At 46.4% G+C, this 57671-nt stretch carries 52 protein-coding genes and 1 tRNA gene (1 of these 53 running past the window's edge); 27 read left to right on the top strand and 26 right to left on the bottom strand.

Going from position 1 to position 57671, the window contains the following annotated elements:
- Positions 1-444, top strand: partial view of a HisA/HisF-related TIM barrel protein gene (locus B2337_RS06010; RefSeq protein WP_292361231.1) — the 3' portion only. It extends 252 nt beyond the left edge of the window; the window shows 444 of its 696 coding nt (coding positions 253-696); its start codon lies off the left edge, out of view; its stop codon occupies positions 442-444.
- Between the two features lie 41 nt (positions 445-485).
- On the opposite strand, the gene fae is transcribed toward B2337_RS06010, so the two are convergent.
- The 12 genes from fae to pilG form a co-directional block, all read right to left on the bottom strand.
- On the bottom strand, positions 486-1004 hold the full coding sequence (gene fae, locus B2337_RS06005) for a formaldehyde-activating enzyme (protein ID WP_226072570.1): 519 nt from the start codon (positions 1002-1004) through the stop codon (positions 486-488).
- A gap of 117 nt (positions 1005-1121) precedes the next feature.
- The gene (locus tag B2337_RS06000) at positions 1122-2000 is read right to left on the bottom strand and encodes a triphosphoribosyl-dephospho-CoA synthase (protein WP_292414708.1); all 879 of its coding nucleotides are present in this window, start codon (positions 1998-2000) and stop codon (positions 1122-1124) included.
- Entirely contained in the window at positions 1990-2916 is a 927-nt protein-coding gene (locus B2337_RS05995) for an ATP-grasp domain-containing protein (RefSeq protein WP_292414709.1), read from the bottom strand. Before B2337_RS05995 ends, B2337_RS06000 begins: the two co-directional genes overlap by 11 nt.
- Positions 2917-2925: 9 nt before the next feature.
- On the bottom strand, positions 2926-3909 hold the full coding sequence (mch, locus tag B2337_RS05990; RefSeq protein WP_292361228.1) for a methenyltetrahydromethanopterin cyclohydrolase: 984 nt from the start codon (positions 3907-3909) through the stop codon (positions 2926-2928).
- An 80-nt stretch (positions 3910-3989) separates the two neighbouring features.
- Entirely contained in the window at positions 3990-5216 is a 1227-nt protein-coding gene (locus tag B2337_RS05985; RefSeq protein ID WP_292414710.1) for a multifunctional CCA addition/repair protein, read from the bottom strand.
- Positions 5217-5225: 9 nt separating this feature from the next.
- A complete protein-coding gene (locus tag B2337_RS05980) occupies positions 5226-7166 on the bottom strand; it encodes a transglycosylase SLT domain-containing protein (RefSeq protein ID WP_292414711.1) in 1941 nt (646 codons plus the stop codon).
- Between the two features lie 9 nt (positions 7167-7175).
- A complete protein-coding gene (locus B2337_RS05975; protein ID WP_292414712.1) occupies positions 7176-7661 on the bottom strand; it encodes a chemotaxis protein CheW in 486 nt (161 codons plus the stop codon).
- Positions 7662-7683: 22 nt separating this feature from the next.
- Positions 7684-13395 (bottom strand): Hpt domain-containing protein, encoded by a 5712-nt coding sequence (locus tag B2337_RS05970; RefSeq protein ID WP_292414713.1) that lies wholly within the window; start codon positions 13393-13395, stop codon positions 7684-7686.
- 28 nt (positions 13396-13423) lie between these two features.
- Positions 13424-14686 (bottom strand): methyl-accepting chemotaxis protein, encoded by a 1263-nt coding sequence (locus tag B2337_RS05965; RefSeq protein WP_292361223.1) that lies wholly within the window; start codon positions 14684-14686, stop codon positions 13424-13426.
- A 24-nt stretch (positions 14687-14710) separates the two neighbouring features.
- The gene (locus B2337_RS05960) at positions 14711-15259 is read right to left on the bottom strand and encodes a chemotaxis protein CheW (protein ID WP_292361222.1); all 549 of its coding nucleotides are present in this window, start codon (positions 15257-15259) and stop codon (positions 14711-14713) included.
- Positions 15256-15627, bottom strand: a complete 372-nt coding sequence (pilH, locus tag B2337_RS05955; protein ID WP_292361221.1) for a twitching motility response regulator PilH — start codon at positions 15625-15627, stop codon at positions 15256-15258. The genes B2337_RS05960 and pilH overlap by 4 nt, the downstream gene beginning before the upstream one ends.
- Positions 15628-15634: 7 nt before the next feature.
- A complete protein-coding gene (gene pilG, locus B2337_RS05950) occupies positions 15635-16042 on the bottom strand; it encodes a twitching motility response regulator PilG (protein ID WP_292361220.1) in 408 nt (135 codons plus the stop codon).
- A 303-nt stretch (positions 16043-16345) separates the two neighbouring features.
- Between pilG and gshA the strand changes: the two genes are divergently transcribed.
- Positions 16346-17620, top strand: a complete 1275-nt coding sequence (gene gshA / locus B2337_RS05945) for a glutamate--cysteine ligase (RefSeq protein ID WP_292361219.1) — start codon at positions 16346-16348, stop codon at positions 17618-17620.
- 1 nt (position 17621) lies between these two features.
- Here gshA and B2337_RS05940 read toward each other — a convergent pair whose 3' ends face one another.
- The 3 genes from B2337_RS05940 to B2337_RS05930 form a co-directional block, all read right to left on the bottom strand.
- Positions 17622-18764 (bottom strand): FIST signal transduction protein, encoded by a 1143-nt coding sequence (locus B2337_RS05940; protein ID WP_292361218.1) that lies wholly within the window; start codon positions 18762-18764, stop codon positions 17622-17624.
- 205 nt (positions 18765-18969) lie between these two features.
- Entirely contained in the window at positions 18970-20412 is a 1443-nt protein-coding gene (gene gatB / locus B2337_RS05935) for an Asp-tRNA(Asn)/Glu-tRNA(Gln) amidotransferase subunit GatB (protein ID WP_292414714.1), read from the bottom strand.
- 46 nt (positions 20413-20458) lie between these two features.
- Positions 20459-21115, bottom strand: a complete 657-nt coding sequence (locus B2337_RS05930) for an HAD family hydrolase (protein WP_292361216.1) — start codon at positions 21113-21115, stop codon at positions 20459-20461.
- 147 nt (positions 21116-21262) lie between these two features.
- Between B2337_RS05930 and B2337_RS05925 the strand changes: the two genes are divergently transcribed.
- A complete protein-coding gene (locus B2337_RS05925) occupies positions 21263-21778 on the top strand; it encodes an RNA pyrophosphohydrolase (RefSeq protein WP_292361215.1) in 516 nt (171 codons plus the stop codon).
- Here the strand turns inward: B2337_RS05925 and argA are convergent.
- A complete protein-coding gene (gene argA / locus B2337_RS05920) occupies positions 21775-23070 on the bottom strand; it encodes an amino-acid N-acetyltransferase (protein WP_292414715.1) in 1296 nt (431 codons plus the stop codon). The two genes, B2337_RS05925 and argA, sit on opposite strands and share 4 nt — an antisense overlap.
- Before the next feature lie 122 nt (positions 23071-23192).
- On the opposite strand from argA, the gene ilvD reads away from it, so the two are divergent.
- Positions 23193-25046 carry a dihydroxy-acid dehydratase gene (gene ilvD / locus B2337_RS05915; protein WP_292414716.1) on the top strand — a complete coding sequence of 618 codons (1854 nt, stop codon included), beginning with the start codon at positions 23193-23195 and terminating at the stop codon, positions 25044-25046.
- Positions 25047-25377: 331 nt separating this feature from the next.
- Here ilvD and B2337_RS05910 read toward each other — a convergent pair whose 3' ends face one another.
- The 4 genes from B2337_RS05910 to B2337_RS05895 form a co-directional block, all read right to left on the bottom strand.
- Positions 25378-27162: an ABC transporter ATP-binding protein gene (locus tag B2337_RS05910; RefSeq protein ID WP_292414717.1), complete on the bottom strand. Its 1785-nt coding sequence runs from the start codon at positions 27160-27162 to the stop codon at positions 25378-25380.
- 61 nt (positions 27163-27223) lie between these two features.
- Positions 27224-27985: a heme ABC transporter ATP-binding protein gene (locus tag B2337_RS05905; protein ID WP_292414718.1), complete on the bottom strand. Its 762-nt coding sequence runs from the start codon at positions 27983-27985 to the stop codon at positions 27224-27226.
- 8 nt (positions 27986-27993) lie between these two features.
- Complete coding sequence (locus B2337_RS05900; protein WP_292414719.1) at positions 27994-29055, bottom strand: FecCD family ABC transporter permease; 1062 nt, start codon at positions 29053-29055, stop codon at positions 27994-27996.
- The gene (locus B2337_RS05895; protein WP_292414720.1) at positions 29052-29927 is read right to left on the bottom strand and encodes a heme/hemin ABC transporter substrate-binding protein; all 876 of its coding nucleotides are present in this window, start codon (positions 29925-29927) and stop codon (positions 29052-29054) included. Before B2337_RS05895 ends, B2337_RS05900 begins: the two co-directional genes overlap by 4 nt.
- Before the next feature lie 226 nt (positions 29928-30153).
- On the opposite strand from B2337_RS05895, the gene B2337_RS05890 reads away from it, so the two are divergent.
- From B2337_RS05890 to B2337_RS05880, 3 genes are read left to right on the top strand one after another with little or no spacing between them, the layout of a single operon-like run.
- Positions 30154-32184 (top strand): TonB-dependent hemoglobin/transferrin/lactoferrin family receptor, encoded by a 2031-nt coding sequence (locus B2337_RS05890; protein ID WP_292414721.1) that lies wholly within the window; start codon positions 30154-30156, stop codon positions 32182-32184.
- 14 nt (positions 32185-32198) lie between these two features.
- A complete protein-coding gene (hutX, locus tag B2337_RS05885) occupies positions 32199-32624 on the top strand; it encodes a heme utilization cystosolic carrier protein HutX (protein ID WP_292361207.1) in 426 nt (141 codons plus the stop codon).
- Positions 32614-33159: a HugZ family protein gene (locus B2337_RS05880; protein WP_292361206.1), complete on the top strand. Its 546-nt coding sequence runs from the start codon at positions 32614-32616 to the stop codon at positions 33157-33159. The genes hutX and B2337_RS05880 overlap by 11 nt, the downstream gene beginning before the upstream one ends.
- 41 nt (positions 33160-33200) lie before the next feature.
- Here the strand turns inward: B2337_RS05880 and B2337_RS05875 are convergent, their stop codons facing one another.
- Positions 33201-33878, bottom strand: coding sequence for a TIGR04211 family SH3 domain-containing protein (locus tag B2337_RS05875; protein WP_292361205.1), 678 nt, complete (start codon positions 33876-33878; stop codon positions 33201-33203).
- A 173-nt stretch (positions 33879-34051) separates the two neighbouring features.
- Between B2337_RS05875 and B2337_RS05870 the strand changes: the two genes are divergently transcribed.
- Positions 34052-34474 carry an arsenate reductase ArsC gene (locus B2337_RS05870; protein ID WP_292361383.1) on the top strand — a complete coding sequence of 141 codons (423 nt, stop codon included), beginning with the start codon at positions 34052-34054 and terminating at the stop codon, positions 34472-34474.
- 31 nt (positions 34475-34505) lie between these two features.
- Here B2337_RS05870 and B2337_RS05865 read toward each other — a convergent pair whose 3' ends face one another.
- From B2337_RS05865 to B2337_RS05855, 3 genes are all read right to left on the bottom strand, one after another.
- The gene (locus tag B2337_RS05865; RefSeq protein ID WP_292361204.1) at positions 34506-36296 is read right to left on the bottom strand and encodes a GGDEF domain-containing protein; all 1791 of its coding nucleotides are present in this window, start codon (positions 36294-36296) and stop codon (positions 34506-34508) included.
- A 136-nt stretch (positions 36297-36432) separates the two neighbouring features.
- Positions 36433-38001 (bottom strand): ParB-like protein, encoded by a 1569-nt coding sequence (locus tag B2337_RS05860; RefSeq protein ID WP_292414722.1) that lies wholly within the window; start codon positions 37999-38001, stop codon positions 36433-36435.
- 107 nt (positions 38002-38108) lie between these two features.
- Positions 38109-39524, bottom strand: coding sequence for an OprO/OprP family phosphate-selective porin (locus B2337_RS05855; RefSeq protein ID WP_292361202.1), 1416 nt, complete (start codon positions 39522-39524; stop codon positions 38109-38111).
- Between the two features lie 228 nt (positions 39525-39752).
- Here B2337_RS05855 and B2337_RS05850 point away from each other — a divergent pair, with 228 nt between their 5' ends.
- The 3 genes from B2337_RS05850 (at position 39753) to groL (ending at position 42334) form a co-directional block, all read left to right on the top strand.
- Positions 39753-40208: an FxsA family protein gene (locus B2337_RS05850; protein WP_292361201.1), complete on the top strand. Its 456-nt coding sequence runs from the start codon at positions 39753-39755 to the stop codon at positions 40206-40208.
- Between the two features lie 147 nt (positions 40209-40355).
- Positions 40356-40646, top strand: a complete 291-nt coding sequence (gene groES, locus B2337_RS05845; RefSeq protein WP_292361200.1) for a co-chaperone GroES — start codon at positions 40356-40358, stop codon at positions 40644-40646.
- 59 nt (positions 40647-40705) lie between these two features.
- A complete protein-coding gene (groL, locus tag B2337_RS05840) occupies positions 40706-42334 on the top strand; it encodes a chaperonin GroEL (protein ID WP_292361199.1) in 1629 nt (542 codons plus the stop codon).
- A 93-nt stretch (positions 42335-42427) separates the two neighbouring features.
- Here the strand turns inward: groL and B2337_RS05835 are convergent, their stop codons facing one another.
- Both B2337_RS05835 and B2337_RS05830 read right to left on the bottom strand, forming a co-directional pair.
- Positions 42428-42796: a DUF6164 family protein gene (locus tag B2337_RS05835; protein WP_292361198.1), complete on the bottom strand. Its 369-nt coding sequence runs from the start codon at positions 42794-42796 to the stop codon at positions 42428-42430.
- Positions 42797-42865: 69 nt separating this feature from the next.
- Positions 42866-43489 carry an alternative oxidase gene (locus tag B2337_RS05830; protein WP_292414723.1) on the bottom strand — a complete coding sequence of 208 codons (624 nt, stop codon included), beginning with the start codon at positions 43487-43489 and terminating at the stop codon, positions 42866-42868.
- A 158-nt stretch (positions 43490-43647) separates the two neighbouring features.
- On the opposite strand from B2337_RS05830, the gene glnE reads away from it, so the two are divergent.
- From glnE to B2337_RS05750, 16 genes are all read left to right on the top strand, one after another.
- Positions 43648-46446, top strand: a complete 2799-nt coding sequence (glnE, locus tag B2337_RS05825) for a bifunctional [glutamate--ammonia ligase]-adenylyl-L-tyrosine phosphorylase/[glutamate--ammonia-ligase] adenylyltransferase (RefSeq protein WP_292414724.1) — start codon at positions 43648-43650, stop codon at positions 46444-46446.
- Positions 46447-46490: 44 nt separating this feature from the next.
- Positions 46491-47420 (top strand): branched-chain amino acid transaminase, encoded by a 930-nt coding sequence (locus B2337_RS05820; RefSeq protein WP_292361195.1) that lies wholly within the window; start codon positions 46491-46493, stop codon positions 47418-47420.
- 45 nt (positions 47421-47465) lie between these two features.
- Complete coding sequence (locus B2337_RS05815) at positions 47466-48215, top strand: YebC/PmpR family DNA-binding transcriptional regulator (RefSeq protein WP_292361194.1); 750 nt, start codon at positions 47466-47468, stop codon at positions 48213-48215.
- A gap of 259 nt (positions 48216-48474) precedes the next feature.
- On the top strand, positions 48475-49014 hold the full coding sequence (gene ruvC, locus B2337_RS05810) for a crossover junction endodeoxyribonuclease RuvC (protein ID WP_292361193.1): 540 nt from the start codon (positions 48475-48477) through the stop codon (positions 49012-49014).
- Positions 49011-49607, top strand: coding sequence for a Holliday junction branch migration protein RuvA (gene ruvA / locus B2337_RS05805; RefSeq protein WP_292361192.1), 597 nt, complete (start codon positions 49011-49013; stop codon positions 49605-49607). The genes ruvC and ruvA overlap by 4 nt, the downstream gene beginning before the upstream one ends.
- A 2-nt stretch (positions 49608-49609) precedes the next feature.
- Positions 49610-50623, top strand: a complete 1014-nt coding sequence (gene ruvB, locus B2337_RS05800) for a Holliday junction branch migration DNA helicase RuvB (protein ID WP_292361191.1) — start codon at positions 49610-49612, stop codon at positions 50621-50623.
- The gene (ybgC, locus tag B2337_RS05795; protein WP_292361190.1) at positions 50623-51027 is read left to right on the top strand and encodes a tol-pal system-associated acyl-CoA thioesterase; all 405 of its coding nucleotides are present in this window, start codon (positions 50623-50625) and stop codon (positions 51025-51027) included. The genes ruvB and ybgC overlap by 1 nt, the downstream gene beginning before the upstream one ends.
- 10 nt (positions 51028-51037) lie before the next feature.
- Positions 51038-51685 (top strand): protein TolQ, encoded by a 648-nt coding sequence (gene tolQ / locus B2337_RS05790; RefSeq protein WP_300497907.1) that lies wholly within the window; start codon positions 51038-51040, stop codon positions 51683-51685.
- Positions 51686-51699: 14 nt separating this feature from the next.
- The gene (gene tolR / locus B2337_RS05785) at positions 51700-52146 is read left to right on the top strand and encodes a protein TolR (protein WP_292361188.1); all 447 of its coding nucleotides are present in this window, start codon (positions 51700-51702) and stop codon (positions 52144-52146) included.
- Positions 52147-52151: 5 nt separating this feature from the next.
- On the top strand, positions 52152-53288 hold the full coding sequence (tolA, locus tag B2337_RS05780) for a cell envelope integrity protein TolA (RefSeq protein WP_292414725.1): 1137 nt from the start codon (positions 52152-52154) through the stop codon (positions 53286-53288).
- 12 nt (positions 53289-53300) lie between these two features.
- Positions 53301-54599 (top strand): Tol-Pal system beta propeller repeat protein TolB, encoded by a 1299-nt coding sequence (gene tolB / locus B2337_RS05775; protein WP_292414726.1) that lies wholly within the window; start codon positions 53301-53303, stop codon positions 54597-54599.
- 21 nt (positions 54600-54620) lie between these two features.
- A complete protein-coding gene (pal, locus tag B2337_RS05770; RefSeq protein WP_292361185.1) occupies positions 54621-55190 on the top strand; it encodes a peptidoglycan-associated lipoprotein Pal in 570 nt (189 codons plus the stop codon).
- A gap of 1 nt (position 55191) precedes the next feature.
- Positions 55192-56028, top strand: a complete 837-nt coding sequence (gene ybgF, locus B2337_RS05765) for a tol-pal system protein YbgF (RefSeq protein WP_292414727.1) — start codon at positions 55192-55194, stop codon at positions 56026-56028.
- Positions 56029-56048: 20 nt separating this feature from the next.
- Positions 56049-56693 carry a 7-carboxy-7-deazaguanine synthase QueE gene (queE, locus tag B2337_RS05760; RefSeq protein ID WP_414673271.1) on the top strand — a complete coding sequence of 215 codons (645 nt, stop codon included), beginning with the start codon at positions 56049-56051 and terminating at the stop codon, positions 56691-56693.
- A complete protein-coding gene (gene queC / locus B2337_RS05755) occupies positions 56690-57358 on the top strand; it encodes a 7-cyano-7-deazaguanine synthase QueC (protein ID WP_292361182.1) in 669 nt (222 codons plus the stop codon). The genes queE and queC overlap by 4 nt, the downstream gene beginning before the upstream one ends.
- A 140-nt stretch (positions 57359-57498) precedes the next feature.
- Positions 57499-57574, top strand: a tRNA-Lys gene (locus tag B2337_RS05750).
- The last annotated feature ends 97 nt before the right edge of the window (positions 57575-57671 follow it).

The following is a 57671-nucleotide window of genomic DNA, read 5'->3' as shown; positions in this document are numbered from 1 at the left end:
TGGCTGGATGCGGGAATCCGCAATCTGGATGACTGGCTGATTTGGCATGAACTGCCCAACATCAAACCGGTTTTGGGGAGCGAAAGTCTTGAGGATGAAGATTTGCTTGGGGAGCTGCAGAAAACAGAATTTATCTTGTCGTTGGATTTTCGAAAGGGGAGTTTATTAGGCCATTATGATTTACTCGAGCACAGCGATTTATGGCCTGACACAATCATTGTTATGAGTTTGGACAGTGTGGGGAGTGAAGCCGGACCGGATAAGCAATTATTGAAAAAAATAAACGAACTTAAGCCAGAAGCAAAGTTGATGGCTGCGGGTGGGGTGCGGGGAGAAGAAGATTTACTGGATTTAGCGGGAATCGGTACAAATGGCGCGTTGGTTGCCAGTGCGTTACACAAAGGAAAACTCAGCGTAAATGCTATACGCCAGATAATGAACTGAAAATGCCACCCCGAAGGGTGGCATCTGCATCAGTCTAAAACTTACTTAGCACCAAATGGGTGTTCTGAAGCTTTATATTGTGCAACAACGTCAGCCGCTTTTGGCTCACGAGCGACTGCACGTTTGATAGCTTCTTTAGTCGCACGGTAGTTCCAGTCCTGGATTTTTTCATCGCTGTCAGCAGTGGGTGAAATAAATACACCAACACAAATGAAGCAATCATCAGCTTCACTGGCAGGGATAGTGCCATCTTCAACACATTCAGCAACGGCAACAGAAACACCACGTTGTGCAGGGCCAAACATTTGCACAGCTTGTTTCATGTTTTTGATGGTTACTTTGTTGAACATAACGGTAGCTGGTTTGACCATCAGGTTAGGTGCAACAACAGCCAACAGGCCATTAACACCTTGTTTCTGGTCGGTCAGAGTGCGGCAGAAAGCATCTTCTGCTGCTGAACCACGTGGGCCCATTAATAAGTCAATGTGAGCAACGTTGTCTAAGTCACCATCTTCAATGACTAAGGATTCACCTACAAGTACGCGATCGATAACTGGCATGTTATATTTTCCTGTTCCAAAAAAATTGTCAAAAAGGCTCATTTTTTCCTCAATCGTTTTTGTGAGATTGAGGTTTATACGTAATAAAGGAACGTATCACCTGCTCAGTGGCGCCCGCTATAAGCATCGTGCTACTGAAATTCGGTTTGAATCAAACGCCTGCTCAAACGCAAATAGCAGCAAAGCTGCTGCGGTCATATCTGCGGAGGTTCCGGGATTGATGGCGTGACTCTTTAGTTCTTTATCCCAGACGGTCAACTCAGTTGTTGATTTGCTTAAGGGTCTATTTTTATTCATTTTTAAAATAAATAACTGTGCCTTTTGTGCCACTGTCTGGGCGAGATGCCGGGATTGCTTTCGTATAATTAAAGTGTCCGGCACACGTGCTAGTAAGTAAAGATACGCGATTGTGGTGGCCCATTCAACCTTTTCCCCACATTTCAGCGCTTCTGTCAATTCTTTATAGCCAATATCCCATATTTGCTGGTAGTTATTTACATATTGCAAAGCAATAGTATCCCGATGTTGCGCTAATGCCATGGCTTCCCGCAGAGTTACTTTTGGCTGCTGATTGATGTCTTCCTGCTCCTGTTTTCCCAAACCGCCTGCTTCAGCCAGCCGAATGGCTTCATAACAGAACCGGGCATCTTCCAGGGTCAATGCATTTAATGTGGCTTCAAGTTCAAAGGATAACTGATCAAAAGTGGTACAGCGTTGAATCGCGTCACAGAGCGGTGCAAACAACAGGACTATGCCGAGATTGGTGTTACAGTTAACCACTTTACGCGTGGCTTCAATGGCCTGCAGAATCCGTTTGCCAACCGGTAGATTCGGTTGGGCCATAATCGGAGCGATAGCGGAAGCGCTTAGTAAAAAATCCTGTACCTCCATGTTATGACCATCACTCCAGGTATTCACGTTACCTGGTTTGGGTGCATTGACTTCCTGCTCACAGGCCCAGCGGACACATTCGACAATCTGTTTTTCAGCTAGCATGTTCAGGAAGCGGCAACTTTTGATTTTGTCGGAGAATAGTGTTCACCATCAATGCCAGCCGACCAGCAATATCAATTCCAGTAGCCTGATATAAGCCTTTCCAGGCCGGTACGCTGTTCACTTCCAATACACTGAAACGACCTTGTTGATCCTGAATCAGATCGACTCCGGCATATGGGGCTTCTACAACCGCCGTTGCCTGGATGGCGAGCTGTGCCATCTCATGTGTCACTGTGCTGGCAAAACAGTTGGCACCTTGAGCAAAGTTGGTGATCCAATGATTCGAGCGACGGGTCATGGCCGCGATCACTTCGCCCTGAACGACCATCAGTCGCCAGTCCTGCCAGCAATCGGCTTGTACTGGTGGAATATAATGTTGCAGATAATATGCATCTCCTACGACAGAGAGTTGCTCGAGTTGCGATAGTTGTTCAATGCGCTGAATCCCTTTTCCCTGGCAGCCAAATAATGGTTTGACGACCAGGCTATGGCCTTTAGCAAGCTCTTCAGCTGCAATTTGCAACGCGTGTTGTTTGTTTTCACAGGCCCAGGTGTGCGGTGAAGGAATATTGGCCAGATGAAGTTTCAATGACGTTCTGGCTTTATCGACCGTCAATTCAATTGCGTGAGCCGGGTTAAGTACCGGCACACCCAATTCGGCCAGAGTATGTAACACATCCATACGAAGGGTGATTTGTTCCAGACTGCCAGGCGCAATCCCCCTCACCAGGACGGCATCAGGTAAGGTATTTTCAAACTGCGGAATCACCAATCCTGTCGGGCTACGGGTATCGATCCGGCAATCAGCCAGATCGATACACACTGCCTCCATACCGAATGCCGATAAGGCATCAGTCAGCTGGGTACTGTGCCACCCATGGGTATCATTAAAAATAGCAACGCGGGCTTGAGGCATGTTCAATCATTAAAACCCGAAAGATTGTTTTAATAAATCGGCATTCAACTCACCAGCAGTGAAACTTTTACCGGTTTGAGTACTGGTAATAATCACTTTAGCCGGACTGAACAGCATCGGATCAATTTTGAAAAAGTCGTATTCATACGATTTGAAAATCTGACCAAATGGCCGACCGTAATCTGACGATGTATTACTTGGCATTTTTTCTGCCAGTTCACGTGCTTCATCATTACTGCTGTCAACAAACAGATGTACGGTACCACCATAAAGAATCGCATCATTGGTACGGCCCATGCCGGTCATAAAATCACCACCCGGAGGTGCAACGGGGGTTGTCCCAAAGCCGTCAACAATTTTGTCCATCGGGAAGTGCAGGGTATGCGCTTTATGCATAGCGACTTCAAGTACCCGAATGGCAATTTGCATTACTCCTGCCAGACTGGTGGTTGGTGTCAGAATCAAGGTCAGGTTTTCTGGTTTAATGGCACAGTTATCAGCGATTTTTTCGGCAATTTCAACCGGAGGCATGCTATCGACTTCCAGTACAATCACGGTGGAATCGGCTTTATCCTGATAGCCGAATTCCTTGAATAACTCTTCACGAGCTGCGAGGGCGCGGCCCGGGCCTGAACCCAAAGCATAAAATTTTACATCTTCACTTTTGTGAGACAGGCTCCATCCCGCGTATTGACTGCCAAGACAGCTTAAAACAGGTGTTTTGGCATGTACATTCACTGACCACGGCCATTCAGCAAAACCACTGTTGCTGCCCAGGGTTGCGGTACCTAATCCCCCCATACAGATTTCACCAATCAAACGTCCGGCTTCAAGACCGCCAGAGGCTTTGATGCCGGCATCAACTACGCGAGTGCCATTGGATAGATAACTGATTTCCAGTTGAAGGGCTTGAGCGTTATTGATTAATTGATCAACCAGAGGCTGACAGGCGGCATTAACACTGGTCCAGTTGGCGGAGATTTGACTGCTCATGGAAGAAATCCTGTCTGATAAAAAAAGACAATAGTATACGTCATGCACTTGGTGCCTGTAATGTTCAGGCAGTTGTCCAGTCAGTGTTTTTTGCGAAATGGTTTCAGCACTTGATCAATAACCTTGCAACGCTGCCTTGCAATGGCGGCGGCGATGGCCGGTCCTTTCAGACCTTCACTGACAAACGGTGCAGCATTAATCTGTAAAGCAGCATCAAAACAGGCCTGAAATGCGATTTTTTCCGGCATATCGGCGTTTTCGTAGCCTGGTCGACCGCGAAAATCAGCTTCGCCAGCCAGCAAGTATTGTGAAAACCGCTGTGGTTTACGAAAGGCATCGAGGCCTTCAAATACGGCTAAAACGTCAGCAGCCGATAATTCGAATAATAAATGACAGTGAGTATGAAACTCTGCCACTTTTATCGCCAGACTGCTGATTTCGCGTGGCACACGTAACCGTTCACACAGGTTACGGGTTAATGCAATACTGTGTTTTTCATGGCCTTTATGACTGGGCAGAATATCGGCAGGCGTAGTGCCCTTGCCTAAGTCATGACATAAAGCAGCAAAGCGTACAGCAAGATCATCGCTGAGTCGGGCTGCCTGATCCAATACCAGCATGACATGCACACCGGTATCAATTTCGGGGTGCCATTTAGGAATTTGCGGTATGCCAAACAGCCGATCAATTTCCGGAAACAGAATATGTAAGGCACCCACCTCACGTAAACAGTAGAAAAACAGCGAGGGTTGTTTACTTTGCAGTGCTTTTTCCAGCTCTTGCCAGACGCGCTCAGCAACCAGATGTTCCAGCTCACCGTTAGCAATCATTTGCGAAATTAATTGCCTGGTCTCGTCAGCAACTTGAAAACCAAAGCGTGCAGAAAAACGGGCAAGTCGCAAAACGCGTACCGGGTCTTCAACAAAAGCAGGAGAAGTGTGGCGGAGGATTTTATTTTGCAGATCGACTTGTCCGTTGAAAGGATCAATGACATTACCCTCAGCATCTTCAGCTATCGCATTGATGGTCAGATCCCGCCGGGCCAAATCTTCTTCTAAGGTCACTTCCGGTGATGCATGAATTTCGAAGCCATGATAGCCAGGCGCCGTTTTGCGTTCAGTACGGGCAAGCGCATATTCTTCATGTGTCTGTGGATGCAGGAATACAGGGAAGTCTTTACCCACCGGCCGAAATCCCTGGGCCAGCATTTCATTAACATTGCTGCCAACCACCACCCAATCACGGTCTTTAACCGGGAGTCCCAGTAAGCGATCCCGAACACAGCCACCGACTTTAAATAATTCCATATCGCTATGTTAAGGGTTTTTGGGTTGTACCGCAGGCATCCGTTCCAACATTCGTTTGATGGGTTGTTTTCGCTGATAGTCGTAGGTCGCGGCAAAACTGAAAACGGAACGAACATATCGGCGAGTTTCGGTGAACGGAATATTTTCTACCCAGATATCAGCTGGCATGGTTTGTTCAGGTAACCAGCGTGAAACACGATGTGGACCGGCATTATACGCAGCAGTTGCCAGCACGGGATTGCTTTGAAACTGATCCTGCATACGACGGATGTAAAAACTTCCCATCTCGATATTACGTGGTGGGTAATAGAGTTCAGAGTCATGCTGTAAGGGCTTGTTAAGCCAACGCCCTACCTGTTTACCGGTAGCGGGCATCACTTGCATCAGACCCATCGCACCAGCATGAGAGCGTGCTTGTGGGTTAAAAGCACTTTCCTGCCGGGCTATGGCCAGCAACCAGGAGGCATCCACTCCAACATTCGCACTGGCTTGTCGCATTTCTGTGTCATACAACACCGGGAAACGTAAATCCAATGCATCCCAGTAACGTGCAGTACCCAGTAAGGCAATTGTTTGATTATGCCAACCCCATTTGTGGGTTTCGTTTGCCACGATCTGAAGCTCACGTGGAGTCAAGGTTTGCTGAAGAAAATAGGCTTCACGCCGGGCATCAAGTAGTTCGTCCTGCAGATAAAATTCACGCATGCGCTTTACAGGGGCAGAGTTGACGATGGCATTAGTTTCCAGTGGTTCAGCGACAATGGGGTGATGGTTCATCGTATATTCTGCATCCACTTTATCGGCGGCCAGAAATGCATAATAATCGCGTTCGTCCACCAATGTACGCCATATAGCCTCGGCTTCAGTACGTTGGCCCAACTCGGCAAGACTTCTGGCAAGCCAATATTGCCAACGTGTTTCCTGTCGTGTGTTTTCATCCAGACTGGCAATGGCTTTTTGTACCTCAGGCCAGTTTTGTTGCCATAAGGCGGCACGTACACGCCATGGGTGATTTGGCGTGTCGCCGTAATAGTAGAGTGCTTTATCGTCACGATCCAAAGCGGCCCAAAGACCAATGCTACCCTGAACATCGTGGCGTTCATCCGTGGAAAACTGATAACGGTTTTCCAGGCGTTTCCAATGAGAATACGCCTTTGCAGGATCTTGTCTGGCTAAGCGTTTTAAGCCATAAACCAGGATTTCCCGAGCCATTGGAACATCCTGTGCCAGGGAAACTCCCTGAGCGGGCGCTGATGCGGGTAATTGTGACAGCAAGCTAACAGGATTTTTATGTATATCTTCCCAGCGTTTTGCCCATGCCTGAGCGGTTCCGCTCTGTTTTACGGTTTTGGCAAGATAGTTGGCCAGAGGAAACTGCTGGTTACGTAATGCCAGCAGCAGCCGTTGCCAGCGTAACTCATCGGTCAGCCAGCCCCGCTGTTCAGCGTGATGAAAAACAGGATCACAGGCCTTGTCTTGTGAAGCTGCGACTAACCAGAGTTTTTCAAATGCTTCGGCCGCGGCTTGTGGCTGGTTGTTGGCGATCAAAGCTCGGGCATAGTGGCATTCACGTGTAGCGGATTGCGGTGCCTGATAAAACTCCAGATACTGTTGCCACTGTTGTTTACTCGCCAGTTTATCCAGCCAGGCGCTGCGCAGACGTGCCTTGAAAAAACTTTCTTCGCGGGTTTGCAGAAACTCCCTGATATTTGCCGTTTCGGCATCGTTTAGCCGGTGTTGCAGATATAAATAATCCAGATATTCCTGCAATGGATAGTCTTCCAGCTGATCCTGCAGTTGGCGGAACTGAGTCAGTTGATGCGTCTGTAACGCTTTTTTGGCTTGCTGATATAGCTTTCGCTGTTGATTGAGATCCGTTTCAGCAAAGGCCTGAACGGGTAAAAAAGCTGCAAGCATCAGCAGCATTGCTAGTCGAATGTGAGTTTTCATGCCGGTATCTTAAAGCAAATTGTCAGAGGATGTACTACCGGACAAACTGTTTTGCAGGTGAGTTTCAATATTGTCTAATTTTGGGATAAACGCCACATTGGAGCCAATCTTTATCTGGCAGTGCAACCAGTCGGAGTCAACAATGTCATGAGTGGGTTGCAGGGCGGTTTCATTGATAGTGATAAGCTGCGGAGCACCACAGCAGGCAACCGCATAGTTTTTTATTTTTGCATCATTATTGATGCCATTGATCACACAAAGTTTGTTGATTTGTCGCTTGCTTTGTTGACCACTGCCGATCAGCGTTTCCAAGTCTATCACCTGTAATGGTAATTCACGCCAGAAGAACTGGCCGATATACCAGGCTGAGTCAATATCGCTCTCTGTAAGATGAGGTAATGGAATGACTTCAGCAATCGTTGGGTTCGGCAGCAATAAATAATGCTGTCTGAGCGGTATCAACATGCAATGAATGAAATCAGATTCTTTGCTCATAATCGCCTTTAGTGAGTTATTCTCAACGCTTTTCGTTCGGATATCGATAAGCAAGTTGTTGTTTCAGTGAAATAATCAACTCATCATCCTGATAGGGTTTACCAAGGTAGGCATTTACACCGATGCTTAATGCCCGCTGGCGGTGTTTGTCTCCGGTTCGGGAGGTAATCATCACGATAGGTAAATGTTTAAACTGCGTGTCATTCCGGATAATGGATGCGAATTCAAATCCGTCCATACGCGGCATTTCGACATCCAGTAGCACGATATCCGGGGTTTGTTCGTAAAGTTGCGCCAGTGCATCCACACCATCTTTTGCGGTCATCACATCAAAACCCAAGCGTGTTAACAGACTGCCGGTCACTTTACGCATTGTAATCGAATCATCCACGATCATTGCCAGTGGTTTACGGTTAACTTCGATTTGCTGGAAGCTCTCACTAGCTTGCTGCAGGTTTATCGTACCACTGGGCTTTTGATAGCTTTCAATTAAGGTCGGGATATCCAGGATAAAGATCACCCGCCCATCACCGAGAATGGTTGCACCGTTAATGGCGCTGATCTGAGCAAGCTGAGTTCCCACAGATTTGATAACAATTTCCCGGTTGCTATCAATACTGTCAACAGCCAACGCAATTTTGATATCGCCACTGCGGAACAGTAGCAATGGCATTTGCTGACGTAGATTCTCCAGCAGATTAAGTGGTTGGCCGAGCAGGTTACTCAGTGGAACAAAATCATAGTGTTCGCCATGAAATGTATATGTCGGTTTTTCCTGGGCCATCAATTCACCAATCTGCTGAAGACTGATCCGCCCACCGGCATTGACCGCCGAAAGCGGTACAGCAAACTGCTGCTGATTTACCGAGATCAATAACGCCTGCATCACTGACAGTGTCAGTGGGAGACGCAGGTTAAACTGAGTTCCCTTACCTGGTTGAGAGCTGATTGACAGACGACCTTTGAGAGCACGGATTTCATTGCTGACAACGTCCATACCAACTCCCCGGCCAGCGAGTTGAGATATCTTGTCGGCAGTACTGAACCCTGAGGTCAGAATCAACTGAATCAGTGCCTGCTCATTGGGGATGTTGGAGGGATCGATTAAGTTCTGCGAGATCGCTCGTTGTTTGATTTTTTCGATGTTCAGTCCCTGACCGTCATCAGCAATGGTGATCAAGACCTCTGATCCTTCACGTTGCATACTGATTTGAAGTTGGCCACTTGGATCTTTACCTTGTTGCGAACGTTCATCTGCTGTTTCCAAACCATGCGCAATGGCATTACGCAGAATATGTTCAATCGGAGCCACCAGCCTATCCAGGATAGTTCGATCCAGTTCCAAATCCGCGCCACTGACAGTTAATCTGGATTGTTTATTCAGCTCACTATTGGTTTGCCGGACAATTCTTTCCAGTCGCGGCACTATTGAATTAAATGGCAGCAGACGGGTGTGCATCAGGCCTTGTTGTAAGTCTGTATTCAACCGGGATTGCTGTAGCAGCAGAATATCGGTCTCACGCATCAGGTTACCCATCGAACGGCTGATATTATTCAAATCGTTAACCGTTTCGGTCAGACTGCGCGAGAGTTGCTGGATGGTGGAAAAACGATCCAGTTCCAGTGGATCGAATTCTTCGTTCGCATCATGGACCGTGTCTTCATAACGGAACAGGATCTGTGTTTCGGTTTCTATTTCCAGTTTGCGAAGCTGTTCATGCAAACGGGCTACCGTCTCCTCCATCTCCTCAAGCTGCTGATGCATCACACCATGTTGCTGGGTGACCTGGTCACGGGTAATACTGACCTCACCGGCAAAGTTACTCAGATAATCCAGCAGGTCAGCCCGGACTCTGATTTTCTCAGAGCTTTGCGGGCTGGGAGTGGTGTTATCGGATGAATCCCTGGCAAAACTGCTTGCTTCCGACCGGGGCAGATCAATGAAAGGTGCTTGCTCCGGCAACGTGTCGATATTGTCGATATCTGCCGGAATATAACCTGAGTATTGCTGAATATCGTGCAGTAGATCGGTCGCGGCTGGAATGTGGCTTCTGTTAGCCAGTTGTTCCTGCATTTCTGTCAGGCGATCCTGACAGCGTTGCAACAGACTAAAAAAGCTTTCCTCAGGTTGTTCTGAACGATCTGAAACAGAAAGTACCAACGTCTCGGTTTGATGTGTCAGATCAGCCATTGCCGTGGTGGCTGTTAACCTCGCGCCACCCTTAAGTGTGTGTAAATCACGCTGCAACTGCATTGAGCCAGCTGGGTTTTCCGGTTCAGTCTGCCATTGTTTGATAGCCTGATCAGTTGATATCAACAATTCTGCCGCTTCTTCAGTAAAAGCTTCCAGAATTTCAGGATCAACATCGACCGTTGAGATATCGTCCAAAGCCGTCAGGGTGGAACGGATTTGTTCACGGAAATTTGTGAAATCCGCTGGTGCTTTGTGTTGTATCAGTGCTTCAATCTGATCATTTACAATTTCTAAAGCTTCATCAAGCAGTCCACTTAAATTATCACTGCGACTCTGTGGATGCATTATCAGGCGCTGCATCAGTTGATAAAGTGCTGCGAGTTGAGGCAATGCGCTGTTTTCCGCATTCTCTGCCAGTGTGTTTAGCGTCTGCCGAAGGACTAAGGGAGCCTCATCATTTGATTGCTGCCATATTTCAAGCTGCTGACCGTATTCATTTAACAGGCTGTCCGTTTCCTCCAGGAAACTGACAAGTTGTTCAGGATCGAGTCGTGCACTGTAGGATTGTTCTGATTTTTTGGGACAAAGTTCGAAAATCCGGCGGTCCAGTAGACGAATATCAGGTTCTTCTGTCCCCGTTTTAACGGACTGCAGTAACTGACCCAGTTCAACAATAATGTCATTCAATTCACTGATGGACGCATCAGTGAAGGTTTGCTGCTGATGGTAAAGGTTACGGAAAGTCTGATCCAGTTGAGTGGCAATTATCGCGACGGGTTTTACATTGGCAATATTGGCACAGCCTTTCAGAGAGTGTGCTGCACTGAGCATGGTTTTGTTGATGACTTTACCGGTTTGCAGAATAGCGGTTTCTGCAAACAGGGTTTGCAGATGCTGCTCTGCTTCCTGATAGAAAATATCCCGCAGTGCCTTGTCTTCGTCATCTTCATCAGCAATTTCCAGCACATTCTCCTGTTCTGCAAGTTGTTGGGCCAGAATGGTTAATGCTTGTGCGGATTCGGTAAAATCAGACTCTGCCTGGGTAAATAATGTTAAGCAGTTTTTAATTTCAGGAACTGCCTCCATGGCGAGCGCCATGATTTCATCCGAAACAGGTAATTCATCGTCCAAAACTCGATTCAGTATATGTTCAACTGCTTGTGCCATATCAGCGATGGTGGTTGCACCGGCCATCCGGCCGCTGCCTTTAAGGGTATGAAAATGACGACGGATAGTCGCGATGTCACCGGTTTCTGGTGTTTCACTCCATATTGGCAATAATTGCTGCAAGTCAGTTAAAACCTCATCGGCTTCTTCAACAAAAACTTCGGCAATTTCAGGATTAATATGTTCTTCGAATAGCCAGTTTCCGGCTACAGGACTATCACCGCTTTCAAAGTGCTCAGCAGTCGAAGGCGTTCGTTCTTCAAGTTCAACGGGTTGCGGGTGCTCATCGGCTTTCTGACCAGTGCTGAGGACGGTTGACTGATCATCCTGCAACGCCAATGTTTCCGCTTCAGTGACGCGCTCGCTGGAGTCTGCAGCAAGCGGATCGTAATCTTCAAACTGCAAGGTATCAGTATCTGTTTCCCTGTCTTCGAGTGCCTTGATATATAGATCGACAGAACTCAATTTTGGTTTTTCAGCAGCTGACTTGAAGGTAATAGAATCATCGGCAGAAAAATCAATCTCGGGTAGTTCCACAGCCTGATCCTGATCTGCTGGCTGGGGGATGCCTTCGGGTTCAACAGATTCCTGTTCCGTTACCGTGATGCTGAGTGGAGGGGCATCGGTATCTGTTGCTTTATCCTCGAGTGCTTTGATATATAGAGCAACCGAGCTTAGTTTCTGCTTTTCAGCGGCTGATGCGTTTTCTCTCGATGCATCAACAGAAAAATTAATGTCGGGCAGATCCAATGCGTGGGTTCGCCCAGAGCTTTGACCGTAATTTTGTAATGTTTGCAGGGCTGTTTGCAGAAGATTCTCATCAGCCTGGCCGGTCCGGTGCAGATCGTCCAGATAGATTTCTGCTGAAGCAAGTATTTCTGCCAGGTTCTGTTGGTCATGAGGGGCGGTTAATAATGACGTTTCATCCGCAAATTTATTGGCAAGAGAAGTAAACAGGTTTGCAGCGATATTGATATCCAGAACATCCAGGCTGCCTGCCAGCATCCGTAAACTATTGGTTAAGTTTTCCTGCATTTCATCAGTATCTTCAGCCTGATGATTTGATTGCTGGATCAGCAATTCTTTAATGCTGGCCAATTCATTAAGGCATTCCGTTAAAACGGTTTTTTGTAACTGACGATGAATTGCATCCGATGCATCGGTTTGTCTGAGTCTTGCTTCAATTTGCAGCAAATCATCAGCCAGACTGGTTAACTGTGCATGGTAGGACTTATCCGTTGCCAGACATCTTTGCAGGGCAGTGTGTTGACTATGTAAGCAATTACTTTGCGCCTGATGCTGCAGTAGTGACAGCGTATCCGCCATGCTGAGCAATTGCAGGCTGATATCGTTGACCGCCTCGTCGGCTTGATCTTCTGCAACATCAAACTGACTGATACGTTCTTTTAATTCTTCGAGCTGTTCGAGCAGAGCATTTTGCGCTTCTACCAGTGCAGAATCGCTGTGGCCAATAAGCTGTGAAGCCTGGTCATAAAATGTCAGGTCAAAGCTTTGTTTAACGCCAGTGACCAGTGGCCCATAGCTGCTTGAGCTGGCAACCAGTAGTAACAGTTGTTTTAATAAGGTTTCCGGATATCCGGCCACTAAGGAGTTTTCATCACCTTCACAGACCAGTCTTATCGGTGAGGCCATTTTGCCAATAAGCTGTTTGGCAGTATCTTCATCCCGAATACCTCTGTGGGCCAGGCCTTCAAGCAAGGCTTCTGCCACCCACCAGAATAAGGTGGTTTTTTCCTGCAGACACTGCAACCGCAGATGACGCAAAATCCCACGCATTTTCCGCAGGTTTTTGTCATCTTTTTCACGCATCCAGGTCAACAACAAGTGTTGAAATACGTGGGCTATTTTGTGTCTTTCCAATTCCAGTGGTGGAGCGGACTGCCCTGGGTTAGGGATAATGCTGTCGGGTAGTTTTTGTGAGAGATCCGGCGTAAATACATCTGTTTTAGCAATCACCGGTTTATCTCGTAATACTCTCAATTCATTTATTGCGTCCAGCAGACATAAAGCATTGTCGGGGAATTTCTCATTTAATTTCTGTAAATACGTCGGCAGCAAAATCATGCTGCGAGTCAAGGTTTCCAATGCCTGGTTTTGTTTATCTTCCGGGAAAGAACGCAGATAACCCGCAACGGATTGCATTTCAGCAGCGAGCATCTGGGCGCCATCCAGATTAAGCATTTCCAGAGTACCGTTGACTTGATACAAATGTTCGACACAGCGGCTCAGTGATTCAGACTGTTGAGGATCCTCGATAAATGTCTGGACAGATTGCAATGCCGCAGCGAGTGAATTCTGCAATTCATCCTGAAGCCATGTCAGGGCATGGTAATTGCCTCTGGATTGGGTCATATGCAAATCTCCGCTGGCTCAGCCTGCATCAGGGTAATTTGAAACCGGAGACTGACTTACGCAGTTCGTTGGTCAGTTCAAGCAGTCTGCCGATCGCTGCCGCGCTCTCATTGGTTCCGGTTGAAGTCTGCATGGTGATTTCCTGAATCACACTCATATTTTCTGAAGTACCAATCGCCGCTGTTGCCTGTTGTTTTGCATTGCTGGAAATATTGTTAATCAATTCTGCCAATTGTTGAGATACGGTTTCAATCTGCTCCAGAGAAGCACCGGCATCTTGTGATAAGCGAGCTCCGGAAACCACTTCAGCGGTACTTTGCTCCATGGAACTGATGGCTTCGCTGGTATCACTTTGAATGGTGCGAACCAAAGCATCAATCTGCCGGGTAGCACTGCCTGAACGTTCCGCCAGTCGCTGAACCTCGTCAGCAACCACCGCAAAACCTCGACCGGCTTCACCCGCCATAGCGGCCTGAATGGCAGCATTCAAAGACAGAATATTGGTTTGTTCAGCGATGTCATTGATCAATTCAACGATTTCACCGATTTGTTGGGAGCTTTCACCCAAACGCTTCATGCGTTTGGAGGTTTCCTGGATTTGTTCACGGATGGTATCCATTCCGTGGATGGCTTTTTTTACTGCCCCGTTACCTTGTACGGCGAGGCTTACCGATTGCTTCGCAACTTCAGAAGACTGGCTGGCATTTTCTGAAACCAGTTCGATAGAGGCCGCCATTTGAGTAATCGCCGAGCTGACTTCAGAAATCTGTTGTGCCTGGTGCTCACTGGCGTCGGTTAAGTGTAACGCGGTCGCCTGGGTTTCCTGAGCTGCAGAGGCTACCTGCAATGTCGTTGAGTTAATCTGTGCGACCAGGCTGCGTAATGCATCAATGGTGTAGTTGACGGAGTCAGCAATTGCGCCGGTGATATCTTCGGTCACAGTGGCTGTAACGGTCAGATCACCGTCAGCCAGATCACCCATTTCATCCAGCAACCGCAGAATAGCGTCCTGGTTATGACGATTCTGTAGTTCCATTTCATCCATGGATTGCTTGATTTTGCGTAACGGCTGATAAGCGACCATCAAGGCAAATATCACCGCTAGGATAACGCTTAAACCACTGGCTGCAGCGGTGACCAGGGGATCGGGATAGACCAGAACATATTGTCCGGAAACCAGTAACCAGATACCGGCGAGCGTCAAGCCACTGAAAACAATTATTAAAACAAGGTAAAACAGATTTCTGCCGCTGAGCAGCGATGAAAAAAACAGTTTACTGGTGGCATTCATAGGGCGTGTCCTGAAATAGAATCGTTAAGCGGCTGCATTCAAAAATCTGGGGTCTTCCGCAAGCTTAAGCAGGCTGAAAACATGCCAGTAGGTATCTTGCTGATAAAGTCGACCCTGCAAATATGGTTTCAGATGCAAGTGCTGGCTTGCATCTGCCGGTTCCGGTTGACGTTGAAAATGCTTCAGACCGAAGACTTCATCAACGATCAGACCAGTGAAAAACTCAGGGTGGTTCAAAACAATAACGCGCGTGCGCTTATCTGCAGGAGGGCTGGTACCGTGCAAAAATAAATTCAAATCAATTAACGGTAGAAGATCACCGCGCAGACTGGTTATGCCGGCAACCCAGGGTTGAGATTTGGGAACTGGGGTGATTTGATGCGGCAGTGGAAACACTTCACGGGATTGGCCAAGCGGGATAAGCAGGTGAAGATTATCCAGCCGAAAGCCAATGGCTGTCCAGGCGCCCTCCATATTATCTTGCTGGGACAAGCCCGCAATACGTTGCTGGCTGCGTCGTTCGATATCCTTGAGAGTAGCAATAATATCTTTTGGATTGTCCATTGTGGTCATACTGACACTTCTACCAATTCATTGATTTGCAATATCAGATCTTCCTCTGCAACGGGTTTGCCAAGATAGCCACGTGCACCTTGTCGCATACCCCACATGCGATCAGTTTCCTGGTGTTTGGATGAAACGATCACAATCGGAATATGTGCCGTAGCGCTGTCTTTAGTCAATCGGCGAGTCGCCTGAAAACCATTTAAACCGGGCATTACCACATCCATCAGTATTAGCTGAGGTAACTGGGATTGCGCCATTGCAACTGCCTGCTCGCCATCTGTTGCCACGATCACCTGGTGACCGTTTTTTTCCAACATTTTCTGTAATACATATACTTCTGTTGGCGAGTCATCGGCTATTAAAATTAAAGCCATATAAAACCTAAGCGTCCTTGTTTTTGTTAAGCAAATGCGTCCGTATTGCATCAAGTAAGTCTTCGCGGGTAAATGGTTTTGTCAGATATTGTTCTGCACCGACAACCCGCCCTTTTGCACGGTCAAACAGTCCATCCTTGCTGGATAGCATGACTACCGGGATATCCCGATATTTTGGGTTGTTTTTCACCAGGGCGCAGGTTTGATAACCGTCCAGGCGAGGCATCATGATATCGATAAATATGATATCGGGATGCTGACCACTGATTATTGGCAAAGCCTCAAAACCATTATCCGCAGTGAGAACTTCACAACCTGCTTTCTGCAGCAGGGATTCAGCGCTACGGCGAATCGTTTTACTGTCGTCAATGACCATCACCTTAAGGCCTGAAAATTCTGATAAAGTCTCACTCACAGTCATTTTTACCTACAGCCTGATACATTCGATTAAAATCAACCCTGAAGATAACCCATTTTTGATCGTCAGGCTAGTGACTACTTTCGATGTTAAGGTCTGTTATTCCTTCATTTCTAAACGCATGGCAGAGTATGTATGACTTGAAAATTGCAATCTGTGTCCCATATCACAGTAAATACGGTCTGTTTATCTTTTGTTGTCCCTGGAAGGGCGGGAAAATCGCTTGCAGCAGTGACGGTGATAAAAGATAAACAGCCCTAATTCAGCCAGCCTTATTTTTATTGACTCAGAGAGTTCATCATGACTTCAGCTGTACCGCATCTCATTACTGCCCTGAATGGGCCTTTACTGGAATTGGAATCACATTTACTTGAGCGTCAGGCTGATGTGGAATGCTGGTTACGTGAGCAATGGCTTAAAACTCCCGCACCGTTCTATGCATCGGTTGATTTGCGAAACTCGGGATTTAAACTTGCACCGGTAGACACGAATCTGTTTCCGGCAGGTTTTAACAATCTTAACCCGGCATTTATGCCGCTATGTGTGCAAGCTGCGCAGGCGGCGGTTGAACGACTTTGTCCGAAAGCCCGTCGGGTATTAATCATTGCGGAAAATCACACGCGTAACCTGTTTTATCTGGAAAGCGTGGAAACCTTAAGAGATATTTTTGAAAAAGCCGGCCTGGAGGCGCGCATTGCCAGCTTGCGTGACGATATCAGTGAGGCTATACAGGTCGAATTGCCCTCTGGGAAAACCTGTGAAATTTCACCTTTGGAAAGACAGGGAAATCGCGTTGCGATAGGGGATTTTTCGCCTTGTCTGGTGTTACTCAATAATGATATGTCAAGTGGGCGTCCAGCCATCCTGGAAGGTGTTGAGCAGCAACTTGCGCCTCCACTAAAAGCCGGGTGGGCCACTCGGAAGAAGTCGGATCACTTTACCCACTATTCGATGGTTGCTCATGCTTTTGCTGAGCAAATTGGGATAGATCCTTGGCTGGTATCGCCACTTACATTGCAATGTGGTGAAGTCAATTTTATGGAACGCAGCGGCATGGAGTGTCTGGCACGTAATGTGAACACCTTGTTAACGGCGATTCAGAATAAATACAATCAGTATGGCATTGATCGTGAACCGTTTGTGGTAGTGAAAGCAGATTCAGGCACCTATGGCATGGGTATTATGATGGTGAAAAGTGCTGATGAGTTATTGAACCTGAATCGCAAGCAACGCACTAAAATGTCTTCGGCCAAAGAAGGTCTGGTCGTTGATAATGTATTGGTTCAGGAAGGTGTGTATACCTTCGAAACTCTCGGTGAGGAGGAGGCTGTGGCTGAGCCGGTGATATATATGATGGACCATTTTGTTATCGGTGGCTTTTATCGTGTGCATACAGGCCGTGGCATTGATGAAAATCTTAATGCGCCGGGAATGCACTTCGAGCCCCTGGCGTTTGCCCAGTCCTGTATTACACCGGACAAATTTGATAAGCCGGATGCTGAACCGAATCGCTTTTATGCCTATGGGGTTATTGCGCGACTAGCGTTGCTAGCCGCTGCAAGAGAACTGGCATAATTCAGGCGTTATGCTCACTTAAATAGGCGATAGTCATGGTCTGGTTGTGCAACAGGCTATGGCTATCGTCTTCTCCGGAACAGATTTCACCATTTGAGTAAAAACCGGTAATGCCGGTTTGCATGCCCAGCAGACGCTGAACCGCATACACTTCGTCTGAAACCTGATCTTCCATCACCAGTTTACGACCTACACAGCTGACGCAGATGGCCAGCGCTTTATCGTTAATATCCACTTTTTTCAATAAGATTTGCCGGGCCGCTTCGCTGGCTCCGGCGACCAGCTGATCATGATCGGATTTCAGAAAACGTACGGTTGACCCTTCAGCAATATTGCCGGCAAAGGTCATACTGTTTTCTTTTTCGTTAATCGACAGCAAGGTTCTTATGACATTAACGTTTTTGTCATCCATGATGGCGAACGGAAAATTAAGACCCGAAGAAGGCAGTTCGCTGGCATAGTAGCCGATATACATTTTATAAAGCGGTAAGGCTGGTTTGTTATCCATTTCATAGACCACATTTTTAATGGCCTTGGTGATACGTCTTGGCGGGCCGTAAGGTTTCCAGCCACCTAATGCGCCACTGGTCACAATAGCGTCTTTGCCATAAATTCCTACAGCAATGACAATGCGATCCTGGATTTGATCATTATTCAGTAACAGAGTCTTGCTAAATTTGGCATCATCGCCAGCCAGACCGCCGGTAATAGGAGTGTTGGGCAATACTTCCTGCAGACCTTCAACCAGTTCTGAACCGTTAACATTAAGGCCATCGCTGAGAACAAATACACCTTTTAAATCCGGAGCGACTAATTCATTGGCGATTTGGGCACCTAAAGCATGTGATTGCTCCATGCTGTTGACGGGTTTGCAGATGAAGCGAAGCTGGCTGCGCTGCCACTGCATGGCGGTAATATGTACGCTGTCATCAAACACGCCATCTCCGGTAATTTCACCGGAAGTGGTGCAACCGATAATTTGGGCATTGGGGTAGCGTTTCTGTAACTGGCTGGCAAAATTGCGTTCGCTGAAACGATTAACGGAGCCGAAAACCAAAACCCAATTTGCTTCACTCAATGTCGATGCAGATGAGAGTTTGTTAAAACCGCTTTTGGTAGGTAAATGTTCCTGTACAAACTTCATTTTATTAAACCCAACATCCTGAAATTTAAATGAATCATTAGCATCCTTGTTCTATGTGTTCAAAAAACATCAGCCGATACTACATCAGATTGTCTGATACTGGGAGTAGCTTGATTCAAAATGTGAACTGATTTGCACAAATCTGGCGCATAAAAAAGCCCTGAGCGCCTATTCCGCGTCAGGGCTTTCGAGTAAAAAAAAGTTTTTAACCAGCCAGTTTCTGTTTAAGGATATCGTTGACCTGTCCTGGATTGGCTTTGCCTTTTGAGGCTTTCATAACCTGTCCCACAAAAAAGCCGAATACCTGTTCTTTACCATCACGATATTGCTGTAATTGATCGGGATTAGCGGCAATCACTTCATCAATCATTGCTTCGATGGCACCGGTATCGGTGACTTGCTTAAGACCTTGAGCTTCAATCACGGCATCGGCATCAGCGCCTTTACCATTCCAGATGGCTTCAAACACCTGCTTGGCGATTTTACCGGAGATAGTATTGTCCTGAATGCGAAGTAATACGCTGCCCAGTTGGGCTGCAGAGACCGGAGATTCAGTGATGTCGAGACCCGCTTTATTCAATGCGCCGGAGAGATCCCCGATGACCCAGTTGGCACATTGTTTGGGATCTTTATTGCCTGTCGCGACAAGCACGGCTTCATAATAATCAGCCAGTTCACGGCTGCTGGTCAGTACGCTCGCATCATATCTTGATAAGCCCATTTCACTTACAAAACGATCGCGTTTCTCGTTGGGCAATTCCGGTAAAGTGGCACGAACCTGTTCAATCAAGCCTTCATCTAAAACCAAAGGCAATAAGTCAGGATCCGGGAAGTAACGGTAATCATTGGCTTCTTCCTTGCTCCGCATGGAGCGGGTTTCATTTTTATCCGCATCATACAGACGGGTTTCCTGAACCACTGCGCCGCCGGATTCAATCACATCAATCTGTCTTTCAACTTCAATATTGATGGCACGTTCGACATTACGGAATGAGTTGATATTTTTCAGTTCAGCCCGGGTACCGAATTTTTCCTGACCTTTGGGACGTACGGAAACGTTGGCATCACAGCGGAATGAGCCTTCCTGCATATTGCCATCACATATTTCCAGATAACGTACCAAAGAGTGGATTTTTTTCATATAAGCAACAGCTTCTTTAGCGCTGCGCATATCGGGTTCGGAAACGATTTCCAGTAAAGGCGTCCCAGCGCGGTTCAGATCGATCCCGGTTTGACCGTGAAAATCTTCATGCAAGGATTTCCCGGCATCTTCTTCAAGATGGGCACGGGTGATGCCAATAATTCTCTCACTGCCGTCTTCCATTTCGATGGTGATTTGGCCTTTGCCAACGATTGGCAATTCAAACTGACTGATTTGGTAGCCTTTCGGCAAGTCTGGATAAAAATAGTTTTTGCGGGCAAATACTGAACGATCGGCAATTTCGGCATCAACCGCTAAACCGAATTTGACCGCCATACGAACAGCTTCTTTATTCAATACCGGCAGTACTCCCGGTAATCCAAGATCAACAGCACATGCCTGAGAGTTCGGTGCCGCACCGTAGGCAGTGGCTGCTCCGGAGAAAATTTTCGTTTTGGTTGCAAGTTGGGCGTGGATCTCTAGCCCGATAACAACTTCCCATTCCATAATTGACGGCCTGAATTTAAGTGATTAAAACTTCGAATTGTAGCAATTATTCACGCAGACTCAGAATTTTCCAGTCGCGCTGTCGTGCAATTTCGGCCAATGTTTCATCCGGATCCACCGCGATGGGGGTCTCGACCTGCTCCAGCAAAGGCAGATCATTGTGTGAATCACTGTAGAAATAACTGCCTGCAAGGTTATGCTGATGTTCGGTTAACCAATGTTGTAAACGGACAACTTTGCCATGCTGAAATGACGGAACACCCTGTACCTGACCGGTATAGCGCCCATCAACCATTTCCGGATCGGTGGCAATCAGATGGTCGATACCTAATATTTCAGCTATTGGCTTGGTTAAAAAACTGTTCGTTGCAGTAATGATCAGCAGGGTATCACCCTGCTGGCGATGGTATTCAATCAACTCGCGGCCTTTTGGCAGAATAATCGGCATGATTTTCTGTTGCAGGTACTCGGCACGCCAACTCAGCAAGTTCTGCATACTGTTTTTTGCCAGCGGTTCAAACACAAACTGCAGGAAGGCATTGATATCCAGCTGTCCTGCCTGATAGTCATGATAATAAGCCAGATTAGTGTCGTGGTAACTCTGCGGATCGACGATGCCATTTTCCGCCAAATAGCGCCCCCACAAATAATCACTGTCGCCGCCGAGTAAGGTATTGTCTAAGTCAAATATTGCTAAAGCCATTGTAACTGGTCATGTCCCGATAAATTGAGCGCCTATTGTAAGACAAAATGCGTTGCATCCTCATGTCTCATTCACTAATCTAAACTTATTATAAATAATTATGCTGGCGGCCCGTGCTTATCATTGCCCCCGGCGAGAGATTGAACCGTGATAGACAAAGATGGCTTCAGAGCCAATGTGGGGATTATCCTCTGCAATGACCTTAACCAGGTGTTGTGGGCGCAACGTGCTCAGCATGATTCATGGCAGTTTCCCCAGGGTGGCATTAAAACCAATGAAACGCCGGAGCAGGCCGCCTTCCGTGAATTGACGGAAGAAATTGGTCTGGGCCGTGAACATGTTGAGCTGTTGGCTACTACCCGGGGATGGTTGCGTTATCGCTTGCCCAAGCGTTATTTAAGGTATGGCAACAAACCCTTGTGTATCGGTCAGAAGCAGCGCTGGTTCCTCATGCGTTTTACCGGTGATGAAGCCGATGTCAGACTGGATCTGCATGAAAAACCCGAGTTTGATGATTGGCGCTGGGTAGATTACTGGACGCCCGTCGAGGAAATTGTATTTTTCAAACGGCGGGTATACGAAAAAGCTCTGCATGAATTTGCGCCACTGCTATTTCCTGAATACCGTAAACGGGCCGGTAATCGTGACCCGTCAGCTGGTTAATTCAGTTGCTTACGAAATACGCTGGAATTACGTTGATAGTTATATAACGCCTGTTTTTGCATAGGTAAGTCACTGATTGCAGAGGGCTGAAAGCCATGTTCGATAAACCAGTGTGCAGTCTGAGTTGTCAGCACATAAAGCGTATTCCACCCTGCCGTTTTAGCCTGTTTTTCCAACACGGTCAGTAACTGTTTGCCACGGCCTTGATGACGGTAGTCTGTGGATATCGCCATGCAGGCCAATTCCGCTGCATTGTTTTCCGGATAAGGGTATAACGCAGCACAGGCGACAACCGTGCCATCACGCTCCATCACCGTGAAATGATCAATTTCCCTTTCCAGTAATTCCCGAGAACGTTTGACAAGTACTCCGCTTTGTTCCAGAGGTTGCAGTAATTCCAGAATGCCACCGACATCTTCAATATTTGCCTGACGTGTGGTTTCAAACGAAGTGGCACTGATTAACGTACCAGCACCATCCCGGCTGAATAATTCCTGCAACAAGGCACCATCAATCGAACGGTCCAGCAAATGTACCCTGGAAACACCTGCTTTACAGGCGTTGACAGCCGCACTTAATGACGGGTGATCGTAATCTTTTGCCTGTTGCAGCGTAATTTCCCGGGGCAATTGCTCATTGCTCTGACCAATAAATATAAGTTTGTCGGCTTGTAAGCGCGTGGCCGCTGCGGTGGCAATCGCCTCGGCAGATAAATTAAAGATTTCGCCAGTAAGTGAATATCCCAGCGGCGGTAGCAGTACCAGATTGCCATTAGTCAATTGCTGTTGAATACCTTCAGCATCAATACGTCTGACTTCACCGGTATGTCCCAGATCAATACCATCAATAATGCCAGCGGGGCGGGCGGTGACCAGATTTCCACTGACACAGCGAATCCGTGAATCGGCCATAGGGGTGTGTGGCAGGCCAAACGAAAGTTTGGATTCAATAGCGATACGTAATTCCCCCACCACCCCACGGGCGATCTGCAGACTGGCATCATCCGTAATCCGCAGGCCACGATGATATTTCACTGCAATATTGCGTTTCTCACATTGCGCTTCGATTTGAGGCCGTGCACCAAATACCAGTACCAGTCGAATATCCAGACTATTCAGAATCGCCAGATCATGGATCAGATGATCAAAATTATCTGCTGCGACCGTTTCACCATCAAAAGCAATGACAAAAGTTGCGCCACTGTGGGCGTGAATATACGGTGCAGCCGCTCTGAACCATGAGGTTGTGGTCGCGAAATGAGCGTCTGCAGGTTGTTGTGATGATGAATTCATAATGTCTTTTTATCGTAGTCTCACCACGCTTGCCAAGTTGCGTGTAAAATCCCGTGGTTAAACTGATGTCATTCCGTTGTTGTAGTGTGTCCATCAGTCTCAATTATAGTTGGAGAAAATCAATGCCTGAATATCGTTCAAAAACTTCTACTGCTGGCCGTAATATGGCGGGCGCCCGTGCTTTATGGCGGGCCACAGGCATGAAGGATGATGATTTCAGCAAGCCTATTATAGCGATTGCGAACTCATTCACACAGTTTGTTCCGGGCCATGTTCATTTGAAAGATCTGGGTCAGTTAGTCGCGCGTGAAATTGAACGGGTTGGTGGTGTTGCGAAAGAATTCAATACGATTGCGGTCGATGATGGTATCGCTATGGGTCATAGCGGCATGCTTTACAGTTTGCCATCGCGTGAAATTATTGCCGACTCGGTTGAATATATGGTCAATGCGCATTGTGCTGATGCCCTGGTGTGCATCTCCAACTGCGACAAGATTACCCCCGGAATGCTAATGGCAGCATTACGTTTGAATATTCCAGTAGTGTTTGTTTCCGGTGGCCCGATGGAGGCCGGTAAAACCAAATTGGCCGGGCAGGATGTCAAACTGGATCTGGTCGATGCCATGGTGCAGGCGGCAGATGATAATGTCAGTGATGAAGATGTTGCTCAGGTTGAGCGTAGTGCATGTCCAACCTGTGGTTCCTGCTCGGGTATGTTCACAGCCAACTCAATGAACTGTCTGACAGAAGCGCTTGGTTTGTCATTGCCGGGGAACGGTTCCTTGCTGGCGACTCATGCTGATCGCCGCGAACTGTTTCTGGAAGCAGGTCGGCGTATCGTCGATCTGGCAAAACGTTATTACGAAAATGATGAAGAAGATGTCCTGCCTCGTGCTATCGCCAGCAAAGCGGCATTTGAAAATGCGATTGCGCTGGATATTGCCATGGGCGGTTCCACCAACACCGTTTTGCATTTACTGGCTGCGGCGCATGAGGGTGAAGTGGATTTCACTATGGCGGATATCGACCGGATGTCCCGCAAGATTCCGAATCTATGCAAGGTAGCCCCGGCGACCAATAAGTATCACATGGAAGACGTGCATCGTGCCGGTGGTGTGATTGGCATCTTGTCTGAACTGGCTGCCGGAGGATTGTTACATACCGAAGTACCAACCGTGCACAGCAAAACGATGGCCGAAGGGCTGGCTTTGTGGGATGTGGCACGCAGTGATCACCAGCCTGCGCAATTACGTTATCTGGCCGGACCTGCCGGAATACCAACCCAAACAGCATTTAGTCAGGATTGCCGCTGGCCTTCTTTGGATCTGGATCGTGAAGAGGGTTGTATTCGTAATGTTGAGCATGCCTACAGCAAAGACGGAGGTTTGGCAGTCTTGTTTGGCAATCTGGCCGAAGAGGGCTGTATTGTCAAAACCGCTGGTGTTGATGAGTCAATACTTAAATTCTCTGGTCCGGCGCGTATCTTTGAATCGCAGGATCATGCTGTGACCGCCATTCTGACGGAACAGATTCAGGCTGGTGACGTGGTACTGATTCGCTATGAAGGCCCGAAGGGCGGGCCGGGTATGCAGGAAATGCTGTACCCGACCAGCTATCTGAAATCCAAGGGGCTTGGCAAACACTGTGCGTTGCTGACCGATGGCCGATTCTCGGGTGGTACTTCTGGCTTATCTATTGGTCATGCCTCACCGGAAGCGGCAGAAGGGGGCAATATTGGTCTGGTCGAAGAGGGCGATATGATTCACATTGATATCCCAAATCGCAGCATCAATGTTGATTTAACTGATGCCCAGCTGGCGGAAAGACGTATTGCGATGGAACAACGCGGTGAAATGGCCTGGAAACCGGTTAACCGTGAACGTAAAGTCAGCCTTGCTCTACAGGCTTATGCCGCTTTGACGACCTCTGCGGCCAAAGGCGCAGTACGTGATGTGGAGCAGCTGAAACGCCGTTAAGAGATTAAAAAAACTAACCACAGAGACGCAGAGGGCACAGAGGTTTAAAAAATATATCCGCAGATTACGCAGATTTTCGCAGATGAAAAAAATGAGTAGAGTTAGCTTTTTCATGGGCAAATTTAGTGCTGATTATCTGACTTGATCGTGCTTAATCAATCAAGAGCACTGAAGCGAGCGTTTAGTTTTCTGGAGTGATATCTGAAAGAGACTTGAAAAACAGCCGCTTTAATCTGTGCAAATCTGCGTAATCTGCGGATATTTTCATTTTAGCCTGGAGGTTTTAAAGAGACCTCGGTGCCCTCTGTGTCTCTGTGGTTAATTCTAAAATCTAAATCTGCTGAGCATAAAGTTTTTGATAAATACCGTGTTCCTGAATCAGGCTGTCATGATCGCCATCGGCGATGATTTCACCGCCATCAAACACCACAATGCGATCTGCCTGGCGAACAGCACTTAACCTATGCGCGATTATTATGGTCGTGCGGTTTTTCAGGTAATCCGCCAAGGCGATATGCAGATGGTGTTCGGTATTGCTATCGAGGGCCGAGGTGGCTTCATCGAGAACCACCACACTTGGGTTCATCAATGCCATTCTTGCCACGGCCAGTCGCTGGCGTTGTCCACCTGAGAGTTTGACACCTGAACGTCCAACCAAGGTATCCAGACCTTTCGGCATCGCCTGAATGACATCTTCAATCTGTGCGATTTGAATTGCCTGCCAGATAACCTCATCAGGGTAATCTCGTCCCAGCGTAATATTCTCCCGCACGGTGTCATTAAATAAAGCCGGGTGCTGTAAGACCGTCGCCACATGCTCACGCACGCCTTCCAGTCCGATTTCACTGACCGGCACCTCATTGAAATACACCATGCCTTTATCCGCCGGATATAACCCCAGCAACACATTAACCAGTGTGGATTTACCGGCACCACTTGCACCCACCAGAGCGACTTTTTCGCCGGCTTTGATATCCAGTGAAACTCCACTGAGCACCGGATTATTTTCGTCATAACTGAAATGCAGGTTTTCAATCCGAATACTGCTGGCCTGGCCGTCCACAAACGGATTAGTTTTGGCTGGATAAATCACTTCCTGTTTTAACGAAAACAATTTGTTTAGTCGGGTAACAGCAGCGCCGGCAGCATAAAATGCGTACTGGATATTCAGCACTTCCTGCACCGGTCCCATCATGAACCAGAGATAACCAAACACGGCAAACATCTGACCGATACTCAGATCAGAAAAGACTACCATCCACATGCTTACCGCACGAAAAATATCAAACCCAAACAGGAAAATGACAAAGGATATTCGGTTCGCAGCATCACTCTTCCAGGCATAATCAGTGGCATGCTTGCGTACTCCGCGAGCCCGATCGATCACTCGTAGAAAATAATGTTTTTCACGATTGGCTGCACGGATCTGCTGAATGGCATCAAGTGTTTCGGTCAGACTTTGCTGAAAAACCTCTACTGCCGTGTTTTCATTTTTTTTCAGATTTTTAACGTGCTTACCGACGCGCATGGTGAAATAAATCACCAGCGGATTCATAAACAGAATCAGTAACGCCAGTTGCCAGTGGAGAAACAGCAGGATCACAGCGGTGCCGATAATACTCAGCACAGCAACGATAAACCGGCTGATGGTATTACCGATAAAGTTATCAATCACCTCAATATCGGTGACAAAATGCGATGAAATACCACCACTGCCGCGGGTTTCATATTCGCTGATGGCGATTCTTCCCAGCCGTTTGATCAGCTGTCGGCGAATTCGAAAGGTAATGCGTTTGGCAATAATGGTGAAATAGCGTGACTGCAACACGTTTAAAACCAATGACGCCAAACGTAATACCAGTGTCAGGATCAACATTGCGCTAATGAAAAGAATAGGACCGTGCCAGTGTTCTGGGGTAAACGAGGAGATAAACGCCACAGCAGTACCGGGTTGGTCCAGCAGGACTTCATCCACCATTATCGGTAACAATAAGGGAACTGGAACCGCACAGATAGTGGCAAAGAGCGCGATCAGGTTGGCTTTTATCAGATGCTTTTTATAACTCAACGCCTGTTTGAGTATGCCTTTAAGCTGATAGCTGGTTTCTGTGCTCATGGATGTTCGTCAATTCAATTTCGTTCGTTGGGCGGGAATGAATGGGATCGTTATGCCAACATTAGACCAGTATTTGCTGGCCATGTCGGTTAAAAAACAGTTCAGGTTGGTAACCCCATATTTTCATTACGGTTTCAGGTTTAAGCACCTGCGGTGGAGATCCCTGGGCGATTAATTCACCCTGATGTAATAGCCACACTTTGTCAGCATAGCGGCTTGCTTGGTTCAAATCATGCAAAATACTGATCACCGCAAAACCATTTTCCTGACAAAGCGATTTTACCAAATTCAATAACTGATGTTGCTGTCCCAGATCCTGTGCCGAAGTTGGCTCATCCAGTAATAATAATGGGGCAAGTTCTGCCTGCGACAGTTGCAACAACACTCTGGCCAATTGTACCCGTTGTCGTTCCCCACCCGACAGGCTGGTATAAAGCCTGTCAGCAAATTGCCAGGTATCGGTCGCCTGCATCCACTTTTGAACGGCATGATTAATCTCACGAATATTCAGGCTGAGTGGTGTGGCACCTATCGCAACGACCTCCTGCGCCTTGAATGGAAAAGATAACTGGCTGGCCTGGGGCAATACACCCAGGTGTTTGGCCAGTCGTTGTCTGTGCCAGTATTCTAAAGATTTGCCATGCAGATATATCTGACCTTGGCTGGCTGACCATTCACCACAGATGGTTTTGATTAAACTGGATTTACCCGCGCCATTCGGGCCTAACACCGCAATGAGCTCGCCAGAAACCAAACTGGCTGCTGGTAAATTCAGAATTTGGTGGTGTTCCTGTTTAACAAGCAGGTTTTCGATAGTGAGCATAAGCAGGCTTATAAAGTACTGAGGCGTTTACGTTGCTGGATCAGCAAAAAAGCAAAGAAGGGCGCACCGATTAATGCGGTCACCAAACCTACCGGTAATTCGGCAGGAGCCAGCAACACTCTGGCACCAATATCTGCTATCAATAACAATACTGCTCCGGTGAGCGCGGATAATAGCAGTAATAATCGATGATCCGGGCCCATGGTCATACGCACCAGATGGGGCACCACCAGACTGATAAAACCGATAATGCCGGTGGCTGAAACGGCAATGCCAATGCCGATTGCGCTGACCACAATCAATTGTAGTTTTAATTTCTCGACATTGATGCCCAGATGGCGGGCTTCGGCTTCGCCCAGCAGAAAGGCATTTAATGCTGGTGCCTGAGTTTGGTAAAACAATAAAAGGCAAAGGCAGGTCATTGCGGACAGCCAGATAGATGTATTGTTTGCGCCGTTCAGCGTACCCATACCCCATAAGGTCAGCTCGCGTAACGCCATATCATTGGCGATATAGGTCATAAAACCAATGATTGCCCCGCTAAAAGCGGCAACTGCAACTCCCGCCAGCAACAGAATCAATACCGAAGTCCCCCCATTTTGAGATTGCGCCAGCCGATACACCAGTAAGGTGGTTATCAAACCGCCCAGAAATGCCGCTACAGGTGTTGTCAGATAGCTGAGCGAAGCCGGTAACAATACGATGGCAATGGCCGCGCCAAGCCCCGCACCGGAAGAGACACCAATAATGCCGGGATCGGCTAAGGGATTACGGAATAGTCCCTGGGTGACAGCACCACAAAGGGCTAATAACGCACCGATAAAGATAGCGAGTAAAGTTCGTGGCCAGCGTAACTCCCAGATAATGGCGGTTTGAAAGGCATTTAACTGACTCAGTTCACTGCCGAAAAACTTATCTAGTATGCTCAATAAGCTTTGTTTTGCAGGCAAGGTCATTGGACCCAGCATGATCGATAACAACACCGTTACCAGCAATAACATGACCATCATCAGCCAGATGCTTCGGCGCCAGCCATGCAAGCTGGCAGGTAAATATTTGGCATAACTCATCGTGCTGAGGAATAAATAATGGCTGCCAGCTGATCGGCCTGTTTTACCGCAGTTATGCTCAGTCCTGCGATTAACTTACTGGCATCAATACTGATAATGTGCCTGTTTTGGCCGGCAGCAGTATTTTTCAGCAAAGGATAGCGAGACAACAGCTGCTCCGTTTCCGGTGCGCCATTACTGCGGTTTCCAACCAGAATGACATCGGGATTCATTGCCAGAACAGATTCCAGCGACACTGACTGATAACCATTAAATTCGCTGATATTTTGACCATCAAGCACATTGATGAGGGCATGACCAACCGTGTCACGTCCAGCCTGTGATAATCCCCGATCATTCAAATCCAGCAGAAACACCATTTTTAAATTTGATCCATTGAGATGATCGGTGATGGCGGTTTCCATTCGCTGAATATCGACGATTAATTGCTGACCGGTTTTTTCGCGATCCAGTGCTTTGGCTAAGTACTGAATATTACTGCGAAGGTCCGCAATGGTTTGCGGACTGTTGAGCTGGATAAAGTTAATCTGTGCATTTTGAATGGCTTTTACAGTGGGAGCAGGCCCTGTATGGTCGCTGCCCACAATCAGATCCGGTTGTAAGGATAAAATCGCTTCGGCCGACAACGCACGGTGATAGCCGAGTTGTTTAACATGATGACTTTTGAGTAATGGCTCACTGGTGATATCGGTGGCGATAATGTTGGAGCCAACCCCCAAGGCCAGCAAAATTTCTGTGGCATTGCTATCAACACTGATGATTTTTTTATCGGCATGAACCGGCTCAGCCATCGTAATTTGAGCCGTTAACAGTAATAAAACGCCGTAAAATAGTTTTCTCATATTAAGACGAGAAAATGTAGATTGAGACATGAATAGCTCCAAGCAGGGTAAATCAGTTTCGGGCTCGTTATTGAAGAACGCCATGAGCAAATGCAGAAGTTTAACCACAAATAAATAATTTGTTAAGTTAAATCTAAATGATAATCGTTATTATTTACATGTTGTGTGAGGTGTGATAATTTTCCCAGCCTGATGCCGTAATTCTTATCTGCAAATCAATTTTTTGAACGTTAAGGCGATCTTTACTGAGGAAATAATGAACACACAACGTAAAACCCTCCCTACCCTGATTCAGTATGTGCTTTTGCTTAGTCCGCTACTGGTATCAACCAGTCACGCCCAAACGCCTTTGCAAATGGAAGAAATCAAGATCACTGCAACACGTAATGCAGAGCAGCAAGACTTGCAGAGTCGCAATATCACGGTCATTGATAAAGCTGAACTGGATCAGGTTCAGGCGACTTCTGTGCCACAGACGGTAGCTCATCTGCCCAATGTCACGCTGAGCGGTGGGCCAAGGGAAGATGTTCAGAATGTGAATATCCGTGGTTTGGGAGATAACCAGGTATTACAGCTGGTGGATGGGGTCAGGCAGAACTTTATGTCAGGCCATCGCCCGACCTATTTTCTGGACCCGGAATTAATCAAAAATGTCGAAGTAGTGAAAGGACCGAGTAGTGCGTTGTGGGGGTCAGGTGCCCTGGGCGGCGTAATTTCACAAAACACCATTCATGCGGCTGATTTGCTGGGAACCAGTGATTTTGGCGGTTTTATCAAGCAGGGTTATCACAGCAACAGTGATAAATGGTTGACCACCTCAGCACTGGCTGGACGAGGTGATAATCTCGACTGGCTGGTTTCTGGTTTTTATCGTGATGGTAATGACCTGGAACTGGGCAATGGGAAGAATCTCGAGGGTTCTGCATCACGTGATAAAGGTTTGATGGCGAAAGTAGACTGGTTTATTGATGATGCACAAACCGCGACATTTAATCTGCGAACTTCCGAGGTGAATGGCGAGATTCCTTCGAATGGCGCAGCCAATGTGGGATCCTCTAATTTTATGATTCACCGCGAAAATCAGACTGATCATGCTGCAGTGGATTATCGTCTGAATCCAGACAGTAACTGGCTTAATGCCCAGCTGATGCTGTACTGGAACAATACCGAAATGCAGGAATATCGCTTATCAGATCGACGTGCTGATCGGACTGAGATCGAAACGCTTGGCTTAAATCTGAATAACCGAACTGAGCTGGGTGACATTAGTTTTATCTATGGTGTGGATGGCTATCAGGATAAGTTAACTAGTAGCCGTGCTGGGTTAAATCGTCCTACACCGCCAAATGCCACAACCGAAGTTTGGGGAGCATTTACCGAAGTTCATATTCCGTTTGCCGAAGCTTGGCGACTAGAACTTGGCAGTCGTTATGATTATTTCAGCACTGAGGCTAAAAATTTAAATAATGATCGTAGTGATAATGCGCTTTCACCCTCAGTCGCTTTGGTATGGCAAACCACAGATAAGTTGAATCTGACCTTACGTTATGATGAAGCTTTCAGGGCACCAACTGCTGAAGAGCTTTATACAACCGGAACACATTTTTGTATTACTTCCACTGCCTGTAATACCTTTATTCCCAATGCTGATCTGAAACCAGAAGAATCTCAAAATATTGAATTCATTGCTGACTTTAATACGCAGAATGTTTTTACTCAACAAGATCGCTTTGGCATCAATGGGGCATTGTTTTATAACAATATTGATAATTTTATTGAGCAAACAGTTGATAACCCTGTTTTCTCAGCTTTACCTTTTCCACCTTTTTTCAGTGTAGATGCTGGTCATACCACTTATAACAACGTTGATGAGGCTCGTTTAAAAGGCTTTGAGCTAACATTTAACTATGGTCTAAATGATTTTAATGCTGCATTGTCGTACGGACAGACCCGTGGTAAAGATAAACAGACTGGTGAGAAACTGAGCGGTATCCCAGCAGATAAATGGGTATTGGATCTGAGTCAGCGCTTTATCAATCGCAGTGTTAAAACAGGTCTAAGAGTCAGTCATGTTGAAACTCAGAACCGAACTCCCTCCGGAGATAGCCGTGATTATGATCGCTATACTCTGGCCGATATTTATGCGACATGGGAACCAGTTACCATGCCCAACCTAAAACTTGATCTCAGCGTGAATAATCTGACCGATCAATATTACCGTGTGGCCTTTCAGGAGCTTTATATGCCGGGACGTGATGTAAGATTAGCCGTACGCTATCAGTTCTAATGCGGAGTAGATTTATGCAACAGGAACCAGCAGTAACAGCAGTCTCAATAATGCCGGGACAAAATGCGCAACAATTACTGGAACAGATTAGCGATTGGGGTTCGATGACCACGATAGTGATTCATGGTGGTAGTGTATTCGAATTTACCGGTCCTTTTCCAAAAGCAACAGTGGCAGAAGGATTCTATAACCTTAAAGCTGACAGTAACGGTTTTCATGGCCATCTTAATCTGCAGAAAGTTGAGCAAATCAGCTTTCAGACCAAACCCCATCGAGGTCGCGAGAGTTATGCCTTTGTGTTTGAGGATGTAAACAGTGAAGTGATCTTTAAAGTGTTTCTCGGTCGCGATGAACGAGGTGAATTAATCGCATCACAACGCGAAAAGTTTTATCAGTTAATGCAGCAATATCAGCTGTCAGGACATTCCGATGAAGAATAAAGGTTTGGAACAACAGATCAGCGATGAAATCATGATGATGGTCAACAGCCGTAAAACGTTAATGCTGTCGACGCTTGATGAAAATAATCACCCTTATGCATCCTATGCAGCATTTGCGGTAGGACGTGATTGTCTCTATGTATTACTCAGCGATATTGCTGTGCATGGTGTGAATCTGCGGATTCATCCACAGGCATCCGTGCTGATTATCGAAGATGAGGATTCGGCTATTGAATTGTTTGCCCGGTTACGGGTGAGCTACCAGATAGAGGCGGAATGGATTCAGGTCGATTCAGATGCCTGGAATGTGGGCATCGCCTTATTAACTGAACGTCATGGGCAGCGAATTACCAATCTGAGTCAATTAAGTGATTTTCGTCTGTTTAAGCTGAAGCCGAAAGGGGGACGTTATGTGAAGGGGTTTGGCAAAGCGTATCAGATTGATGGTGGCACGCTGGCAGGTAAGAACCTTGAGCATTTGCGCGATGGCCATAAAAAACGTGAAGTGGTGGTCAAACCATCCGCATCAGAATAAAAATAGCGCTGTGAATTCACAGCGCTATTTTATGGTGTCGTTTAGAAATTCCCCCACGAGCTTTTCTTGCGCATCCTCAGGCTCGGCATAATCAGGCCAATGATTATTCCACCAAATAACACGGCGGCACCAATTAAAAACCAGTTTTTTGCATCATTGTCCTTCAGGGTATTGTTTTCAATCACGATAGACTGAATCTCATGATCAATTTGCTGCAACCGTTCCTTTAATTGACGATTTTCGTTTTCCAAAGCCACAGCATTAGAGGCTGTACGACGTATATCATCCAGCTCCTTGCTCAGGCGTTGAGCGGTCTCTTTCAGGGTCATATTTTGCTCATCAGCCTCTGAGGTTTGTGAGCTGAGTTGTGCTAATTCTTCTTTATATCCGGTGACTTCCAGTTCAAGGTTGGCAATACGCTGTTCTTTGGCGGCTAATTGTTCACGCGCGCTTGGATTATTGTTTAAATAACGTGATAACACCCAGCCTTCGATACCATCATTGGTGCGTACTTTTGAATAGCCTGAGGGATCATTTTCCAATACCGTCAGTTCGGTGCCGGATTTCAGCATTTTTCGAATACCAAACTCCAGTCCCTGGCCATTACGCATGGTAATTTCCAATTCATCTGAAACATAACGGGTTGTCTGGGCAGCACTGATCCCCGGCAGTAATATCGGAGTGGCAAAAAGCAGCAGTGTGATAATCAGTTTTTTCACGTGTGAATCCGGCATTAAATTTAAAGCGTCATTCTAGCAGAAGCTATAAGACTGATTTCAAGTGCAGATAAGAATCATTATTAGGTTTTAATATGAGTTAATGGTTTTGTCATACAAGCTTGATAGGCTGATCAGCTAATCGAATGAGGTGGTTTATGGAAAAGTTCAGAATAATGTTTTTGTGCACAGGAAACTCCTGTCGATCGCAAATGGCAGAAGGCTGGGCCAGATTTCTGGGGGGCGATGAGATTGAAGTTCGCTCTGCCGGTATTGAAGCGCATGGCCAGAATGCCCAGGCAATAAAGGTAATGGCCGAAGCCGGTATTGATATCTCACAACAGGAATCAATCCGAGTAAATGGTGAAATGCTGGAGTGGGCCGATTTACTGGTGACGTTATGTGAGAATGCTGACGAGCAATGTCCAGTGGTCAGTCCGCATACGCTACGCTTGCATTTACCCTTGACCGACCCGGCAAAGTATCGTGGTACTGAAGAAGAGATCCTTGCCGAGTTTCGACTGACCCGGGAAAAAATCAAGCAACGTGTTAATTATGTTCTGCAGCAATTAAACAAATCAGCTGTGAATGCCCGTTAAATATTAAGCCGCTTCCTGCAACTTATCTGGCTTAAATCGCCTCAGAAAAAGGCTGGCAATCTGATAGATTAAGTTGATAAAGACTGTTACCCGGAATTTTCTTCGCTTTGGATTTGGCCTTGGTGGCATGCTCTGCCAGATCCGCTTCATCAACCAGATAACTAAAATCACTAATGGTGACAGCGCCGATTGACAAGCTGAGCAATGGATAGAACACCCGTTGCCCATAGCGATCCTGCGCCTCAATGCCTCCTTGACGGAGATGTTCTTCAGTATAGAGCTCCGGATACAACAGTTCGAAATCGTGAAGCATTCTCTGGCAACGTTTCTGCCAGTCAGTGCTGTCAAATATTATAATAAAATCATCACCACCGACGTGACCGAGAAAGTCCATGTCATGATCAATGTGCTGACTGAGAATTCTGGCGGTTCTGGTGATGACTTTATCGCCCTTGTTATACCCATAGGTGTCGTTGTAGGGTTTGAAGTTATCCAAATCAAAATAACAAACCGTCGCGTGACGTTTCTGACCGATAGCCTGTTGGATATGCTCATTAAGTGGGACATTTCCAGGCAGTCCGCTCAAGGGATTGGCATAACGCGCAATCGTCAACTGTAAATCCGTTATTTGTCTTAACAAATCAATCAAACTGCCGACACCACGGTAATAGCCGTGTTCACTAATGATGAATACACTGTGTTGATGAGCTGAATTCTGACTGGTAATTTGCTGACTGAGTTTTTTCAGTGTCAGAGAGGTTTCTGCAATAATTGGCTTCTTATCCATAAACAAGCGGATAGGTTTCCGGCCATACAAGTCGCGTCCATATCGGCTGGCATAAAGGGTCAAAAATTCATCCCGCCAGACGATGCCGGCAATCGTATTGTTCTCATTCAAAACGGGTAATGCCGCCAGATTCATCTCATTTTGAAAACGCTCGCCCACATATTCAAAATCATGGTAAGTTCGAAGCGGTGTCAATTGGGTCAGCAAGCTCACCACCAGTGAATCTGAGCGTGGTACCCCCGAAGGGATTTTTTCTCTTGGTTCACGCTTGGCAAATAGCGATGCTGGCAGTTGACGCTTCGGGGTAGCTGTAGGCCGGGAAAAATAATAGCCCTGGACAAAATGCATTTCCATGGATTGTGCCACCAGATATTCTTCACGCACTTCAACGCCTTCACCGATCACACGGCAATTGCTGCTGAGGGCGATATCAATCATCGATTGCACAAACTGTTTTTTCTGCTGATCTTCATGAATATTCTGCATGAAGTGTCGATCCAACTTGACGAAGTCAGGCTTCAATTCTGACCAGGTACGCAGTCCCGAATAACCTGCACCTAAATCATCAATTGCAATGGAAAAACCCATATCACGATAGTGAGCAGTCGCTTCACGCATCAGATCGTAATCATCAATTGGATACTGCTCGGTTAATTCAATAACAATTTGTTCGGCGGGAATTCTGGCTTGCTTAAGAAATTTTGCCGTCAGACCATGTGGATAATCGGGTTGTAATAACGCTGACGGAATCGTGTTGATAAAAAGTTTGGCATTCAGGTCAAGCTCACCAAAACGGCTAATGGCGATTTCTCTGCACAGCAAATCCAGCTCAGCCAGGCGACCATGGCGATTGGCTGCATCAAAAAGATTTATCGGAGAATGCAAAACACTGTCTGAGGGACCACGAATCAATGCTTCATAACCATAAATCTGATTATTTTTTAATGAAACAATCGGCTGAAAGATAGGGGTGAGGGCCGCGGTGGCGAGAATGTCTTCCAATGACTTAAATTGTAATAGTTCTTCTTGAGTCATATTGAATCCGGAAATTATTTAGCCAAAGTCTTATTAGTCGGAAAAGGTCATAAAGTCAGTGATTAAAATAAAATGATGGCGCAACATGACCCCCCTAATTAAGCGGGATCAAAGTATTGCCTCGGCAGTCAGGTAATCAGTTCAAGCTGTTTTGGTAGGCATTCATCGCTTGTTTTAGGACATTCATCGCTTCCTGATGATCAGCAAAGCCTTGAGCTTCCATGCCTCCATTTGGGCCTTTGTAATTTTCAAACCAGAGACGGACGATTTCAGAAACCGCCGGAAATTCTTCGTCCAGTTGTTGCATCGACTCAACGTTAGCAAAAGGACTATCTTCGGTAATAACAGCGACTAATTTGTCATCCTGCTCACCGTCATCCAGCATTTTTAATACACCTATCAAACGTACGGACAAAACCTCACCGCGAGGGATAGACTGGCCCAATACCAAAACATCCAACGGGTCACCATCCCCCCCCAGCTCTTTTGGCATTGCGGTGCCGGGGATGGTGCCGTAATTTCCCGGGTAACCCAGGTAATTCACGATACGTGGTTTGTCATCTTTTAATTCCCAGATAACCTCCTGAGTGTTGTTTTTATTCATTTCCCATTTTGCAGATGTACCGGTCGGAATTTCGATCAGAGCATTCACTTCGCCTGCGACATTAATGGCGGAAACCGCCATTAAGTCCTGGTTTGAAGATAACGTGAACGAATCTTTAAGCTGCATGGAATGACTATGATTAATGGCTTTGTCAAAACTCAGACCGGCACCGGTCATTTGTTTTTTATAGCGCAGCATATAATCCACTTTCTTATTGGCACGAAACAGTTTTTCAAATTCCTTTTTATCAAAACCTTCATACTGACCCATTCTGGAAGCAGACATGCCAATACCGCCGACATTGTCAGATTTCACCGCTAAAATAGCGTCACTGACGTCTTTAACGGCTTTTTTATAGCCCTTCATTGAATTTAAGTCGTATTGGCTTAAATCGACTTTGTTGTAAATTTCTTTCCCCCAGTAAAACTCAACAAAATTGATGGCTGGTTTGGGTTTATCCCAGACAATTTCACGGGAAAAATAAACCAGTGAGCGATATAAGTTGTTATGGAAGTTTTCCAGACCAAGACTTTCTGGCAATGCACTACGATCAATTGGTTCAAACTTATCGTCATACAACCATAAGTTGTTTTCTGCCTGCATCTTGCTCCAGAAATCATCCATCGAGGTTAGATCACGATAATCGTCAGCAACCACAACATGCACTTCAAAATTGGCACCGCCATCCGGCATATGCCAGAACACGTTGAACGTATGATGACCATCGGTCAGATATAAACCATTATCGGGGCCTATCACCACTGTTTTCATATCTTTCGTGGCTGTACCAACGGGATCGGTACATTCAAATGAGCTGGCAACAGCGACATTGGATTTTGAGGAATAGTCTTTAATGGCCTTCTGGCCATTGGCTTCACAGATTTCATCAAATTTCTTTTCAGTATCGCCTTCATAACGTCCCAGTTTGTAGAAAACCTGGTCATAGCCGACAGAGGATTGTGTCGGTTTAAGCTGATGTAATTGAACCGGGATAACATCGCCTTTTTTGGCTTGGGCAAGATGATCGTCAGCAACAACCATGCTGCTGAAGAGGCTCAGGCCGGTTATCGATAACATCACTAAGCGTGACATAGCATTCATAAAGAACTCCGTGAATTTAACAGTCGTTGAACAGGTGGTATTCAAAAAAAAGCCCCACCTTTGAAATCCAAGGTGAGGCTTTTTCTCAGGAGATATGCTGCGTCAAATTAGAACGCAACCTGACCACGGAACATAAAGGCTTCGATATCGCCTTCCAAGTCTGATGCATCATCAGATTTGATGTCCGCATCAACATAGTTCGCCATAAAGCGAATATTGTCGTTCACATACCAGTTCACACCCAAGGTCCAGATATTGCTTTCTGTTCCACGAATACCACTGGTATTTTCCAATGCTGCACTGCTATCCCAGATATCCAGTACGTCATAACGAGCAACCAGTTCCCAGGCACCAAAACCACCTTTACCTACAGGATTTTTCGGTGAGATAGTGCGCATTGCGCCACCTTTATAACCACGAGCTTCACCGGTTAAAGTGTAAGTCGCTAATGCATACCAGCCATCAGCATCAGCATCCTTGGCTTCTTTGCGGTTTAGCTGTTGCGTATAGTATTCCGCCTGTAAGGAGAAAGGCCCCATTACAGTGGCCGCTTCAAAACCGAATGTATCTGCATCTTCAGTACCACCGTAGTTCACTTGTACAGGGCGGTCATTAAAGAAGTGAATGCCAGGACGGGCACGTAAACGGCCGTTATTGCTGCCTAAATTATTACCATCAAAAGTTTCTTCAAAACCAACATGGTGGTAGCTTGCACCTAAATGAACCAGTTTTTCTTTCTCTTGAATTGGAGCAAAGGTGACACGACCTGCATAACCATAATCAGAGTCTTTACCTTCCCAACCATCACTTTCAACACCTTCGCCAAGATAAGCACCACCAGTTAATGTCCAGTTTGAACCGCCGGTTGCAACAGTCAAGCCATTACGACGACCTAATGCAAATGTATTTGTAGGACCGGAACGTTCCATTGTTGAGATACGATTAGAACTGGTCAGCTCTTCCAGACCAACTGGCATCTTATGGCGGCCCAGTTTCAATTTGACGTTTTCAAAACCTTCATAACCGATAGTTGCATCAGTAAACTCAGTGGCTTCATCCTGACCATAGTTAATTTCTAACGCATAGGTCCAGTCAGTGAACATGGTGCCTTCCATACCAATACGAGCGCGGCGGAATTTTGCACCATTACCAAATTCGTCAACACTATCAACATTACGGTCAAAGTAGTTATCGTCAATAAACGCATAGTCAGCATGAATACGGCCGCCAATATTGGCAGTAAATGCTTTATCAGAAGACTCAAAATTCAAGCCTTTTTTGTCTAATGTAACGATTGAAGAAGGTTTACTATCGACCTTCGTCATGATTTCTTCTTTTTCAGCAGCAGCTTGTTCTTCTTTATCTTTAGCTGCATTCGCCAGTAATTCATAATCTTCAGCGCTGATAGTACCTTTGTCACGTAACACTTTCAGCAGGTCGACCATTGGGTCAGCCTGAACAGGTAAAACGGCTGCACCCATCAGTGCGCCGGCGATTAATAGAGATGTAGGTTTCAGTTTCAAGGGGCTATCCTCTTAGTTGATAAAACAAATCGGTCTTAAGTCCGAAGACCCGCACACCATAAGACTGGAATGTTTCAGGGTGATGATGTTTCTATTACAGTTGTGTTACATAGCAACAAAAGTGGAAATTTGTTGTTAAAACGCGACAACCTGGATAAGACAAAAATGCTTGAAAAATCAATATAAGCCCCAACCTATTGAATCATTGATATCCGTTAAGGAAAGAACATGTTCAAGTGGCTTTTTTTGCTATTTCTGCTGGTGCCGATTGCTGAAATTTACGTTTTAATTGAGGTTGGCGAAGTCATTGGCGCGGGTTGGACCATTCTGTTTGTGATTGCCACCGCAGTGTTGGGGGCCTGGTTAGTCAAGTTACAGGGGCTTGCCACTATGCAGCGTGCCCAGCAGTCAATTCGGCGAGGCGAAACACCCGCTTTGGAAATGCTGGAGGGCATGACTTTATTTATAAGTGGTTTTCTCTTGCTGATTCCGGGATTTGTAACTGATGCTGTTGGCTTCTTATTACTTATTCCAACGTTACGACGTGCTTTGCTACTGAAATTAATTCGTAACAGCAATGTGCTATTCCGTCAGCAATGGTCGGCACGTAGTCGCTATTCACAAACGGATGACATCATTGAAGGCGAAGTCATTAAGGATGACGAACAGCGCAATATTCGTTGATGCTGATAAATCAAGCAATTCACTGCATCTGACAGTTTTTTCAGAAATTTTTTAACGCAGGCACTTGAAGTTTGTTCTGGCAGCCCCATTAAAGGGGTTCCTGGAATTTTCTTGGTCATTTTTTGTTACTTTTGGAGGATAAAACTAATGAACCTTCGTCCCCTTCATGATCGTGTGATTGTTCGTCGCATGGAAGAAGAAACTACCTCTGCTGGCGGAATTGTCATTCCTGACAATGCAGCAGAAAAACCATCTCGTGGCGAAATTATCGCAGCGGGTAACGGCAAACCTACCGATTCTGGTGACGTCCGTCCTCTGGCTGTTAAAGTCGGTGACAAAGTGCTGTTTGGCAAATATGCCGGCACTGAAGTCAAAGTGGAAGGCGAAGAACTGCTGGTAATGCGTGAAGACGATATCGTTGCTGTGATCGAAGCTTAAGCGCTTCCCGACGATTTCACATCTGGTTACGTTAAACATAGCTATAAAGAGGAATTAAAATGGCTGCTAAAGAAGTCAAATTTGGCGCTGATGCGCGCCAGCTAATGGTCAAAGGCGTTAACACGCTGGCTAATGCGGTAAAAGTGACATTAGGACCGAAAGGTCGCAATGTTATTTTGGACAAAAGCTACGGTGCACCCACCATTACTAAAGATGGTGTTTCTGTTGCCAAAGAAATTGAGCTCGAGGATAAATTCGAGAATATGGGCGCCCAAATGGTGAAAGAGGTTGCTTCGCAAACGTCTGATGCTGCCGGTGACGGTACCACGACTGCTACCGTTCTTGCTCAAGCTATCTTGCGTGAAGGCATGAAATCAGTCACAGCGGGTATGAACCCCATGGATCTGAAACGCGGTATCGACAAGGCAGTGACTGCAGCAGTTGATGAACTGAAAAAAATGTCATCACCTTGTGATGATGACAAGGCTATCGCCCAAGTCGGTACGATCTCTGCCAACTCTGACAAATCAGTCGGTGACATCATTGCTGAAGCAATGAAAAAAGTCGGTAAAGAAGGTGTTATCACGGTTGAAGACGGTCGTGGCTTTGAAAATGAACTCGACGTTGTTGAAGGTATGCAGTTTGACCGTGGCTACCTGTCTCCCTACTTTGTCAACGAACAGCAAACCATGTCAGCCAACCTGGATGACCCTTACGTTCTGCTGTACGATAAAAAAATCTCTAACATCCGTGAACTGCTGCCAACATTGGAAGCTGTCGCTAAGTCCAGCCGTCCGTTGCTGATCGTTTCAGAAGATGTTGAAGGCGAAGCGTTGGCGACTCTGGTTGTGAATAACATGCGTGGTATCGTTAAAGTCTGTGCTGTTAAAGCACCTGGATTTGGTGATCGTCGTAAAGCGATGTTGGAAGATATCGCTGTGTTAACCGGCGGTACGGTTATTTCGGAAGAAGTTGGCCTGAATCTGGAAAAAGTTACCCTTGACGATCTGGGTCAGGCGAAGAAAATTTCTGTCAGCAAAGAAAACACCACTATTATTGATGGTGCTGGTCGTGCTGATGAAATCACCGCGCGTGTTGAGCAGATTCGTGCACAGATTGCTGATTCATCTTCAGACTACGACAAAGAAAAACTGCAGGAACGCGTGGCTAAATTAGCCGGTGGTGTTGCCGTTATTCGTGTTGGTGCTGGCTCTGAAATTGAGATGAAAGAGAAAAAAGCGCGTGTTGAAGATGCATTACATGCCACACGTGCTGCGGTTGAAGAAGGCGTAGTTGCTGGTGGTGGTGTGGCTTTGGTCCGTGCCGAAGTGAGCCTGGGCGAGCTGAAAGGTGACAATCTGGATCAGGATGCTGGTATTGCTATTGCACGTCGTGCAATGCAGGAACCTTTGCGTCAAATCGTCACCAACTCTGGCGATGAAGCATCTGTTGTCTTGAATGAAGTCGTTGCCGGTAAAGGTAACTACGGTTACAACGCTGCGACTGGTGAATATGGCGACATGATTGAAATGGGTATTCTGGATCCAACTAAAGTCACGCGTACTGCATTACAAAATGCCGGCTCGGTTGCGGGTCTGATGTTGACCACTGAAGCCATGATTGCTGAATTACCTAAAGATGAAGCGCCTGCAATGCCTGATATGGGCGGCATGGGCGGCATGATGTAATTTATTACATCTGTTAATTCAGCTTTTAGCACAAACAAAAGCCCTGCCTCGATAGAGGTGGGGCTTTTTATTAGGTGTTTAGTAATGACTTTATCAAGGATGCAACGTATTCCAAAAAGGTATCAGCATCAAACTGAGTACAAAGAGCACTAACAACAGAACGCCTATAAAGCGAAATGGGTGTTGCAAAATGGATTGGAAAAAACCGGGGATTTCACCACTGGCACGCAGTGATTCGTATTGCTGACGTTGTTCAATGGCCCGTTTGGCCTGATATTCATCCAAAATGGCTTTGGCAAGCGGTAGCTGATTGTCGTTGACCAGCCAGATAGCGGCGACACCTAAGCCAAAGAATCCGGCATGAGTTTCGTAAAAGGCAAAGCCTTTGTCATCCAGTAATTGCCGAACATCTTCAGCTTCGTCTTCAGGCACATTATTAAGTCGGAAAAGTAAAGTCGCCATAGTCGTCCCTGTCTGTTAGCGCAATGTGAAATCTGTCATACCTTAATCAATCTGTGTCGCCGCGGTATCTTATGCGTTTTGCAATTGGTTGGCAAAATCATGATTCACGTCACGATGCTTTGCCTCATCATCTCTTACTACCAATATAACATCACGCAAACGGGCCTCTGCAGGCAGATTCCAGTAATCAATGGCAATTTGCGGAGCGGCTACATTTTCGTATTTTCCCGCGTCAATTCCGGCCAGATATTCGCTGTAGCTGTATACCGCTTCCTCCTCTAAATAGCCCACAATTCGGTGCGCAACACGAGATGAAAACAGGTAAAGAATAAAGAACAAATTATAAAACACACCCTGGGCAATAATGATCAACACGCGTTCCAGCCAGCTGGGTTTGGCAATATGTACAAAGGTCAGCAAATGCATACGTTCATTGTCAGCTTCCTCCAGCAAGGTGCTGATCCAGCCATCATCATCCTGCATTCGACGTAATGAACGAAGGTGTTGTAAGGCTCCGCCAACCATACCTGGAACAGCAGCAACCGTTTCCAGTACGACAGCACGATGTCCATAGCGACCCGAAAAAAACACGTCAGCAAAAAAACGCATAAATTTAACAATTGCCAGCGCAACGCGATCTGAAACGCATTCCGGTGTGTGGTGCGGAGCGCTATTTCTTGTGCTGTCCATCATGGTCTCCTTTGACGAGACGGAAGTTAATAAGGTGATAGCAAAATGTAAGTTAGAGATGCGTGAAAATTTCGTTCTTCTGCCATCGCGATAGTCTAAATGTTCTGTTAGTTTAGACACATTTTCAGATACTGTGCATCGCGAAATCAAATGAGGCAAGCATGACACCACCACTCAGTGACCATTGGCAATCGATTTTGCAAAATAAACAAAATCTGCTGCATTCTGCCATGACAGTATTAGCGGCCAGTGAATACGTAATGAATCAGGGCGACAGACAACCACAACGTCTGATTGAGTTGTTTCAAAGCGGTGATTTGGAAATGGCCTATGAGGGGGATGGTTATCAGCAACGCTTGCAATCCCGACTTGATGAGGTAAATGACGAGGCATCCTTACATCAGCAGCTTCGAATCTTTCGCCAGCGTGAAATGGTACGCATTATCTGGCGGGATTTAAGTGGTTGGGCGGATCTGGCTGAGACAGTGCGTGAGTTGACTGCATTGGCTGATTGCTGTGTTGAGCAAGCACTGAACAAGCTTTATCAATGGCAAACTCAGCTGTTAGGGACACCATTGGATGAGCATGGTAAAGCACAACAATTAATTGTTTTAGGTATGGGGAAGATGGGGGCAGGAGAGCTCAACCTGTCTTCTGATATCGATTTGATTTTTACCTACCCTGCTGAAGGCGAAACGCAAGGCGCCAGAAAAAGCCTGACCAATGAAGAGTTTTTTACGCGGTTGGGTCGTAAGCTGATTCAGGCTTTAGATAATGTCACAGTCGATGGCTTTGTGTTCCGGGTGGATATGCGGTTACGTCCTTTTGGAGATAGCGGTTCATTGGTGGCCAGTTTTGATGCAATGGAGGAGTACTACCAGACGCAAGGCCGTGAATGGGAACGTTACGCGATGATTAAAGCAAGACCCGTTACCGGCACCGAACAGGATAGAAAAGCCATCAGTGAGCTGTTACGTCCATTTGTATATCGACGTTATCTTGATTACGGCATGTTTGATTCATTACGGGAAATGAAATCAATGATTGCTGGCCAGCTACATCTGAAAGGAATGGAAGATAATATTAAATTAGGTGCTGGTGGAATTCGTGAAATCGAGTTTATCGGTCAGGTATTTCAATTAATCTATGGCGGACGGGATAAATCTTTGCAACAACGGCCGATCCTGACAATTCTGGAGTTATTGGCTGACAGAAAATTATTGTCAGGTTATGCGATAACGGCGTTAAAAGAGGCCTATGTATTTTTGCGGCATACTGAGCATCGTATTCAGGCCTGGGCCGATCAGCAGACTCATTTATTGCCCAAGGACAGTGAAGCACAAACCAGGCTGGCCAACAGCATGGGCTTTGCAAACTGGGCTGGTTTTATCAAAACATTGAATGAACATCGCCAGCAGGTGCATGAACATTTCGAGCAGTTGCTTACCGCCCCGCAGGCTGATGATGATAAAGCCGAGACCATTGCTTTACTAACCGCAGGTGAATCTGAAGTTATTGCTTATCTGGAAAAATGGGGATATGACGATCCACAGCAGTCACAGCTAATCATTGAAAATTTACTTGAGCAAAACAGCGTCAAAAAGCTTAGTCACACAGGACGTGGCAGATTAAAAAAACTTCTGCCATTACTTGTCCAGGCGGCAGCTGGAACCGAACAACCGGATATCTGTTTGAAACGAATGATGCCACTTTTAGAGTCCATCATGCGGCGTTCTGCCTATATGTCACTGTTAGTCGAGAATACGCTGGCCCTGTCGCAATTGGTCAAATTATGTGCGGCAAGTCCATTAATCAGCCATCAATTGGCGCGTCACCCCGTCCTGCTGGATGAACTGTTGGATCCTCGAACATTATACGAAGTGCCTGGCCGGGAACAGCAAAAAGCTTTATTGGAACAGTTCTTATCTGTTGCTGAAGAGACCGATCTTGAACAGCAAATGAATTTATTGCGCGAATTCAGGCAGATTGCCACCTTACATGTCGCGGCTGCTGATGTGACTGAGGTTCTTCCATTAATGCGCGTGGGAGATCAGTTGAGCGAACTGGCGGAAATTCAGTTAGAACGCGTATTGCAATTGGCCTGGTTATATCTGAGTAGTCGTCATGGCTTGCCTCCGGGCGCAGATGCAAATGATATGTCGTGCTGTGGTTTTAGTGTGATTGCCTATGGAAAATTAGGTGGATTGGAACTGGGCTATGGTTCGGATCTGGATTTGGTATTTGTATTCGATGATGCCCGTGAAGGCACCACCGATGGTGATAAGCCGGTTGATGTAATGGTGTTTTATACACGGCTGGCCCAGCGCATGATCCATTTGTTGAACACCGTCACCTCCGGTGGCGTGCTTTATGAGGTGGATATGCGCCTACGACCCAGAGGTAATTCTGGTTTATTGGTGAGTCCGATCTCCGGTTTTGCAGATTATCAGCAAAATGAAGCCTGGACCTGGGAACATCAGGCCCTGGTCAGGGCGAGATGTGTCGCAGGCGATAAAAAATTGACAGAACAGTTCAGTAACATTCGGCAGCAAGTTTTGTCCAAGCCTCGCGAAGAGTCAGAGCTGGCGAAAGAAGTCAGCGAAATGCGCCAGAAAATGCGGCAGCAACTGGATAAGTCTGCAGAAGGCCTTTTTGATCTCAAGCAGGGTATAGGTGGTATCACTGATATTGAATTTATGGTGCAATATGCTGTGCTGGCCTGGTCATCAAGCTTGCCTGATCTAATGGTTTACACCGATAATATCCGGATTTTGGATGCATTGGTGGCGACCGGCAGACTCAGTCAGCAGGAAGGAGCTATGCTAGCGGATGCCTATCGTTATTATCGTAGCGAAGCAAATCATTGTGTCCTGCAGGAACAACCGGCAGTGCTGCCGGTGGCCAAAGTGGCCGATTTTCAGCAACAAGTAAAAACAATTTGGCAGCGCTGGTTAAACTAAATAAACCGGTTTGATATCAATTTAAGTCTTGAAAGTAGGTAATTATGGCAGCAGTAACAATGGCAGATCGTGATGGCGTTATCTGGTTGGATGGCGAATTCGTGCCTTGGCGTGAAGCAAAAGTCCATGTTCTGACGCATACCCTGCACTACGGTATGGGCGTGTTTGAAGGTGTTCGCGCCTACAAAACAGATGCTGGGACCGCTATTTTCCGACTGCAGGAACATACCGACCGTTTATTCCGCAGTGCGAAGATTCTCGGTATGAAAATGCCGTTTGATAAAGCGACGCTAAATGAAGCGCAACGTGCAGTGGTTCGTGACAACAAACTGGATTCGGCCTATATACGTCCAATGTGTTTTTATGGGTCTGAAGGTATGGGAATCCGTGCAGACAACCTCAATACACATGTCATGGTAGCTGCCTGGAGCTGGGGCTCGTATCTGGGTGAAGAAAATATGACGCGAGGTATTCGCATCAAAACGTCTTCATTTACCCGTCATCATGTGAATATCACCATGTGTAAAGCCAAAGCCAATGGCAACTATATGAATTCAATGATGGCGTTACAGGAAGCTGTGAACGATGGTTATGACGAAGCGTTATTACTGGATGCTAATGGTTTTGTCACAGAAGGCAGTGGTGAGAACTTTTTTATGATCCGTGATGGCGTGCTTTATACACCGGAGCTGACTTCTGCACTGGAAGGTATTACCCGTGATACGGTTATGCGCCTGGCCAATGATATCGGTTTGAAAGTGGTTGAAAAACGCATTACCCGTGATGAAGTGTATATCTGTGATGAAGCTTTTTTCACTGGAACGGCAGCGGAAGTAACCCCAATTCGTGAACTGGATAATCGTCCAATCGGTGAAGGTAAACGCGGCCCGATAACTGAACAATTACAAAGCATGTATTTCGATCAGGTGTATGGTCGTAGCGAATATTATCGCGACTGGAATACACTGGTTTAATTGCTTAACACTCGTATTACGTAATAACAAAGAGGTTAGTACCAAATGGCAGGTCATAGTAAGTGGGCGAATATTCAGCATAGAAAAGGTGCGCAAGATGCCAAACGCGGCAAACTTTTCACGCGGTTGATTCGTGAAATTACTGTCGCTGCCAGAATGGGGGGCAGTGATCCTGCCACTAACCCGCGATTACGTGCTGCCATTGATAAGGCTTTGGGCAGTAATATGACTAAAGATGTTATCGAACGCGCTTCAAAACGTGGTGCTGGCGAGCTGGAAGGCGCGGCCTATGAAGAAGTACGGTATGAAGGTTACGGACCAAATGGCATCGCCATTATGGTGGATTGTATGACGGATAATCGTAATCGTACTGTGGCCGAAGTCCGCCATGTTTTCAGTAAACGCGGTGGCAACATGGGCACCGATGGCTGCGTGGCCTTTATGTTTAATCAAAAAGGGATTATCAGTCTGGCGCCAGGTGTAGACGAAGACGCGGTCATGGAAGTGGCACTGGAAGCTGGTGCTGAAGATATTGTCACCAATGACGACGGTTCCATCGATGTGTTTACTACGCCGGATGACTATGCCGCCGTTAAAGATGCTTTGGATGCAGCAGGATTTGAGGCACAATCAGCTGAAGTCACTATGCACCCGGACAATACCGTCAGCCTGGATCTGGATGACGCGCAAAAAGCTATCGCGATGATTGAAGCATTTGAAGAGCTGGATGATGTGCAACAGGTATACTCAAACGCTGATTTCTCCGATGAGGTGATGGCGCAGCTGGGTAGTTGATTTGGTGCTTTCTGATTTTGATATTGTGGTCATCAGTGTGTATATGCTGGCATGCAACAAGGCGCATTGTGCAGGTAATGTTTTTCCCCTTGCCAAGTGATGCAATGTAGTGGCGGGGCAATATATATACGCTTAAAGGGTTCCCTGGCCGCGTTGTTTTTCTTACAAGGTGGTTATCATTTCTCGCTAGCCGCGCCTTGCCATGAATGCTGACAGAAACAACTGAAGGTCCCAATATCACGATGAGAGAACACTAGTTATGGCGCGCATTCTTGGTGTGGATCCTGGTTCTCGGAAAACCGGTTTTGGCATCATAGAGCTTGATGGTAAACAAATTAATCATGTTATTAGCGGCAGACTGCTGGTCGGGGATGGTGATTTTGCCAACCGGCTTAAGCAGATTTTCGAGGGATTAACAGATATCATCCAGCGCTATCAGCCCGACATCATGGCCATCGAACAGGTATTTCTGCATAAAAATGCCGACTCCGCTTTAAAACTTGGTCAGGCGCGGGGTGCGGCCATTTGTGCTGCGGTCAATCAACAACTGCTTGTCCATGAATATTCCGCAACCCAAATTAAAAAAGCCGTTGTGGGCAATGGACATGCCAAAAAAGAACAGGTTCAGTATATGATGACGGTCATGTTGCAACTTAAAGAAGCGCCACTGGAAGATGCCGCCGATGCTTTGGCGTGTGCGGTCACTCATGCGAATCATGCTGCTCTGGATAGTCTCACTAATAAACTTCCCGCAGGAATGCGGCTCAGTCGTCGTCGAGGAGGACGCTATAGCAGATGATTGGCCGTTTAACTGGAATTATTATCGAAAAACAGCCCCCTGAACTAGTATTGGATGTGCAAGGGGTTGGCTATGAAGTTTCGGCTCCAATGTCGACATTTGTCAATTTGCCGCCACTTAATGAAAAAGTAAGTTTATATACCCATTTGGTGGTGCGTGAAGATGCTCAGTTACTGTATGGTTTTGCTACTACACGCGAACGATTATTGTTTCGCAGTTTATTGAAGGTGAATGGGGTTGGAGCAAAACTGGCATTGACCATTTTATCCGGTAGTGATGTGGACAGCTTTGCAAGAAGTGTCCAGGAGGGGGATGCCGCAAGTTTGACGCGGCTGCCCGGTGTCGGTAAAAAGACAGCTGATCGTCTTATCATTGAGATGCGCGACAGGCTTAAAGAAGTGGGTTCCGCGATGGGACTTGATGAGCAAATTACCACGAATATGCCGAGCGCTGGCGGGGCACGAAAAGAAGCACTGGAAGCTTTGGTAGCTTTAGGGTATAAAGCCGCCGAAGCAGACAGAATGATCCGTAGTTTTGATGCACAGGATATGACAACTGAGCAAATCATCAGACAGGCATTGCAGCGAAATTAACTATGGATGAACGATTTATTTCCCCGCAAACAGTAAATGATGATGAACGGGTGGATCGTGCTATCAGACCTCTCAGTTTGCAGGATTATATCGGTCAGCCAGTGGTTCGTGAGCAGATGGAGTTATTTGTTTCTGCTGCTCGTAAACGTAAGGAAGCATTGGATCACACGCTTATTTTTGGTCCCCCCGGACTTGGTAAGACCACATTGGCACATATTATCGCCCATGAAATGGGAGTGAATTTAAGACAAACGTCAGGTCCGGTATTGGAACGTCCGGGTGATTTGGCAGCATTATTGACGAATCTGGAACCGAATGATGTATTGTTTGTCGATGAAATTCATCGACTGAGTCCGGTGGTTGAAGAAGTGCTGTACCCGGCAATGGAAGATTACCAAATCGATATCATGATTGGTGAAGGGCCGGCAGCACGTTCGATTAAGCTGGATCTCGAACCTTTTACCTTAGTCGGAGCCACAACGCGTGCGGGTTCTTTGACCTCGCCATTACGGGATCGTTTTGGCATTGTGCAGCGATTGGAATTTTATAATGTTGCTGATTTAAGTACGATTGTGCAACGTAGCGCAGGTATTTTGGGTGTCTCTCTGGACATAACTGGAGCAGGCGAAATTGCTCATCGTTCGAGGGGAACTCCACGAATCGCGAATCGACTTTTGCGGCGGGTAAGAGATTATGCGGAAGTCCGGTTTGATGGTGTTGTGACGGCAGAAATTGCTCGACAGGCACTGGATTTACTGGATGTTGATAAGTTTGGTTTTGATATGTTGGACCGTAAACTTTTGTTGGCCATTATTGAAAAGTTTTCGGGCGGGCCAGTTGGGCTGGATAATTTGGCAGCCGCCATTGGCGAAGAACGAGGCACGATTGAGGATGTTATTGAACCTTTTCTGATACAGGAAGGGTTTATTATGCGGACACCTCGTGGCCGAATTGCCACCAAACGGGCCTTTTTACATTTGGGGTTGACACCGGATTTGGATCTTACAGGTGATTAATGCAGTCTTTTGATTGGCCGGTAAGGGTGTATTACGAAGATACCGATAGTGGTGGCGTGGTCTATCACGCAAATTATCTGAAATTTATGGAGCGGGCGCGAACCGAATGGCTGCGCCAGCTTGGTTTTGAACAGAACGTTTTAAAAGACGAGCATAATTGTCTGTTTGCAGTCCATTCGATGCAAATCAATTTTCGTCGACCGGCACGATTTAACGATGCCTTAATGATTCGATCTGAAATGACACAAACGAGCGGTGCAAGCATGCAGTTTGAACAATCAATATTGCGTGACGACGAACTGTTGTGCAGTGCGTCAGTCAGAGTGGCTTGTCTGGATGCTCTGCGATTTAAGCCGTGCCCTATACCTTCTTTTATTTTGACGGAGATGCAATGTGAATGCTGATCTATCCTTGATGTCCCTGATATCTGAAGCCAGTTTGCTGGTACAGATTGTGATGCTGATTTTGCTGCTGATATCAGTTTATTCCTGGACTATTATTTTCAAAAAACGTAGTGAACTTGCCGAAGCACGGCGAGATGCTGACTTGTTCGAAGATAAATTCTGGTCAGGAAATGAATTAAACAGACTCTATGAGGATATAACCGCCAGGCCGCATTCTGGTAGAGGTATGGAAGGTATTTTTGAGGCAGGTTTTAAGGAATTTGTCCGTTTGAAAAAAACTTCCACAGATTCGACTTATGTGTTGGAAGGTACTCAGAGAGTAATGCGTATTTCTTTGTCCAGAGAAATGGATGAGTTAGAAGTGTCATTACCTTTCCTTGCCACAGCCGGCTCAACCAGCCCTTACATTGGTTTATTCGGAACGGTCTGGGGTATCATGAATTCATTCCGTGCTTTAGGTGAAGTCCAACAAGCGACACTGGCAATGGTGGCGCCTGGTATCGCTGAAGCGTTAATCGCCACAGCAATGGGGTTGTTCGCTGCGATTCCAGCGGTTGTGGCATATAACCGCTATTCACATGAAGTAGAGAGATTGATTAGTCGTTATGACAATTTCGTTGAAGAATTCTCTTCAATTTTGCAACGGCAACAAGGTTAATAACGGAGCCAACTATGGCGCTTTATAAACAACAACGCCAACGTCGCAAGCCTATGGCAGAAATTAATGTCGTACCGTATATCGACGTTATGCTGGTACTGTTGATCATCTTTATGATTACTGCTCCTTTGTTAACACAAGGGGTACAGGTAGATTTGCCGCAAGCGGATGCCAACCCTGTCGAAGCCCCGGAAAATCTAGAACCACTGGTGATTTCCGTGGATGCGGAGGGTAATTACTACGCTTCTGTCGGTGATAATCAAGACGAAAGTATCGGCGCGCAAGAGCTGGTTGCCAGGGTCTCGGCGGTATTACGTCGCAACCCTCAGACACCCGTCATGGTCAAAGGCGACAGTTCAGCAAGTTATGGACAGGTGGTAGGGGCTATGGCTTTATTGCAAAAGGCTGGTGTACCAAATGTCGGTTTAATAACTCAACGTCCGGAAACGGAAACACAGTAATTAATATGAAGCATTCTATTGTGCAAACCTTTCTTGCCGGTGGAGCCTCAACAGTACTGCATGTATTGCTGTTTTTGCTATTGATATTCAGCTTTGATATGCCCACTGAGATTCGCCAGTTTGGCCAGCCGGAAGTGGAGATAGTACAAGCCACGGTAATGGATGAAGAGTTAGTTCTTGAAGAAATGGCACGATTGCAGGAGGCGGAAGATAGCAAACGTGCTGCTGAAGAAGAGCGTCAGCAAAAGCTGGATGAACAACTTGAAAAATCCCAACAGGAACTGGCACGTCAAGAGCAGGAACTGCTGGACATGCAAGAGCGTGCGAAGCTGGAGGCTGAAAAACGCAAACAGGAAGCAGAGCAAGAACAACAACGCTTAAAACAAGAAGCCGAAAAAGAACAGCAACGCCTAAAAGAACTTGAACAGCAACGAGTTGAGCAGGAAGAAGCACGCAAACAAGCTGAGCTGGAACGTCAGAAGGCAGAGGAAGCTAAACAGCAGGCAGAGGCCGAACGAAAAGCAGCCGAAGAAGCCAAACAGAAAGCTGAGGCGGAAAGGTTAGCTGCGGAAAAAGCCAGAGAAGAAGCTGAAGCCAAACGCAAAGCTGAAGAAGAAGCCAGACGTAAAGCTGAAGAAGAAGCGAAGCGTCAAGCTGAGGAAGAGGCCAAACGTAAGGCCGAAGAAGAAGCGAAACGTAAAGCTGAGGAAGAGGCCAAGCGAAAGGCTGAAGAAGAAGCTAAGCGTAAAGCAGCCGAGGAAGCGAAACGCAAAGCTGAAGAAGATGCACGTCGTCAGGCCGAAGCAGATTTACAGCGCCAATTGGAAGCAGAACAAGCCGAGCGTGAAGGTCGCCGGGTAAGAGGCGTGGTAGATGAGTATTCACAAATCATTCAGCAACGGGTAAAACGATTTTGGAATAAACCAGCGAATGCTGACCGGGGCTTGGAAGTGACATTACGGATACGAACATTGCCTGGCGGAGATGTTGGGGAAGTCACCATCGTTAAAAGCAGCGGGAATGCGATTTTTGATCGATCCGCAGAAAGTGCAGTCTACAAATCCTCACCGTTGCCACTTCCAAGTGATGCGAAAGCGGCAGCGGAATTTAAAAGTTTTAATTTTGTATTCAGACCAGAATAAGAGGCGAACGTGATGATAAAGAAATGGTTGTTAAAGCTAGGCTTTGTGCTTGCTTTGTTACCTTTACAAGCACAAGCCTTACTGACTATTGAGATAACTGGCGGATCAGATGCAGCATTACCAATTGCTATTGTTCCTTTCGGAAGTGAAGGGCTGAAAGCACCCGAAGATATTACGAAAATTATTCGTAACGATCTCGAAAGCAGTGGTCGTTTTGCCCCATTGGATGAACAGGATCTTGTATCCCGGCCCAGCGAACAGTCACAGGTCAATTTTGCTGACTGGCGTTTATTGAGATCGGAAGGACTCGTTATCGGAAAAATCAGTAGTCAGGATGGAGAGAATTTTCAGGTTCAGTTCCAACTCTTTGATGTTTACCGTGGACAACAGTTGGCGGGTAAAAGATATCAAGTACCCGCATCGGGCCTGAGAGCATTAGGACACCAGATTGCTGATCTGATTTATGAAACACTTACGGGTGAGAAAGGTATATTTTCAACACGACTGGCTTTTGTTACTCAAGTCACTGCTGGCGATGGGAAAAAGCGTTTTGCATTACAAATTTCGGATGCTGATGGAGCAAATCCGCGCACCGTATTACAATCAACTCAGCCAATTATGTCGCCAGCCTGGGCGCCTGATGGAAACCAGCTTGCTTATGTTTCTTTTGAAAATGGAAAGTCAGAAGTTTATGTTCAACAGCTGCAAAGTGGTCAACGTAAATCTGTCGCTTCTTTTGAGGGTATAAACAGCGCGCCATCATGGTCGCCAGATGGTCGAAAACTGGCACTGACCCTGTCCAGGAATGGTAATCCTGAAGTGTATGTTCTGGAGTTGGCAAGTGGTGATTTAATTCGTGTAACCAATAATGCCCAGGCCATAGATACTGAAGCCGTCTGGTCACCTGATAGTAAAGACATTTATTTCACATCTGACCGTGGTGGTCGCCCACAAATCTACCGGGTTTCTGCAAACGGCGGTCGGGCCGAACGGGTCAGTTTCGAAGGTAATTACAATGCGTCTCCTGATATATCACCGGATGGACGTAAATTAACCATGGTGCACGGCGCGAATGGTCGTTTCTATATTGCAGTACAGGATTTGAAAACCGGAGCGATGCAAGTTCTGACTGAGTCAGGGCGCGCCGAGTCACCGAGTTTTGCTCCAAATGGTCAAATGATCCTGTATGCTACTGAGCAAAAAGGTAGCGGTGTATTAGCTGCTGTCTCTGTTGATGGCCGGATCCATCAACGTTTGAGCGAATCCGGAATTGTCGTGCGTGAACCAGCATGGTCTCCGCTGAAAAAATAATTTATGTCAGGAGTGTTTGTTATGAATCGTTATAAATTCTCGGCTCTGTTTGTTGCATTGTTCCTATTGAATGCCTGTAGTAGTAATGCAACTAAAGATGGAACGGATGATGTGCTGGTGGAAGAGCGCAATGGCGCATCGACATCAGGTGTTTCAGGTCAAGGCGCTGATGGTAGTGATTTGGGTGCTGAAGCGAGTGTAATTGTTGGCGAAGACGGTTACGCCGGAAGTGAATTGAATGATCCTTCCAACCCATTATCCAATCGGGTAATTTACTTTGATTACGATAGTGCCAGCGTCAGACCGCAGGATCAGCCGATTGTTGAAGCCCATGCAGAATATTTGGGCAAAAATCCAAATTTGAGTGTGAGACTGGAAGGACATACTGATGAACGGGGGTCACGTGAATACAACCTTGCTTTAGGTGAACGTCGTGCTCTGTCTATTCGTCAATTATTGATGTTGCAGGGTGCCAGTGCTCAACAATTCCGGGTAACCAGTTTTGGGGAAGAACGTCCCGCAGTTGATGGTAGCGATGAATCTGCATGGTCTCAAAACCGTCGAGTTGAAATAATTTATATTGGTCGTTGATATGCCTTTTAAAAAGCAAAAACAACTTGCAATAGCAATAATGGTGGGCGCTTTCTTGGCGCCCACTGTTTCTTGGGCTGAGCAGGAATCCATACAAGCACGTATGGATAGACTTGAGCGAATCATCCAAGGACAAGGGTTAACTTCATTGCTCACTCAGGTGGATCAACTTCAGCGTGAAATTCAGCGTTTGAATGGAGCGAATGAAGAGCTCAGTCATAAAATCGATCAGATGCAGCAGCGTCAGCGGGAACAGTATCTTGATTTAGACCAACGTTTGACTGAAGTCCAGCAGCAGCCTGCGGCAGCACAAGAACCCACTCGAGATGAGTCAGCTTCCATGACCAGTGAAGCTGCTGGTGCAGAGTTGGCTGATAACGAGTTAGAACAAACTGCTCGAGACTCTGCCATTGATAATGGGGAAATTGACACCCTTGCTCCGGTTGCCGTTGAAAGTGGTGAAGCTGCTTACCAGTCTGCCTTACAGGATTTACGCGGTGGACGTTACCAGGAAGCTTTAACGGCTTTAGGAGAGTTTCCGCAAAATTATCCAAACAGCACCTATCTGCCAAATGTATATTATTGGCAAGGAGAAGCGCATTACGTATTACGTGAATTTGATAAGGCTATAGTGGCTTTTGATAAAGTGCTATCCAACTATCCGGATAGCAATAAAGTCTCAGATGCTTTACTAAAGCGTGGCTTTAGCGAATATGAAACTGGTGATACTGGCAAAGCTCAGGAAACGCTGAATTTGGTGATTCAAAAATATCCTGATACATCTGCTTCACGTTTAGCCCGAGTGCGTCTGGATCGCATTCAGCAAAATGCGCAATAAAAGATTATTTGTAGAACGAACTGATGGCTCAATGTCGTATCACCGAGATTTTCTATTCATTGCAAGGTGAAACCCGGACAGTAGGTCTGCCCACCGTTTTTGTAAGACTTACGGGCTGTCCTTTACGCTGTGGTTATTGTGATACTGCTTATGCATTTCATGGCGGGAAAAAGATGGAAATCAGTGACATTGTTACTGAAGTTAAAGGCTTTAGTCCCCGCTATGTCACAGTGACCGGTGGTGAACCGCTGGCGCAAAATACTTGCCGGGAATTATTAAGCGCCTTGTGTGATTTAGATGTCGAAGTGTCATTGGAAACCAGCGGAGCGATGGATATCAGTAATATCGATCCACGGGTTGTAAGGGTTATGGATTTAAAAACCCCCGCATCAGGCGAAGTCTCCAAAAACCGTTACAGCAATATCGATCTGTTAAACCTCCAGGATCAGGTTAAATTCGTTATCTGCAATCGTGAAGATTATGATTGGGCCTGCCAGCAGATATCACATTTCGAATTAACCCATCGTTGTGAGGTATTGTTTTCCCCGGTACATGGTGATTTAAACCCAACTGACTTGGCTGAATGGATTGTTGCCGATAACCTGCCAGTGAGAATGCAAATTCAACTGCATAAATATTTATGGAACGATGCGCAAGGCAAATGAATAAACGTGCGGTCATATTACTTTCTGGCGGATTGGATTCGGTTACGGCCTTGGCAATAGCCAAAGCTGAAGGTTATGAATGCTTCAGTATCAGCTTTGATTATGGCCAGCGACACAAAACCGAACTTGTAGCCGCAGAAAATCTGGCTAAAAAAGCTAATGTTGTCAGTCACAAAGTAATACAAATTGATCTGCGTGCCATCGGTGGTTCAGCGTTAACCGATGACATCGATGTGCCTGAGTCAGAACAGAAGGGTATTCCTGTTACCTATGTTCCGGCAAGAAATACGGTTTTCCTTTCGATTGCTTTGGGATGGGCAGAGGTGCTTAATGCCGAAGCCATTTTTGTAGGGGTTAATGCCGTTGATTATTCTGGTTATCCCGATTGCCGCCCTGAATTTATCGATGCATTTGAAAAACTGGCAAACCTGGCAACCAAATCTGCAGTTGAAGGTTCCGCTATATATATAAAAGCTCCATTGATGCATCTATCAAAGTCAGAAATCGTCAAGCGTGGTACGGAGCTGGGGATTGAGTACAGTGAAACAGTCTCTTGCTACCAGGCTGATGCGCAAGGCAGGGCGTGTGGACAATGTGATTCCTGTCGCTTGAGACGACAAGGTTTTATTGATGCTGGATTAGCAGACCCAACACGTTATCAATAAGTTATTGTTTCTTGGTAAGAATCAGCAACTACCTGTTTTCTGCAAGACTCCCCCCGTCTTTGTATGTCAGTAAAATAGAAAAATATTGGCAACTGGGGTTGTCATTTTTATCAACTATAGTATTATGTCGCGCTTGGTTTGGGCCGTTAGCTCAGTTGGTAGAGCACCGGACTTTTAATCCGATGGTCCTGCGTTCGAGTCGCAGACGGCCCACCATTTTTCTGCAAAATTTCAGTTTTATTCTAGTTTCATAATTCTGTAATAATTGTTGTTGACAGCCCGGCGAGTGGCTGTATAATTCTCGCTTCTTTGC

Origin of the sequence: Methylophaga sp. UBA3192, assembly GCA_002363955.1 — a bacterium.
In the GTDB taxonomy this organism is placed as follows: domain Bacteria; phylum Pseudomonadota; class Gammaproteobacteria; order Nitrosococcales; family Methylophagaceae; genus Methylophaga.
The sequence above is the reverse complement of the archived record's forward strand: the minus strand, read 5'-3'. Positions and strand labels throughout refer to the sequence as shown.

Coding starts and splice junctions, on each gene's coding strand:
- fae (WP_226072570.1), bottom strand. CDS start 1,004: ATGCCAGTTATCGATCGCGTACTTGTAGGTGAATCCTTAGTCATTGAA.
- B2337_RS06000 (WP_292414708.1), bottom strand. CDS start 2,000: ATGCTAGCTGAAAAACAGATTGTCGAATGTGTCCGCTGGGCCTGTGAG.
- B2337_RS05995 (WP_292414709.1), bottom strand. CDS start 2,916: ATGCCTCAAGCCCGCGTTGCTATTTTTAATGATACCCATGGGTGGCAC.
- mch (WP_292361228.1), bottom strand. CDS start 3,909: ATGAGCAGTCAAATCTCCGCCAACTGGACCAGTGTTAATGCCGCCTGT.
- B2337_RS05985 (WP_292414710.1), bottom strand. CDS start 5,216: ATGGAATTATTTAAAGTCGGTGGCTGTGTTCGGGATCGCTTACTGGGA.
- B2337_RS05980 (WP_292414711.1), bottom strand. CDS start 7,166: ATGAAAACTCACATTCGACTAGCAATGCTGCTGATGCTTGCAGCTTTT.
- B2337_RS05975 (WP_292414712.1), bottom strand. CDS start 7,661: ATGAGCAAAGAATCTGATTTCATTCATTGCATGTTGATACCGCTCAGA.
- B2337_RS05970 (WP_292414713.1), bottom strand. CDS start 13,395: ATGACCCAATCCAGAGGCAATTACCATGCCCTGACATGGCTTCAGGAT.
- B2337_RS05965 (WP_292361223.1), bottom strand. CDS start 14,686: ATGAATGCCACCAGTAAACTGTTTTTTTCATCGCTGCTCAGCGGCAGA.
- B2337_RS05960 (WP_292361222.1), bottom strand. CDS start 15,259: ATGACCACAATGGACAATCCAAAAGATATTATTGCTACTCTCAAGGAT.
- pilH (WP_292361221.1), bottom strand. CDS start 15,627: ATGGCTTTAATTTTAATAGCCGATGACTCGCCAACAGAAGTATATGTA.
- gshA (WP_292361219.1), top strand. CDS start 16,346: ATGACTTCAGCTGTACCGCATCTCATTACTGCCCTGAATGGGCCTTTA.
- B2337_RS05940 (WP_292361218.1), bottom strand. CDS start 18,764: ATGAAGTTTGTACAGGAACATTTACCTACCAAAAGCGGTTTTAACAAA.
- gatB (WP_292414714.1), bottom strand. CDS start 20,412: ATGGAATGGGAAGTTGTTATCGGGCTAGAGATCCACGCCCAACTTGCA.
- B2337_RS05930 (WP_292361216.1), bottom strand. CDS start 21,115: ATGGCTTTAGCAATATTTGACTTAGACAATACCTTACTCGGCGGCGAC.
- argA (WP_292414715.1), bottom strand. CDS start 23,070: ATGAATTCATCATCACAACAACCTGCAGACGCTCATTTCGCGACCACA.
- ilvD (WP_292414716.1), top strand. CDS start 23,193: ATGCCTGAATATCGTTCAAAAACTTCTACTGCTGGCCGTAATATGGCG.
- B2337_RS05910 (WP_292414717.1), bottom strand. CDS start 27,162: ATGAGCACAGAAACCAGCTATCAGCTTAAAGGCATACTCAAACAGGCG.
- B2337_RS05905 (WP_292414718.1), bottom strand. CDS start 27,985: ATGCTCACTATCGAAAACCTGCTTGTTAAACAGGAACACCACCAAATT.
- B2337_RS05900 (WP_292414719.1), bottom strand. CDS start 29,055: ATGAGTTATGCCAAATATTTACCTGCCAGCTTGCATGGCTGGCGCCGA.
- B2337_RS05895 (WP_292414720.1), bottom strand. CDS start 29,927: ATGTCTCAATCTACATTTTCTCGTCTTAATATGAGAAAACTATTTTAC.
- B2337_RS05890 (WP_292414721.1), top strand. CDS start 30,154: ATGAACACACAACGTAAAACCCTCCCTACCCTGATTCAGTATGTGCTT.
- hutX (WP_292361207.1), top strand. CDS start 32,199: ATGCAACAGGAACCAGCAGTAACAGCAGTCTCAATAATGCCGGGACAA.
- B2337_RS05880 (WP_292361206.1), top strand. CDS start 32,614: ATGAAGAATAAAGGTTTGGAACAACAGATCAGCGATGAAATCATGATG.
- B2337_RS05870 (WP_292361383.1), top strand. CDS start 34,052: ATGTTTTTGTGCACAGGAAACTCCTGTCGATCGCAAATGGCAGAAGGC.
- B2337_RS05865 (WP_292361204.1), bottom strand. CDS start 36,296: ATGACTCAAGAAGAACTATTACAATTTAAGTCATTGGAAGACATTCTC.
- B2337_RS05860 (WP_292414722.1), bottom strand. CDS start 38,001: ATGAATGCTATGTCACGCTTAGTGATGTTATCGATAACCGGCCTGAGC.
- B2337_RS05850 (WP_292361201.1), top strand. CDS start 39,753: ATGTTCAAGTGGCTTTTTTTGCTATTTCTGCTGGTGCCGATTGCTGAA.
- groES (WP_292361200.1), top strand. CDS start 40,356: ATGAACCTTCGTCCCCTTCATGATCGTGTGATTGTTCGTCGCATGGAA.
- groL (WP_292361199.1), top strand. CDS start 40,706: ATGGCTGCTAAAGAAGTCAAATTTGGCGCTGATGCGCGCCAGCTAATG.
- B2337_RS05835 (WP_292361198.1), bottom strand. CDS start 42,796: ATGGCGACTTTACTTTTCCGACTTAATAATGTGCCTGAAGACGAAGCT.
- B2337_RS05830 (WP_292414723.1), bottom strand. CDS start 43,489: ATGATGGACAGCACAAGAAATAGCGCTCCGCACCACACACCGGAATGC.
- glnE (WP_292414724.1), top strand. CDS start 43,648: ATGACACCACCACTCAGTGACCATTGGCAATCGATTTTGCAAAATAAA.
- B2337_RS05820 (WP_292361195.1), top strand. CDS start 46,491: ATGGCAGCAGTAACAATGGCAGATCGTGATGGCGTTATCTGGTTGGAT.
- B2337_RS05815 (WP_292361194.1), top strand. CDS start 47,466: ATGGCAGGTCATAGTAAGTGGGCGAATATTCAGCATAGAAAAGGTGCG.
- ruvC (WP_292361193.1), top strand. CDS start 48,475: ATGGCGCGCATTCTTGGTGTGGATCCTGGTTCTCGGAAAACCGGTTTT.
- ruvA (WP_292361192.1), top strand. CDS start 49,011: ATGATTGGCCGTTTAACTGGAATTATTATCGAAAAACAGCCCCCTGAA.
- ruvB (WP_292361191.1), top strand. CDS start 49,610: ATGGATGAACGATTTATTTCCCCGCAAACAGTAAATGATGATGAACGG.
- ybgC (WP_292361190.1), top strand. CDS start 50,623: ATGCAGTCTTTTGATTGGCCGGTAAGGGTGTATTACGAAGATACCGAT.
- tolQ (WP_300497907.1), top strand. CDS start 51,038: ATGTCCCTGATATCTGAAGCCAGTTTGCTGGTACAGATTGTGATGCTG.
- tolR (WP_292361188.1), top strand. CDS start 51,700: ATGGCGCTTTATAAACAACAACGCCAACGTCGCAAGCCTATGGCAGAA.
- tolA (WP_292414725.1), top strand. CDS start 52,152: ATGAAGCATTCTATTGTGCAAACCTTTCTTGCCGGTGGAGCCTCAACA.
- tolB (WP_292414726.1), top strand. CDS start 53,301: ATGATAAAGAAATGGTTGTTAAAGCTAGGCTTTGTGCTTGCTTTGTTA.
- pal (WP_292361185.1), top strand. CDS start 54,621: ATGAATCGTTATAAATTCTCGGCTCTGTTTGTTGCATTGTTCCTATTG.
- ybgF (WP_292414727.1), top strand. CDS start 55,192: ATGCCTTTTAAAAAGCAAAAACAACTTGCAATAGCAATAATGGTGGGC.
- queC (WP_292361182.1), top strand. CDS start 56,690: ATGAATAAACGTGCGGTCATATTACTTTCTGGCGGATTGGATTCGGTT.